Below are 56,806 nucleotides of genomic sequence, written 5' to 3' on the forward strand. Positions count from 1 at the left end.
ACGGTGGTGGGCCCGCGGGGTCCAAACCCCTGAGCTGGGCCCAATAGCGGACATATGGGTTGCACCGGCGCGACGGCGCCGGTCCACCCCTTTCGCATGCGCATCCGGCGGGAGCGGTGCGAAGGTTGGAGATTTCGTGCGCCAACCACCCCTGCTTGCACACAACTTGAGGTCCCGCCGTCCGCGCGGTTTTCGAATGCGGGTACGGATACCGCCGGTAACTTATCTGAATTCCCGGCGTTTTGAACTTCGGTCACTCGAACTTCTTGTTTCTCGTGATTCGTCTGTGCGAAAGTGAGCGCCCCCTGGTGATCGCTCAGTAGCTGACGCGACATAGGTATGCACCAATCACGCACCTGCTTTTCCGAGTACGTGTTTCCCCGCGCGTCCGCGGCTTGGAAGGAAATGGTTCAGTGCAATCCCCGTACCCCCCACGACCCCCCTACCCGCCACGCCCAGGAGCGAGCCCCGGGGAGTCCGACCGTAATCTCGTCGCCCAATTGGGCGGAGCAGAGGGCGGCGCCCGCGCGGTCGCCCTGCTGCTCGCCCGGCACTGGCGGGCGACACATGACTACGCGGTCATCTGCCTGGCCTCGTCGTCCGACTCCGCCGAACTCGTGGCCGCCGCGGCGTTCCACCAGGTGTTCGGTCGCGCGACCGGCGGCGCCGTACGCCCTCAACTCCTGGCCGCCGTAAGGGAGACGGTGAAGAACTGGGCCGCCGAGGACCGTATTTCCGCGGCTCTGCCGGAACTGGGCAAGCCGACCGGAGGGCGCGGGCTGCGCGCGGCACGCGGCGTCACATCCGAAAGGCGGCAGCTCGCCGAACGGGCATTCCAGACGCTTCCCGGAGCCTCGCAATGCCTGTTGTGGCACATCGAGGTCGAAGCCGAGCCCATATCCGTACCAGCCGGTCTGTTGGGTGTGGACGTCGCCCGTGCGACGGACGCCCTGGAACAGGCCCGCGAGCAATTCCGGCAGGGCTGTGTGCGCGCCCACCGGGAACTCGCGCCCTCCAAGGAATGCCGCTTCTACAACCGCCTCCTCGACGTCCCGATCCGTCGCGGCGGCGCCTTGCTGCCCGATGTCCAGCAGCATCTGACGGAGTGCCGCTACTGCCGGCACGCCGCCGAGCAGCTGAGCCATTTCGACGGCGGCCTGGAGGTGCTGCTCGCCGAGACCGTCCTCGGCTGGGGCGCCCGGCGCTACCTCGACTCCCGCCCCGGCCGCGGCGGCACCAGCCAGGCCCCGGTCGCCCGCCCGCGCGGCGGCCGGCACCGCCCCGTGCCGGCCCGGCGCCGCGTCGCACCGCGCCGGAACGCGAAGGCCGTCGCCGTGGTCGGCCTGACCTCCCTGGCCCTGCTGGCGACCGTGCTCGCCGCCCGCGGCTGGTCAACTGACAACGGTGTCCCTGAGCCGAGCGCCACCTGGGGCGCCCCCAGCGGCCAGGACACCGACTCCTCGGTGCGTCCGGGCCCCGTGAGTTCTCCGTCGGCGGCCTCCGCCACCGACCCCGTGGAGATCGGACACGGCAGACTCCGCAACCTCACCACCGACCTCTGCCTCGACCTCCGCGGCGGCACCGCCGCGGACGGTGTGCCGGCGGTCCTCGCCGCCTGCTCCACGGCCGTCTCGCAGCAGTGGTCGTACCAGGACGACGGCCTGCTGCGCAGCCTCGCCGACCGCACGCTCTGCCTCGATGCCGATCCCGGCAGGCGATCGGTCGTCCTGGCCGGCTGCCTGGTGCACGCCGGTGAGGTGCAGTACGACCTCACGGTCCGCGGCGAGATCCTGCTGCGCTGGCACAGGGACCGCGCCCTCATCGGCGAGGACAGGGCGGTCAGGGTCGTCGACCGGGACGGCGCCGAGGGCCGGCGGTGGGTGCTGGAGACGACGGACTCCGCGGTGACGGGGGAGCCGCGGAAGAAGAGCGGGACGGGACAGAAGGGGGAGAAGGCGGCGCCGGAGGGGGAGAGGGGCGACGGCCGCCTCCCTGCCGTGCCGTCACCGCGGCTGCCCGTCGAACCCCCGAGCGGGGGCCGGTCCCAGGGTGAGGACCCCGAGCCCTACGAGACGCGCGTGGCGCAGGTCGATCATCACGCGGAACCGGAAACCGAGAAGGTCCTCCAGGCGCCGGTGGAGGTGCCCGCCGTGGTGTCCGACAAGGTGGAGGCCGTCGTCTCGTCCCTCGGCTCCGTCCTCCGCTGATCACGAGGACCGTCCCTTCGGGGGCGGTCCTTGTTCATTTCATTGACACGAGTCACCAGCGGTCATAGTTTTCCCGCCGCGTCCCAGGCGTTTCTGACCCCGCGTCAAGTTCCTTTTGTCGCACCGTGCGTTCAGATACCGAAGGAGTGACGGCACATGACCGATACCGCCTCCCGGCGTTCCGCCCTGCGTCCGCAGGACGGAACGATCACCGTCGCCGCGGCGGCCACCGGCGGACTCACACCCCACGCCCACGCCGCGGGCAGACCCCGCCACGGCGCCGGGCCCCGCGTCGAACGACTCCTCGCCGAGCTCACCCTCGACGAGAAGATCTCCCTCCCGCACGGCGCCACCGGCCCCGCCTCCCTCGGGCAGGCGGGCCATGTCCCGGGCGTCGCACGCTTCGGCATCCCCCCGTCGCACCTCGCCGACGGCCCCGTCGGCGTGCGGGCGACCCGAATACGGGTGTGGGGCGGTTGTCGCCGGCTCACCCTGCGGGCGGGGGAGCGCAAGCGGGTGACCGTACCCGTCGCCGCGCGCACGCTGTCTTCCTGGGACCCGGAACGCCATGACTGGGTGTCCGGAACGGGGCGCCGGGAGGTGTGGGTCGGGGCGCCGGCCGAGGACCCGCGGCTGCGGACGCGAGCGGGGGTGGCGCGGTGATGCGCCGGATCGCCGTCGCGCTGACGGCACTTGCGGCCACCCTGGTGCTTCCCACGTCGGCCCAGGCCGCGTCGGGCGACCCCGTGGTGCGCACCGATGCGGGCCTGGTGCGGGGTGAAGTCACCGCCGAGGGACGGCAGTTCCTCGGCATCCCGTACGCAGAGCCGCCGGTCGGAAGGCTCCGCTGGACCGCGCCGCGGGCCGTCAAGCCCTGGCAAGGGGTGCGCGGCGCACAGGACTTCGGCGGCAAGTGCGTCCAGGGGGCGAGTTGGGACCCGGGATACGAGCAGCCCTCGTACACCGAGAACTGTCTCGACCTCAACGTCTACGTTCCCGAGGGCGCCCGCCGCGACGCGGTCCTGGTCTGGTTCCACGGCGGCGGCCTCACCGCCGGAGCCGGCCAGGACATCGTGCCCGACACGTTCGCACGGCGGACCGGCACCGTCGTCGTGACCGTCAACTACCGCCTGGGGGCGATGGGGTTCCTCGCCACCGCCGGCCTCGACGACGAGGCGTCCGACGGTGTCTCCGGCAACTTCGGCATGCTCGACCAGCAGGCCGCACTGCGCTGGGTGCGCGCCAACGTCGGCCGCTTCGGCGGCGACCCCGGGCGGGTGACCATCGCGGGCGAGTCGGCGGGCGGCCGCTCGGTCTGCACCCAACTGGCCTCACCCACGAGCAGGGGGCTGTTCCGCGCGGGCATCATCGAGAGCGGGGCGTACGACGACTGCGCCGCCCGCCCGCACCGGACGGCCGTCGCCGACGGGGCCGACTTCGCGCGGAAGCTGGGCTGCGACACCGTCGCCTGTCTGCGCGGCAAGTCCGCCGCCGACATCCTCGCCGCCCAGGGCGACTTCGACTGGGGGCCGGTGACCGGCGGGCGGTTCCTGCCCCGGCAGCCCTCCACCGCGCTGGCCCACGGAGCCGCGGCCGGGGTGCCGGTGATGAACGGCGCGAACCAGGACGAGGGCCGGCTGTTCGCGTTCACCCGCTTCGACCTCGGCGGCAACCCGCTCACGGCCGAGCAGTACCCGGCCGTCATGCGGGAGGAGTTCGGCGAAGAGGCCCTCCAGAACTACCCGCTCGCCGCCCAGCAGTCCCCGACCATCGGCTACGCCACGGCCCTCGGCGACCTGCTCTTCGCCTGCCCGGCACTCCGGCTCGACGCGGTGCTCGCCGCCCGCGGACCGGTCTACGCGTACGAGTTCGCCGACCGCACCGGGCCGCCCTTCGCCTCGCTGCGCAACCTCGGGACGGACTTCGACTTCGGCGCGACCCACGTCAACGAGGTGCAGTACCTCTTCAAGCACTTCGGACTGGAGTCCCCGCTGAACGCGGAGCAGCGGACGCTCGCCCGGCAGATGGTCCAGTACTGGGGGTCCTTCGTGCGGGGCGGGGTGCCGCGGGCGGACGGACAGCCCGCGATGCCCTCCGGCTCCGGGCGGGTGCTCTCGCTGCGGACCGCGTCCGCAGGCGGTAACGCCGTGAGCACGGCCGTCCACAGCGCGCATCGGTGCAACCTCTGGGACTCGGCCGCCGTCTCCTAACGGGTAGGCTTCCCGGCGCACGCTCCCGCGAGCGTGCGCCGGGAACACACGGGATCTACAGGACACGGGAGGAACCGGCGGTGCACGTCCAGGAATGGCTCGAGACCGTACCCGCGGTCAGCATCTATCTGCTGGTGGGCCTGGTCATCGGCCTGGAGAGCCTGGGCATCCCGCTGCCGGGCGAGATCATTCTCGTCTCCTCCGCGCTGCTCGCCTCCCAGCACGGTGACATCAACCCCTTCGTCCTCGGCGCCTGCGCCAGCGCGGGTGCCGTCATCGGCGACTCGATCGGCTATGCCATCGGACGCAAGGGCGGGCGGCCGCTGCTGGCCTGGCTGGGGAAGAAGTTCCCCAAGCACTTCAGCGAGGGGCACATCGCGACGGCCGAGCGGTCCTTCGAGAAGTGGGGCATGTGGGCCGTGTTCTTCGGCCGCTTCGTGGCGCTGCTGCGGATCTTCGCGGGGCCGCTGGCGGGTGTGCTGCACATGCCGTACTGGAAGTTCCTGATCGCCAACGTGCTGGGCGGGATCATCTGGGCCGGGGGTACGACCGCGGTCATCTACTACGTGGGTGTCGTCGCGGAGGACTGGCTGAAGCGGTTCTCCTGGCTGGGGCTGGCGCTGGCCGTTCTCATCGGGCTGACCTCGATGCTGGTGCTGAAGAGGAAGGCCAGGAAGGCGACGGCCGAGAAGCAGGCGGCCGAGCCCGAGGTCGTCCCGGCCGCCGACTGAGGTTCACGGAGTCCCGTGCACCTCGCTGTGAGCCTTGGCGAGGTCCGCGTAGAGCGTGCCGTTCAGCGTCACCCCTTGCCGCTCCTCCTGCGTGAGCGCACGCCTCACCTTCGCCGGGACGCCCGCCACCAGTGAACCCGGCGGCACCTCCATCCCCTGCGGCACCAGCGCCTGGGCGGCCACCAGCGAGCCCTCGCCGATCACCGCGCCGTTCAGGACCGTCGCGCCCATGCCGATCAGGCAGTCGTCGCCCACCGTCGCGCCGTGCACCACCGCGTTGTGGCCCACCGAGACCCGTTCGCCGATGGTCACCGGGAAACCCGGGTCGGCGTGCAGGGTGCAGTTGTCCTGGATGTTGCTGCGGGCGCCCACGGAGATGGTCTCGACGTCGCCGCGGACGACCGCGCCGTACCAGACGGACGCGCCCGCGGCGAGGGTCACGTCCCCGATCACCGTCGCGTTGGGGGCCACGAAGGCCTCCCCGTCGATCTTCGGTTCCCTGCCGCCGATGCCCGTGATCAACGCCTTGTGCGTCATCGCCTCGCTCCTCCTGGCCGTCCTCGGTACCCCCGCACCGTACGCCACCCGGTAGGGCGAAGATCACAAGCCCCCGACCTCATACGGGGGCCGTCCGCTCAGTACCGTGAGCGGGTGCTGAAGCGCAAGAACACGTTCTCGTCCTGGCCGCGCCGCGTGGCGCAGCGCGCCGTCCATGCCGGCTGGGCCTGGGTGCAGCGCACGGGCTCCGTGACCGCCGAGCAGCCGGGCCGCTTCCGCTTCGGCGCGATGGGAACGAGTACCAGACTCGCCTTCCCGCTGGGCACGGTCTTCGGCGAGCCGTGGATCCACATCGGCTCGCACTGCATCGTCGGCGAGCAGGTGACCCTGACCGCCGGGCTGATGCCCGATCTCGATCTCGGTCCCGACCCGATCCTGCGCATCGGGGACGGTGTGGTGCTGGGTCGGGGCAGCCATGTCATCGCCGACACGACCGTCACCATCGGCAGCGACTGCTACTTCGGGCCGTACGTCTACGTGACGTCGACGAACCACTCGTACGACGATCCGCACGAGCCCATCGGCAAGCAGTGGCCCCGCATGGAGCCGGTGGAGATCGGGCCGGGGTGCTGGATCGGGACCGGTGCCGTGATCCTGCCGGGCGCCCGGATCGGGCGGAATGTGGTGGTGGCCGCCGGTGCGGTGGTGCGGGGTGTGGTGCCCGACCACGCCGTGGTGGCGGGGGCGCCCGCGCGGGTCGTCCGGCGTTGGACCGCCGAGGAGGGGTGGCAGCCGCCGCTGCGGACCCCGGCGCCGGTGCCGATACCCGAGGGGATCACCCCCGAGCAGCTGAACGCCCTCGCGGAGCTGGACGAGGAGACCGTCGCGAAGCTCGCCGAGCTCGACTGAGTCAGCCGGTCGCCAGGAGCAGCGTGCCCACCAGGGCCAGGCCCGCGCCCGCTGCCTGGATCGCCTTCAGGCGTTCGCTGAGGAATCCGCGTGCGGCCAGGGCCGTCACCACCGGGTAGAGCGAGGCCAGTACGGCGGCCACCGTGACCGGACCGAGGCGGGCCGCGACCGCGTAGGTGCCGTTGGCCGCGACATCGGCCAGGCCGACGAAGGCCAGCGTCGGCAGGGAGGACCAGGGGAAGCCGGTCGGCGGGAGGGCCGCGTTGCCCCTGTGCACGGAGGCGTACAGGGCCGCGCCGCCCGCCGCGACGTTCGTGACGCGCTGGACGAACAGGGCGAGGAACAGGCCCGTGACGTTCGTCGACGCCTCCGCGATCAGCGCGAACACCATGCCGAAGCCGAGCGCGGCGATCAGGGTGAGGACGATCGTCTCGCGCCGCACGGGGGCGCCGCCCCGCTGCGGGCCGCCCGCGAGGACGACGCCGAGGACCGCGACCGCGATGCCCGCGAACTGGAGCGGGCCGGGCCGCTCGCCGAGGAAGAGGCCCACCCCGACCGGGACCGCGACGCTGAAGGTGCCGAGCGGGGAGACGACGCCCATCGGGCCGAGCGCGAGCGCCTTGTAGAAGCAGATCATCGCGACCGGGCCGACCAGACCGGCGGCGAACGCGAACCACAGGCGCGGACCCGCCTCGCTCCAGCCGCCCGTGGCCACCACGACCGCGCCGAGCACGGCCGTCGCGATCGCCTGCGAGACGACGACCACCGTCAGGGCCGGGGTGCGCCGGGTCAGCAGTCCGCCGCCGAAGTCCGCCAGGCCCCACAACAGGCTCGTGGCCAGGGCGAAGAGTGCTGTCACGGGAGCGCCTCGCAGTACAGTTCGATGAACGATTCGGTGCACCCCACCGTAGTTCATCACCTTGCACGCTGTCATACAAAATATTGGACGTGAAGTGTCGGACCTCGACCTGCTGACCCAGTCCCTGGCGCGCAACGTCAAGCGCTGGCGGACCGAGCGCGGCTTCACCCTGGACGTGCTCGCCGCCCGTGCCGGAGTCAGCCGCGGCATGCTGATCCAGATCGAACAGGCCCGTACCAACCCCAGCATCGGCACGGTGGTGAAGATCGGCGACGCGCTCGGCGTCAGCGTCACCACCCTGCTCGACTACGAACAGGGCCCCAAGGTGCGGATCGTCCCGCCCGAACAGGTCGTGCGGCTCTGGCACACCGACGCGGGCAGCTACAGCCGGCTGCTCGCGGGCACCGAGGCGCCCGGCCCGCTGGAGATGTGGGAGTGGAAGCTGATGCCGGGGGAGAGCAGCTCCTCCGACCCGCATCCGGTCGGCACCGTCGAGATCGGCCATGTCACCGCCGGCGAGCTGACCCTCACGGTGGACGGCGCCGAGCACCGGGTCCCGGCCGGCTCCAGCGTCACCTTCGACGCCAACGCCGCGCACACCTACGGCAATCAGGGCGCCGAACCCACGGTGTTCGTGCTGGCCATCTCCGTCCCGCCCGCGACCTGAGACACCCGGCGGGCCGGCGCCGCACGGCTGTTAGCGTGCGGTCATGGACGCACCCATCGGACACTTCGACCACGCCGCACCCGCCCCCGACTGCCTCCACGAACTGACCGCGCCCGTGGCGGACGCCGTGCGCCGCTGGAGCGGCAGCGTGCCCGCCGAGCAGATCGTCTACGTCGACACCGACCCCCAGTGGGCGGACACGGCCGTCTTCGTGGAGCACTACGGGCAGGAGCTGCTGGAGCGGTCCGCGAACTGTGTCGTGGTGGCGGGCAAGCGCGGCGGCGAGTCCACGCTCGCGGCGTGCGTCGTGCTGTCCACCACCCGGGTCGACGTCAACGGTGTCGTCCGCCGCCAACTCGGCGCCCGCAAGGCCTCGTTCGCCTCGATGGACACGGCCACGGGGGAGACCGGCATGGAGTACGGCGGCATCACGCCCGTCGGACTCCCAGCAGACTGGCCGCTCTTGGTGGACTCGGCCGTCGTCGACCTGCCCTACGTCCTGGTCGGCAGCGGGCGCCGCCGCGGCAAACTCCTCGTGCCGGGCAAGGCGTTCGCGGAGCTGCCGGGTGCGGTGGTGCTGGACGGGCTGGGCGTCTGAACTCAGGCCGCCATGTGATGGGCGAGGGTGAGGTGCGGGTCGGCCTCGCCCGGGAGCGGCGCCGGGTCGGCGTGCACCAGGGCGGCGGTGAGGCGCGGCACGGCGTGCAGCAGCGCGTGCTCCGCGTCGACGGCGATGGCGTGGGCCTGCCGTACCGTCGCGTCGCCGTCCACGACCACCGCGACCTCGGCGCGCAACCGGTGCCCGATCCAGCGCAGCCTCAACTCGCCCACCCCGCGCACCCCTTCGACCTTCAGCAGGGCCCGCTCGGCCCGGTCCACGAGCGCGGGGTCGACGGCGTCCATCACCCGCCGGAACACCTCGCGCGCCGCGTCCCGCAGCACGAGCGCGATGGCGGCCGTGATCGCCAACCCCACGAGCGGGTCGGCGAGTTGCCAGCCCAGTGCCGAGCCTCCGGCGCCGAGCAGCACCGCGAGTGAGGTGAACCCGTCGGTGCGGGCGTGCAGTCCGTCGGCGACCAGCGCGGCCGAGCCGATGTCACGCCCGACGCGGATGCGATAGCGGGCCACCCACTCGTTGCCCGCGAACCCCACGAGCGCGGCGACCGCCACCGCAGGGACATGCTGCACGGGACGCGGGTCGAGGAGCCGCTCGATCGCGGTCCACCCCGCGAAGGCGGCCGAGGCGGCGATCGTCAGCACGATCGCGATGCCCGCCAGATCCTCGGCCCGCCCGTAGCCGTAGGTGAAGCGACGGGTCGCCGCGCGCCTGCCCAGCACGAACGCGATCCCGAGCGGTACGGCGGTCAGCGCGTCCGCCGCGTTGTGCACGGTGTCGCCGAGCAGCGCGACCGAACCCGACACGGCCACCACCACGGCCTGCGCCAGCGCCGTCACGCCGAGGACCACCAGCGACACCCACAGGGCGCGCATGCCGCGTGCCGAGGACTCCAGCGCCGGGTCGAGCTTGTCGGCGGTCTCGTGGGAGTGGGGGGTGAGGAGGTGCTTGAGACGGTGGCCGAGGGAGTGCCGGTGCGGATGGCGGTGGGTGTGCTCATGGTCATGGCCGTGGTGGTGCCGGTCGCTCACGTGAGGCCCCTTCCGGTGCGTGCGGTGGACGCGCGCCGCCCACACCGCCATTATGTGCGTATGAGCGCACGCATGCACCTATCACCTGCGCATCATGCGCACCCGCGGACTCCGGGCGACGAGCAGTTCGCCCTCGCCGCCGAACTGCTCGCCCTCCTCGGCGACCGCACCCGCCTCGCCCTGCTGCACGCCCTCGCGGGCGGCGCGGCGGACGTCACGACCCTCACCGAGACTTGCGGGGCGGCGCGGCCCGCGGTCAGTCAGCATCTGGCGCGGCTGCGGCTGGCGGGACTGGTGAACACGCGGAAGGAAGGACGCAGGGTGATCTACTCCCTGCGCGACGGGCATCTGCGCCGCCTGGTCGACGAGGCGCTGAACGTGGCGGACCACCGGCTCAGTGACCGGCCGGTGCACGACTGACGTCGCGCGTCAGTGAGCGGGGTCCTTGCCCAGGTACTGCTCCGCGAAGGCGAGCCCCGCCGCCGGGGAGGCGAAGAGACGGCGGAGGCGGGCCTGGGTGGTGCCCGCGAGGTAGGGGTCGCCGGACGAGGTGCCGTGGTAGATCTCCGACAGCCACCGGGAGAACTCCTGGTAGTCCCAGACGCGGCCCAGGCACGCCTGCGAGTAGCCGGTCAGGCCGGCGGAGTCGCCCTTGGTGAGCTGGGCGACGAGCGCGTCACCCAGCAGGAAGGCGTCGTGCAGGGCGAGGTTCATGCCCTTCGCGGCGATGGGCGCGGTGAGATGGGCGGAGTCGCCTGCCAGGAAGAGACGGCCGAACGCCATGGGTTCGACCACGTGATTGTGCATGTCGAGGACGCGCTTCTCGATGAGAGGGCCCTCGGCGAGGGGCGGGGCGCCGTGGGCGCCCAGGCGTTGTCGCAGCTCCGACCACACCCGGTCCTCCGACCAGTTGCCGGGGTGGTCGCCGGGCGGGCACTCCAGGTAGTAGCGGGTGACTTCGGGGCTGCGGGCCATGTGCCCGGCGAAGCCGTTGGGGTGGATGCCGAAGACCACGCAGTCGTTGGACGGCGGCGCCTGCGCGAGGAGCGCCAGCCAGCCGATGCCGTAGTCGTGCCGGGAGACGAGCGCGCGGTCCGGGGTGAGCAGGGAGCGGGTCACTCCGCGTGCCCCGTCGGCGCCCACCACGAAGTCACAGGGGATCAGCCGGTCCTCGCCGAGGTCGTCGACGTACTCCACGACCGGGTGGTCCGAGTCCAGGCCGTGCAGCCGTACGTCCCGGACGCCGAAGCGTTTGTCGCCGCCACGGACGTCCGCGTACTCGTGCACCAGGTCCGTCACCAGCAACGGCTGCGGGTACACCCAGTGATGATGGCCCGTCAGGTGGTGGTACGCGAACCGGTACCGCTCCCCGCCGAGCCGGAACTCGCACTCCGTGTGCCGCTGCGCGCGCTCCAGCAGGTTCGCGGCGAGGCCCCGCCGTTCGAGGCCGCGTACGGCCCACTCCTCCAACACCCCTGCGCGGGGCCGCTGTTCGATGAACGCGCGGGTCTCCGTCTCCAGGACCACGCAGTCGACGCCGGCGGCCCGCAGGATGTTGCCGACCGTCAGCCCCGCGGGGCCGGCGCCGATGACGACGACCGGCTTGTGCGGCGGGAGTGCCCCGCTGGGGAAGGGGGAGACCTCGGTCATCCGAGCATTATGTCCGCGCCCTCACGCGCTCGGGAACGGAGTACCGTGGAAATCCGGGTGACGGGGTGAGGTGGCGGGGTGGTCACGTGGGTACCGGCGGAGTTCTACCGTGCCGTCGACGGTGGCCTCCAGTGCACGCTCTGCCCCTTCCGCTGCCGACTGCGCGACGGTGACACCGGCGCCTGCAAGGTGCGGCGCAGGGAAGGTGACCGGGTGCTCACGGCGACCTGGGGGACGACCGTCGAGCACTGGTCCTCCGTGGAGCGCAAGCCCCTCTACCACTTCCGCCCAGGCCTGCCGCTGCTGACCCTGGCGCCGCCCGGCTGCTCGTTCCGCTGCGACTACTGCGTCAACCACCGTGTCTCGCAGTACGGCAGGGACCCGGGCAGCCGGGTCTCCACACAGGACGCCGATGTCGAGAGGCTGGTCGCGGCCGCCGCCGAGCGGGGCGGTGGACTCGCCCTCTCCTACTCCGAGCCGTCCCTCGCCGCCGAGCTCACCCTCGAACTCGGGGCCCACGCCCGCCCGTTGGGCGTTCCGCTGGTGTGGAAGAGCAACGGCTTCCTCACCCCCGAAGCCGTCGAGCGCGTCGGCCCGGTCCTCGCCGCCGTCAACATCGACGTCAAGGCCGCCGACGAGGGCGCGCACCGCCGGCTCACGGGGGCACCGCTCGCCCCGGTCCTGGAGACGCTGCGGCTGCTGACGGCCGCCGGGGTGTGGGTCGAGGTCAGCACCCCGCTCATCCCCGGGACCAGTGCCGAGGACCGACAGCTCCTGCGCATCGCCGAGTTCGTGGCCTCGCTGGGCCCGGACACCCCCTGGCACCTGCTGCGCTTCACCCCGACGTACCGGATGCGCGACCAGCGCCCCACCTCGCCGGAACGGCTCGCGGACGCGGCGCGCATCGGTCGGGCCGCCGGGCTGCGGTACGTGTACGTCGAGCGGGCGCTCGGCGCGGAGGGACGGGCCACCCGCTGTCCGGGATGTGGGGTCGAGGTGGTGTCCCGAGGGGTATGGGGGCAGACGGAAAGCCTCCTGCGTGACGGGAGTTGCCCGGGATGCGGGGAACCGGTCGCCGGGATCTGGACCGTGGACGAGAGGACTGGGGCATGAGCACCGAGTACCGCTTCGTGGAGGACCTGCCGGACCTGATCGACGCCTCCGAGTACGACGACCATCCCGACGGACGGCTCGTACGGCTGCGCATCAGCTGGGACGAGAACGGCGTCGAGGTGCTCGGCGACGCGTTCCGGCCGGACATGCTGGAGGCGCTGCTGGAGAGGATGGGGCCCGACGCGGTGGAGCAGATGCTGTGCGGTTGACCAGGGTGGTCCAGAGCCGATGCTAGAACTTTCCCAGGATCTGCACGAGCACCCGCCGCAGCTCGTCCCCCTCGGGTTCCGGCGCCAGCACCCAGGTGTCCGGCCCGTCCGGCGGTACCGGATGCCGTGGATAGTGGACGCGCAGCGTCAGCGAGCCCGGCACGGGCAGCGGCGGCTCATGGGCATGGGTCAGCAGCAGGGTGCGGGGCTCGCCCGAGTCGACGGCGGCCAGGGCACGCGCCGCCGCACGGGCCAGAGCCGCCGCGCGCACCGGGTCCGCGGGCTGCGGCGGCACCGGCGTCCACAGCCGCCGCAGATCCGACGCCGACGTCAGCCGGGCCGCAGCCTCGCGGCCGTCGAGGCGCACCAGCGCCACCGCGCGGTCGGCCTCCAGCAGCGCCGCCGCCAGCAGATGCGCGCACAGCCGCAGACAGCTGCCCACCTGCCCGTGCGCCGCGGCCCCCGTGTCGAGGACGAGCACCGCGTCCCGCTCGGTCCACGGCAGCCGGCCGCGCCGGGTGCGGTACAGCAGCGCGTCCTGGGCCCACAGCGCGTTCAACAGGGGGGCGGGCAACGCCATTTGGCTGGGCATGAGGCGGTCCGGCGGGCCGTGCCGGGCCCACTGCGCCGGCGCGCCGGCCGTGGCGGGACCGGGGAGGTCGTCACCGAGGAGGACGGGCAGCCGCGAGGGCAGGTCGGGGAGCCGGGCGGCGGCCTCCGCGGCCGACGCCCACGGCCCGTCCGTCAGGCGCAGCGGCAGCGCCGGGTCCTCACGGACCGCGTCCGGCCCCAACAGGGCGAGCAGTGGCAGGAGTTCGTGTTCGACCCGGTCCAGGGCGGCGGCCAGCTCGGCGCTCGTGACGGAGGGCCGCTCCGGCTGTTCGCCGCTGCCGCGCAGGCCCCACTCCAGTGTGGTGCGCAGTTCCTGGAGGGACACGCCCGGCGGCGGTACGTACCGTGCGTCGCCCGGCAGCCGCGACGCCACCAGCGCGCTGAGCGCCGGATGCGCGGAGCGCGGCCAGTCCAGGCCGCGCAGGGCACGGGCGGCCGGGCTCCGGTGCACGAGCCGGCGTCCTGGCGGTGGCGCCGGGCGCAGGAGCCGTGAGATGTCCGCGAGCGCGTCGAGGGGGACGGCCGCGTCGACCGCGGCGGCCATGGCGCCCAACTCGGCCAGGTACGTGGGGGATTCGGGCAACGGCGGGCCGGGCTCCGTCGACTCAGGCGAGGTCCGCATCTCCCACAGGAGGGTGCGTCCGCCGCTGTACGTCACCGCCAGCCGACGCCCGTCGGCGGACCAGCGCACCGACCACACCGGGCCTCGCCCGGGACCGTCGTCAAGGGTCATCGCCACCGTGCCCCGGCTCACGTCCCACACCTCGACCACCGTGGTGTGGGCGCCGGGGCCGGGCGCGGCGAGCAGCGAGCCGTCCGGTGACCAGGCCAGCGCCGGTGCCCAGCCGCGCCCGCCCGGCGCGCCGAACTCGCGCAGCACCCGCCAGGTCATCGTCGACCACACCACCAACGGCCCCTGCCCGGCGAGCGGTGTCGCGGCCAGCCGGCTCCCGTCCGGCGACCAGGCGACGCGGGCGGCGAACGCGCCGGAGGGCAGGGGCAGTCGCCGGGCCCGCTCTCTGCGCGGCATGTGCCAGAGCATCACGGCACCCTGGGTCCCGGCCGCGAGCAGCGTTCCGTCCGGCGACCAGGTGGGCCGGCCCGTGCCCTGCGGGAGATGCAGACTCGCGCGCCGCTGTGCCGGGATGCCGCGGGTGTCCAGGACGTGCACGAACAGGTGGGTGGGTGCGGGCCCCGGCTCGGGCACGACCAGCGTCGCGGACCCCTCGGCCGGTGCCGGGCACCACGCGGGACCCTGACCACCCTCCAGCACGGCCCGGATCTCGCCGCCGTCCAGGTCGACGACGGTCAGCCCCGACTGGCCCTCGCGCGAGGCGCAGGCCAGCAACTGCGGGGAGCCGGGGGAGAGTTCGAGGTCATGGGCGCCGCCCGGCCCCGTGGCCACGGCCATGTCGCGGCGTCCGTCGTCCGGGCCGGGTGCCGTCAGCGGGGCGATCGCACCGGCCGAGGTCTCCAGCACCCAGCGGCCGTCCCGTGACGGGGCGATCGCCGGGGCCCACAGGCCGTCGCCGGCGTCGTACAGCAGCATCTGGCCGGTGATCCGGGGCGCCTGGTCCCGCAGCGCCGGCAGCGCCCGGCCCACCGAGCGGCACATCGCCGCCGCCCAGCTGCGCAGCAGCACCCCGACCCGGCGTTCCGCGCGGTACGGTGCCGTGTCCGGCAGCTCCCACAGTTCCGGACCCGCGCCGGCGGTGAACAGCACGCGCCCGGTCGCCGACACGCTCAGGTCCCGCGGTGCGCCGATCCGCGCGGGCAGCTGTGCGACCCGTTCCAGCGCACGGTCGAGCACGAGCAGGACCTCCTGGTCGGTGGCGACCACGAGGAACCGCCCGGTCCGGCTGAACCCCAGCCCGACGACGGCACCGTCGACCGGTGTCTCCGTGAGCGTCCGGCCGGTGGCGCGGTCCACCAGGTGCAGGCCCGTCGTGTCGGCGAAGGCGAGCGCGTCGCGGTCCGGTGACCAGGCGAGGGCGGTGATGCCGGTGCGGCCGGTGCAGGGGGCGAAGTCCATCCGGACCGGGGAGACGCTCCACAGCTGGAGCGCGGTGGCGGTGGCCAGGCACAGCTGGCGGCCCTGCGGATCCCAGGCCAGGGCGACCACCGGGTCGACCGTCGGCAGCGGGGACGACACGAGGGTGCCCCGGTGGTGGACGAGCACCCCGTCGCCGGCGCAGGCAACCCACAGACCGTCGGGCGACACCGTGAGGGTGTCCGCGCCGGCCGGCACCGGGAAGCCGTCGTCGGCCGGTGCCCCGCTGTCCCCGTCGTAGACCTCGACCCGCCCGGCCCGCAGCACGAACACCTCCCCGCCGTCCGGCCCCCAGGCCACGGCCGCCGGCCGTCCCTCTCCGGGCGCCGACCACAGCACCCGCCCGGTGTCGTCACGACAGCTCAGGGCACGCTCGGTGAGCTGCACGAACGCGGTGCCGTCCCGGGAGAGACCGGTACACGGAGCGCTGCCGCTGAGCGAGAGCAGCCGCCGGGGGCCGGGAGGGGGCGCGGCCTCGGGGCGGGTGGTCATGGGCGTCCCGGGGGAGTCGGTGCGCCGGGGCTCGTCGCCGCGTGGCGGGCGTCTGCCCTCGCCGGTGGGGCGTCACGGCCGGGGGCGCCCCTCCGGTCGGCTGGGCGGGCTTCGGTGAGCCATGGCCCGCCGTCGAGGATCGTTGTCACCTCTCCTCCGTCCCCTCCAGCGCCGCCTGTTCGAAGAGTCTGGCCGCTTCCAGATGGTCACCGGCGGAGCGGTAGGCCTCCGCGGCGGCCTCGTGGTCACCTGTGGCGCGGAGGCGGGTGGCGCGTTCGAGGGCCTCGGCGGGGTCGTGGTGGGGCGTCGGGGGCGGTCCTTGCGAGGTGCCGCTCGCCGCGGCCAACGCGCCCAGGGCGTCGAGGAGTTCACGGCCCGCCTTGGACAGGCCGCTGGAGACCTCGACCGGGCCCGGTGGGGCCCACAGGGTCCACAGGGGCACCATCGGGGCGAGCGGGAAGCGGTGCCGGCCGCCGTGCCAGCAGACCACCACCGAGGTGCCGTCGAGGCCGAACAGGTGGGCGCGGGCCGCGGGTGGCAGCGGGGGTGTGAGGCGGTGCCCGGACTCCAGGAACAGGCTGCCGGGGCCGATGCGGTGCAGGGGCACGCCGAAGGGGAGGTCGCGGGCCAGGCCCACCGGTTCGAGGAGCAGATGATGCCCGGGACCCGGCAGCAGGAACCCCGTCTCGCCGAGCGGCCGGCCCGGCAAGTACCGGCGCAGGAGAGGCAGTTCGTCGTCGTCCAGCAGGACGGCGTCGACCGCGGTGTCCGCGTGGGCGTCCGGCACCACCCGCACCGGGGTCGACGGCACGCGTGCGGCATCCGGCAACGCGGAGGCGGCGGGCGGGGGTTCGGCCGCCACCCCGACCAGCTCGGTCGGCACCGGCGAGGGCGCGCCCAGCGGCTCCAGCCGCAGCGGAGGCCACTCCTCGCGGTCGCCGACCAGCCACAACTCGCCTTCCGGCACCGGGGAGTACAGCAGGGAGTCGTCTAGGGGAGGCGACAGTCGTACGTCCAGCAGCAGCCGTTCGCAACCGGTCACCGGGCGGCACACTGCCGTGCGGGGCAGCGCCGACAGGGCCACGACCAAGGCGTGCGGAATCGCGTCCGGTGCCGTCAACGCGAAGGCGGTCAGCTCTCGTTGAGGGGTGTCCGGACTGTCCCAGGGACGTGCCCGGACGGCGAGCGTGGACACCTCGACGCCGAAGGCCAGCGCCTGGCGGACGACGGACGACAGCAGTGGTGCGGCCGTCAGCACCAGCAGGGTGCGGTGGTCGGCGCGGGCGGGAGAGGTGAGGGGGAGGCGGGAGATCAGGTCCATCAGGTCGAGCCCGGGCCAGGCCAGCACTTCGCTCAACCGGTCGGGCCCGCCGCCCCGTTCGCCCGCCAGGGCACCGTGGCCGAGGATCGCGTGAGGCGCACCGCCGTGCAGGGTCAGCAGCTCGGTGCCGACCGCCGGGCCGATCCCGCTGAGCAGCCAGACCGCCCCGCCGCCCGGCTCCTCGTGGCAGCTCCACTCCGCCGCCCCCGCCCGGTGCAGCGCCTCGAGCGCGCCGAGGACCCGGTGCGGAGAGGTGAATCGGGCGGCGACGCGCCAGTCGACGGTGGGGGAGGAGGTGTACGAGACGGGCGGCGCCGGTTCCGGAGAGTCCTCCTCCGGCGGGCGGGCCGGGCGCACGCTGAAGCGGACACCGTGTTCGTGGACGCCGCCCGCCTGGCGGGGCGGCCGCGGCGGAGGGTGGGCCGGTGGGGTCTGCGGGGTCGGCGGCGGTGCCCCGCGCGGCGCCGGACGCGCCACGATCGGTGTGGGCGGGGTGCCGGCGGGGGAGGCGCCCTCCGGCGTGATGCGGCTCAGGAGACGGCGCAGGGGGCTCTCACTGCGTGCCATGGGTCAGGGGCCCCCTGCCCGGCCGCCGTCCGCCTCGACGGGTGGCCCGGACGGCAGCCAGGCGGCGGAGCCGAGCCGTTGGCCGGCCCACTCCCGCCAGCGGTCCAGTACGTCACCGCCGCCCTCGGCGTCGTAGGCCGCACGGAACAGCCGTGCCCCCCAGTCGAAGCGCTCGACCCGGTCCGCGGCCTCGACGCCCCAGTCCAGCGTCAGCCGGCGTTCGGTGCGGGCGGCCAGGGACGGCAGGCGGGCCTCGATCCGCGGGAAGAGGGCGAGGAGGGGGCCGGGCGGGCCGCCGCCGAGGCGGTCGGCGAGGGCGCGGGCGAGTTCGAGCCGGAGCTGCTGGGGCCCGTTGCCGACGGTGCCGGTGGCGGCCAGGAGGCGGCGGGCCGGGGTGATGTCACCGGTCAGGAGCAGCTCCCAGGCGGCCTCGAGTCTGCGGCCGCGCTCCTGCCAGCAGCGGGCGGCGAGTTCGGGGCGCCCGAGGAGCCGGTAGCAGCGGGCCGCCTGTTCCGGGTGGCCGGCCTGCCGGTAGGTGCGCGCGGCATGCTCCAGGTCGCCGGCCCGCTGGTAGGCGTCGGCCGCCGACCACTGCCAGCCGAGGAGGTCGTAGCAGCGGGCGGCCTCGGTGTGCGCCTGGGCCTCGGAGTAGCAGCGCGCGGCCTTGAGCAGCAGCCGGGTGCGCCGGCTCATGTGGTCTCCCGCTCACCCGGCTCGGGACCCTCGGTCTCCTCGTCCCGGACGCGCGCCGGGGGCTGCGGTGCCGGGTCGTGCCGCCACAGCGGCGGCTCGTCGAACGGCGAGATCTCCTCGACGTCCGGTCTGCGCGCCAGGACCTGCCCCAGCTCGGCGCTGATCCGGTCGTGCTCGGCGTCGTGGTCGGGACCGGAGCCGGTCCCGATGTCGTCCACCTGGAACAGTTCGACCTCTCCGGTGTCCGTGTTGAACCGGAACCGCACCCGCACCCGCATCGATCAGTTCTCCGTCTTGTCGTCGAAGTCGATCTCGAACTCGATGTCGATGCCGCCGTCGGACTCCTCCTGCCGGATGCCGGTGGCGCCGTGCTGCCGGGCGAAGTCGAGCAGGGCCCGCTGATAGGCCGTGGCCAGCACGCCGTTCACCGCCCGCAGTCCGTCCTGGCCGAGCCGGGCGACGCGCTCCCGGTTGCGGGCCTCCAGGTCGGCGCGGACCCGCTCGCGTTCCTCGGCCAGCCGGGCCCGCGCGTCGTCGTCCGCCGCCCGCTGGAGCCGCGCCTCGGCCGCGGCGGCCGCCGTGGTCGACTCCTGGTCCGCCTGCACCCGCAGCCGTCCCGCCAGTTCGCGCGCCCGGCGCACGGCGTCGGCCTCGGCGACCACCTGCGCCTCCCGCTCGGCCACTTCGCGGGTGCGGCCGGCGAACCCGTCGGCGTAGTACCGCCCTTCACCGCTGCCGGTCGCCTGCTCGCGGACCGAGCCGCGCAGGGTCTCGGCGGCATGGCCCTCCACGGTGACCTGGTCCTCCAGGCGGGCGGTCACGACCAGTTCACCCGTGGCGGGGTCGTAGCGGACCCGGCCGTCCGGCAACTCCAGGACGTGGCCGCCGCCTTCGGCCCGCCAGGCGTCGGCCGTGGCGAGCGTCGCCTCGAAGACCTGCCGGGTGGCCTGCCCCAGCGTGCCGCCGAACGGATGACGCACCTCGAGCTCGCTGACCACGGAGTCGCTGGCGCTGGCGCGGCGCTCCAGGGCGAGTTCCCATGCCTCGACGACTTCTCTGGTGGCCTCCACCCGTACCCTGCGCGGATTGCACATAGAGCTGGTGTCCCCCTGAATTCCGCAGCCGGGCGCGGGGCGCCCGTAGCTGTGCGTCAGCCCTGGTCCAGCAAGGCCAGAGTGTGGTCGATGATACTCGCGAGCTCCCTTTCGCCTTCTCTGTTGCCCGGAACTGCACGCCTCAACTCCAGCCTCAACGCATTGAGTTGACGCAGGACGCGCTCCACGGACGCGGGCGGCGAGCCGGCCCCGACCTGGCGGCCGAGGACCCTCGCCTCGGAGACCAGGCGTTGTGCGGTCCGGGCGGGTTCGTCGGGGTCCTCGGCGAACCCGCCGGTGCGGCGGCGTACCGCCTCCTGTACCACCGGCGCGTGCGCCGGGTCGGACCAGAAGTGCTCCAGTGGCCACAGGTCGGCGGCCTCGGCCCGTACCCGTTCCTCCCGCAGCGCCGCCGCGGCCACCAGCCGGAGTCCGCGGATGATCCGCCGGTCGGACAACGTCACGCCCTGGCTGAGGAGTTCACGCACCAGCTCCGTGTACTCCGGGGTCACCGCGCTCAGATCGGCGTGCGCCAGCTGCCGGTTCAGCCGGTCCAGGGTGGCCGCGTCGATCCACGCGTGCTCGTCCCCGGCGGGCGTGGCGCGGCCGGGCGCATACCCCTTCTCCAGGAGTTCGTCCAGCCGGTTGCCGGCCACCGGCGGGATCGTCAGCCGCAGCAGGAACCGGTCGGCGAAGGCAAGCAACGAGGGGTCCTGCGGCAGGGAGTTGGCCGCGCCGACGAGGGTGATGAGCGGGACGAGCTCGACGCCCTGGCCGTTGTGGAAGACCCGCTCGTTCATCACGGTCAGCAGGGTGTTGAGGATCGGACTGCCGCTCTGGAAGATCTCGTCGAGGAACGCGACGTGTGCCTGGGGCAGCATGCCGTCGGTGCGGAAGCGGTACTCGTGACCGTTCTGGAAGGCGGGCACGTCCACCGGCCCGAACAGCTCGGCCGGTTCGGTGAACCGGGTCAGCAGCCGTACGAAGGGACGGCTGCCGAGCCCCGCCGCGAACCGGCTGACGAGGTCCGTCTTGCCGGTGCCGGGCGGGCCCAGCAGCAGCACGTGCTCGTGCGCCAGCACCGCGACCTCCAGCACGTCGAGGGCGCGGCGCCGCCCCACGAAGTGCTGGTCGATGCTGCGGCCGAGCGCCTTGAGGCGTCGTACGGCGTTGAGGTCGTCGCCACTCCAGGTGGCCGTCGCGGTGCTCATCGGCGCTCCGAGATCATTTCCAGGCGGCCCTGCTGGAGCCGTCCCACGAGCCAGCCCAGCCGGCGGGCGTCCGGTTCGATGCCGTGCATGTGGCGGCCGACGAACGCGTCCCGCATCAGCGAGCGCAGCTCGTCGCCGTTGCGGCCCGCCGTCGCCTCGGCGATCAGCTCCAGCACCTCGTCGTCCAGGGAGATGTGATAGCGGCCCGCGTGGTGGCGCAGGATGGCCCGGCGGGCGGTCACGTCGGGCAGCGAGATGGCGATGGAGCGGAACCGGCTCGGCCGCAGCAGTGCCTTGTCGATGATGTCGATGCGGTTGGTGGTGCCGATCACCAGCATCGGGACCTCGGGCCGGAAGCCGTCCATCTCGGTGAGGATCTGCGCGACCACGCTGTTGCCGGCCCGGCTGCCGCCGTCGGGGCGGTTGCTGCGCTCCATGGTGATCGCGTCGATCTCGTCGAAGACGATGACGGAGGGCGCGCTGCGCCGCGCGGAGGCGAAGATCTCCCGCACCTTGCGCTCGCTCTCACCGACGTACATGTCGGTGACCTCGGGTCCGGACACCACCTGGATGGTGGCGTTCATGCCGTTGGCGATGGCCTTCGCGAAGAGCGTCTTACCGGTGCCGGGCGGGCCGTAGAAGATGATGCCGCGCGGGACGAGTTCGGAGCGCACCTCCTCCATGTCGTCGGGCAGGCTCTGCGCGCCGCTGATGATGGCGAGGGTCTGCCGGATCTCGTCCTTGACCTCGTCGTAGCCGCCGATGTCGTCGAGGGTGACGTCGGGGACCTCGAAGTGCGACGACTGCTGCGCCTTGAACGTCAACAGCGTCTCGCGCAGGTCCTGTTGGGTGGCCCGCTGCGGCTGCGTCCGGTGCTTCTCGTGCGCGTACCGCATGGCCTGCCGCAGGCGTACGGGGTTCATGCCGGCGACGTGCTTGTAGAACTCGCGCGGCTGGAACCCCTCGAAGGTCTCCGCCTCCTCCCGGGTCACCAGGGCGGCCCCCAGCAGGGTCTCCTCGGTCTCCGGCGTCTGCACCTTCGGCGGCAGACCGCTGAGGGTGACCCGGGCGCTGAACCGCTCGGCCAGCACGTCCGGCAGCGGCAGTGTCGGGTCGGCGAAGGCGAGGACCAGCTGGTCGGGGAAGGCGTAGAGGAGCTCGACCAGTTCGCGTGCCTCGGCGTGCCGGCCGATGTCGGCGCTGCCGGCCAGCAGGTCGAGATGGGTGAGGACGATGACGTCGCCCTCCTTCAACTCCTCCAGCTGGGCGCGGAGTCGGGCGAGGCGGCGCTGACGGGTGCTCATCGACGCGCCGTTCATGTCCGCGACCGGGTCCCCGGGGCCGCGGCTGCTCTCGTCGTCCTGCGAGTCGTCGTCGAGCCGGATGCCGCGGCACCCGGCCAACGTGACCATCTCCTCCCACAGATGGGTCACGATCAGCTTCTCGCTGATGACGAGCACCGGCAGACGGCTGCGCAGCAGGGAGGCCACGCGTTCGATGTGCGGATAGTAGGCGAGCCGGACGGCCTGGGCGTCGGTGATGCGGTCGGGATGCGCGTCCCGTCCGGGTTCCGCTGCCGCTTCCACGCCGGTGGCGTGGTCGGCGGGGGGCTTGCTCAGCGACGTCGGGGCCGGGGTGGCCGTGATCCCCGGGGGCGCGAACAGCGAGGCGCCCGGGGCGAGTTCGGACCGCAGCCAGACGTCGGCGGCGAAGTCCGACCAGGGCCGGTCCAGCAACTCCTCGTCCAGCGGGTCCAGCAGCCACACCTCGCAGGAGGCCAGCACCTCCCGCAGCGGGCGGTCGCCCGCGGTGCCGAGCAGGTCCATCCGGTCGCCGTGGTCCGCGGTGGCCAGGCGCAGCGCTCTGGTCATCGGTCCAGCACCTCGCGCAGCGCCTCGAACTCCCGGACCCGGCCGTAGACGCGGTGCAGTTCCGTGCCGGTGCGGTACCCGCTGAGCAGCGGGCGGCGGCGCAGCTCCTCGGGATGGCGCCGGACCAGCACAGCCAGGGGCTGCCACCAGTCGAGCGTGGCCCGCGCCCACTGGCCGGGCGCGTCGTCGCCGAGCAGCCTGGCGGGGTTCTCGACGGCCAGCTTCCGTACGTCGTCGGTGAGTTTGCGGTAGTGGCCGCCATGGTGCAGCAGGGCCGTCTCGTACACCTCGTACACGACTGTTCTCTCCCCCGGGGTGAAGCGGAACCGGCGCAGCAGCGCCGCGCGGTGACGGGCGGTGGCGGGCGAGGACGGCGGTGCGGCGAGGCCCGCCACCGCCGCGCGTCTGCCCTCGGTGTGGTCGAGGAACCGGTCGAGGAGCTGCCCGCAGCGCTCCTCCGTGCCCGGCGGGGGGTGGTCGAAGAGGGCCGTGAGCGGCGAGGCGCGCAGCAGTGCCGCGCGCAGCGCCGCGTCGACCGGAGTCGCCGACAGGGCACGCCCCACGAGACCATGACGGGCCATCAGATCGCGTATGGTGCCCGAGCCGCCCACGCCCTCGGCCACCAGCAGGGCCGTCGGCGGGTCGTCCCGCAGCGCCAGGGCGGCCGCGACCATCAGCGGCTCCAGGCCCGTGGGGCCGTGGTCACCGAGGGGCGGGTCGGACAGGTGCAGCCGGGCCGCGGTGACCCGGGCCAGCCGTTCGAGGAGGACGACCGGGTCGTCGTCGCTCTCGGGCGGCCGGGCCGAGATGGTCTCGGGCGGCACCAGGGTGCCGTCGGGCGCCGGTTCAGTGATGGCCCAGTGAAGGATGCGTACTGCGGTGGCTGTCAGGGTCGTCATCGAGGTTCCGGATCGGACAGGGTGCCATCCAGTCGTCGGAGGAGGCGTAGCAGGTCAGCACCCGCCGGCGCGCGGTGAGATTGATCAGGGCGGCCACCTGCCAGGGGCGCCGGAAGGTGTCCCGGTGCAGGTCGATGTCGGTGCGGGACAGGCCGATGGCGCGCTCGGTCTGGAACAGATGGGTGTGGTACCAGCCGACGAGCTGGCGGTCGCCGAGCGTCCGGCTCATCGCGCGGAACGAGTCGCCGGTGAACGTGAAGTGCATCAGCGAGGCCCCCGAGTGCTCGGCGGGCAGCACCTCGTCGACGATCACCGCGTGCAGGGCGGGGTCGTCGGCCCGCCGGAAGGCCCGGCCGACCAGGAAGCCGCCCTCCTCGATCTCGGTCGACAGCTCCATCTCCATCAGGCTGCGCCGCACCCCGGTGCCCAGCAGCACCGTCACCGGCGCCCCGGTGTCGCTGAGGGTCACCCCGTACTCGGCCAGGTCGAGCAGCGGGATCTCGGGCTCGGCCGCCGGACGGATGCCGAACGGCAGCCGGGTGGAGCGGGAGACGTCGATGTCGTCCGTGCCGTCCACCACCGGGGGCAGCCGCTGCGCCGACTCCCCGTCCTCGGGCGAGGGCAGTCCGGCGATCCGGAACGCCCACTGACGCTCCTCGGGGGAGATCTCCCGGGCCAGCCGGGCGAGCACCGGGCCGACGAGCGAGTTGACGGAGTAGGGCTTCTGGTAGACCACGCGTCCCTCCATATGGATCGCGACATGGATGTACCCGAAGTCGGCGCGGAGATTGGTGAGGTGGAGATCTCCCTCGTGCGTGTCGGCGTCGTGGCCGTCGGGCTCGTAGGTGTCGGGCCCGGGGTCGTTGCGCAGCATCAGCTGGAAGCGCGGGCGGCCCTTGAAGGGGGCGGTCTCCGCCGCGAAGACGGGCTTCAGCAGCGCGATCAGCGGTTCGGTGCGCACCAGTTGGCGTGACTCGCCCTGGAAGAGCTCGATGTCAAGTGCCATCGGCCGTCCCGTCCGTACGCCGTATCCGCAGGGCGCCGACGCGTAGCGCCCCCTCGTCGGGCGGCGGGGCCGGCACCGGCGGCTTGCCCCCGATGGCCTCGATCATGGCCGCACCGTCCTCCGTCTGCGCCCAGAATGCCGCGATCGGGTTGAAACTGTCCGAGATCTCGTAGCTACGATACCCAGCCATGTCCACGAGCATCTGGCACAGTTGGCCGAAGTCCAGGGCGGGGCGCCAGGACCGCGCCAGCATGCCCAGGCACACGGCCCCCTCGGCCTCGGGGTACTGCGGATCGGGCCCCTTGATGTTCGGGTGGAAGATCGGGCTCAGCCAGAAGACGGCCGGGGCGACCAGCGGAAAGTCCGGGCCCAGCAGGATCAGCAGGTTGTGCTTGTCCTGCACCTCCGGCCGCGGCAGCGCGCTCGCGCTCTGCTGCTCCGGCAGCCGCAGCCCCGGTCCGTTGAAGCGGATCTCGTAGTCGGTGGGGAACTCCGGGTCGTCGGTGTCGACGATCTCGAAGTCCTCGTGCTGGTCCGCGTAGCGGTGCATCTCCTCGCGGACCCGGATGATCGCCTGCATCCTCAACTCGGCGTGTCCGGCGGTCGCTTCGGGATACACGTTGAGCGTGTCGCCCTCGCGTACCCCCGCTTGGTGCAGGGACTGCGCCGGGTCGAGGCGGCGGAAGCTGCCGTCCGGCTGCTGATGGTCGACGACGGTGCGCGGGCGCCGCCCCATCCGGCCCTCGTAGTGCGCCAGCACGGCGGCGGCGATGTCCCGCACCGGGGTGATCGACGGCACCCCCGCCAGATCGTAGGGCTGCTGGTCGGGTCCGTTGACCCGGAGCGCCTCCAGCAGGTAGGGGCGGTGGTCGTAGACCTCCTGGAGGATCTCCAGGTCCGCCGGGGCACCGGCCGCGATCAGCGAGCCGCGTAAGTCGTCGATCTGGCGCGGCGTCAGCTCGTACGTCAGCGACAGCGCGATCTGCCCGACCTGGGCCTCCTCGCCCTGGCTGACGAAGAACAGCTCGGCGCGGGCGTCGAGGCGGCGCACCTCCTCGATGAACGCCGCGTGGTGCGTGCTGCACACGAAGACCAGCGTGGGGTAGGTGTCCGGCTCCGGCTCGGGCTGCGCGGCGGTGGTGGACGTCGGCCCGGCGGGCGGCGGGACGCGGGGCTCGGCACAGGTCGGCTGCGGGGGCTCGGTGACCGGCTCCAGCGCTTCGACGGAGGCCCCGAAGACCGCGTTGCCCGGGTACTCGTTGCGCACGGCGCGCGCCAACTGGGCCTCGCCGTCCACGAGTACGCCCGCGTCGATCAGCCGGCGCACCTCGGACCAGTAGACCCGGGCGGTCGCGTCCACGGACGGCAGCCGGCTCTCCGGGAAACCGATGGTCCGCAGGATGATCTCACCCTCGCGCGGGTTGATCACCCGCTCCAGCTCGTTGTACAGCTCGTCCCTCACCGGACACCCTCCGTCGTCGCGCGCCGTGCCTCGGTCAAGTCGCCCGGTATGCCCCGCCGTTCCTGCCCGGCGGCGGCCAACTCGACGTACCGCAGCCCCGATCCGTCCCGTCGGGCCACGGGCAGTACTTCACGCGGCGCCACCCCCAGTGCGCTCAGCCGCGCCGAGGCGGGCGCGGACCGCAGCCGGGTGGTGACGGCGCGCACCGCCGCCCGCCGCCGCACCGGCCTGCTGAATCCTGCCCAGGAGAGCGGCTCTTCGTGCACGCCGACGTGGTCCAACAGGTCGGCCACCGTGGCCTCGTGGTCGAGCGGCAGCACCGGGACGTCCGCGGGGAGTCGTTCGTGCAGCGGGCAGTCCGGGTCGGCAAGCGCCCGCGGCGGGGTGCCGGACAGCGGCATGGCGAACCCGGCGGCGTCGACGCGCAACGGCGCGTCCGGCACGGACAGTCCCAGCAGCAGTCGTACGGCGAAGTCGGCGAGCCACGCGCCGACCAACGCCGACACCGGAGCCGACGCGCCCACCTCGGCGGCCGGATCGGGCGCGGCGCACGACCACGGATCGTCCTGCACCGCACGCTCCGCCGGACCGAGACCACAGGCCCGGCAGCGTCCGCCGGGCGGGTACCAGGAGACCTCGCCGCCCCACGCGTGCGTCCCGCCGTCGAGCATGCGGGTCCCTGCGAGCGTGCACCGTCCGGCCAGGGCGATCCGGGCGGCCCGGCTGTCCAGCGCGCTCACCACCAGGTCGGCGTCGCGCAGTTCGGCGAGCCCGGCCCCGGAGACATGCGGAGCCTCACGCGCGTCCACGTCGGTGCCGGGCGCGAGGTCCGCCAGCGCCTCGGCCAGCACCCGCGCCTTCGGCCGGCCCACGTCCGCCGCCCGGAACAGCGGGCAGCGGCTGAGGTTGCTCACCGCGACCGTGTCCGGATCACACACCACCAGCCGCCCGAGACCCGCCAACGCCAGTGTCTGGGCGACGGTGTTGCCCAGCGCCCCGGCGCCCGCCAGGACGACCGTGGCGTCGGCGAGCCGTTTCTGGTCCCAGCCGGGGATCAGCGCGTGCCGCGCGAACCGGTCCCCGGTCACCGGGTGTCCCGCAGGGAGTTGAGCATCAGGCACGGCACCCCGGGATGCTGGGCCTTCCAGTCGTCGTAGCAGACCAGCCCGTGGTCCGGGTCGCGGTGGACGGCGCTCGCACAGTTCGGCGCGTCCGGCGCGCAGGTGCAGTGGATGACCATCTCGTCCGGCCGGAAGGTGTGCCCGCACACCCAGCAGCGGTGCCGGGTGGGCGCCCCGTCGCCGGGACCCGGGTGGAGCCGGAGCAGGGGATGCCCGCGGTGCAGCCGGACCGTGTTCAGCTCCGGCGGTGGGGGATTGGCCTCGTCGAGACCCTGGTGGAAAAGCTCCGCCGACACCGAGGACTGCCCGCCCGCCTCGGGGTTGAGGCAGTCCAGGCGGCGGCTGTGGTGCTTGAGGACGACGCCGGGGCCCGCGTCGGCGCGCTCGATGGAGATCTGCTCGCCCAGCCGGAAGGAGTGGTGGCAGACCGGGCAGGTGGTCCCGGCCGAGCCGAGCTTGCGCAGCAGTTGCGAGGTGACGACGGTGATCTCCTCGCCGGGCCCGCCGTCCGGCTGCGGCACGTCGACCGCCTCACGGCGCCCGCCCGCCTGCCCGAGCAGGAAGTCGTACGCCGCCGGACTCGGCCCGCCCTCGCCCGCGTCCCGCGCCCTGGCCTCAGCCCGCTCCCGCTCCTGACTGCGCCGCCGCCGCTCGGCGACGTTCACCCCGGCGGGTACCTGCACACTGACGGCCCGGGCCCGCTGCTCACTCATCGCACACCCCTTCCGGGCCCCGTGGCTCGCAGGTCCTGCGTGGCCTGGCGGCCGGCTGGGCGGGTCTGGACGTGGGGTGTTCGGTGGTCGGGTGTGGGTGCAGGGTGGGGTGTTCGGTGGTCGGGTGCAGGTGCGGGGTGGGGTGATTGCTGGTGGGGTGCAGGCGCGGGGTCGGGTGACCGCGCGTCGGGCGTCGCCGCGGGGCGCGGTGCTTGGCCGACGGAATCGGTCCCTCGAGGCGTTGCTCGGTCGTCGGGTACAGCCGCCGGTCCCCGTCCTCGCTCGGCGGGTAGAGCCGCCGGCCCTGGTTCTCGGTCGTCCGGTGGCGCCCCTTGTCCCGGTCCTTGGTCGTCCGGTGCAGCCGCCGGTCCTGGTGTCCGGTCGTCGTGGGTTGTCCCAGGGCGGGCCGTCCGGTCGGCCGGTGCGGGCCTCGTGCTCGCGGTTGCCTCATACCGTGTCGCCCTCCCGCACCCGCACCGCGCGCCGAAGGTCCGGTAACCCGCGGGCACCCAGCCCCACGCCCGCCCGGCCCAGGCGGAAGGCCTTCTCCCAGGACTCGCCGAGGGCCAGCGCCGCGTAGTAGTCCCGGCAGAACGCCAGCGCGTCCTCGTCGTTCAGTTTCGCCGGGGAGCCGATGACCTCGCCCACATGGGGTCGGACGACATCGAGGTACCGGCCCAGGTGGCAGGCGTTGAGGACGGCGACCGTGACTCCGCCCACCGCGTCCAGGACCGTGCCGAGCGCCTTCGCGCTCACCGGGGCGACCGAGCCGTCGTCCTCCTCCAGCAGCAGCTCACCGTCGGCGGAACCGTGCCCGCCGAAGTGCAGGACGTCCGGCTTGTGTTCGGTGAGCGCCGGGATCAGGTCGCGGCGCCGGGTCGCCGCCGACAGCCTGATGTCGAGGGTGCGGCTACGGCCCCGGCGGGCGGCCTCCTCGATGGTGCGGAACTCGTGCCGCAGCTGGAGCCTGGACGCCTCCCGGGGACCGGCCAGCAGACACAGCACGGTCAGGCGGTCGTCCGGCGCCCCGTCCGACGCGCGGGGTCTCGCGTACCGCCCCAGCAGGTCGTTCGAAGGGAAGTCCCGGTGCGCCGCCCGCACGAGGTCCTCCAGCGTGAAGCCGAACGCCCCGTGCTCGATGGTCAGACAGATCCGGAACCAGTGGCCGAGCGGCGCCTGGGAGCCCCCGAAGGGCGGCAGCCGGGTCAGGTCGGCACCCAGCCCCCGCAGCAGCAGCTCGGCACTGAGCGGATCGGCGTACAGCTCCGCCAGCACGCGCAGCACCCCGTCCTGCTGCAACCGCCCCGCGGTCAGTGCCGCCATAAGCGCTCCCCCCAGCCTCAGGTGCTCCGACTGTACCGGGCCAGGTGATACCCCCGACTGGCCTTTCGCCAACAGGAGTTGATCAACCGTCAGGCGCCGCCGAGTGCCAGGTGCACTCATTTTGACTGTGCCTGAAGCACCACTCGCGTGGGCAGCGTTCTGTGATAGTTGGTGTCCCGGAGGGCTACGGGGAGGAGACACGGGGGTGGCGGAGTTCCGGGGTCGAAGGCCCGGGTCGGGGGACGGTGAAGAGGCGGTCTTCAGCCTCGAGGAGGACACCGGGGAGCAGGGCCGCCTGGAGCTGCCGCCCTTCCAGGTGCGCCGCTACCGCAGGCTGCCCGGCCGGCACCCGGTGATGGTGCAGGAGGCGGTCGGGCCCGACGCCGAGCGGCGGATGCGCCGCCACTTCGAACTCTTCGGCAGCCTCGCCGACTTCCACGGCCCGCATCTGCCACGCCAGCTCGCCCACGTCCTCGCCTACGACGACTCCCGGCGCCCGCACCGGATGCTGCTCGACTGCCGGGGCGTCCCCCTGTCCCGCCTCGAGACCCCCGACGTGCTGCACGGCCCGCGGCTGCGTGGTGTGGTGCAGGACCTGTTCGAGGCCGTCGCCGGGCTGCACGAACCCCGGCTGGTGCACGGCCGGATCAGCCCCGAGCACCTGTGGTGGGACGAGGCCGAGGGCCTCCAACTCGCCGGTCTGGACGGGGCCGTGTACGCCACCGAGCCGCTGCCCGACCGCCCGGCGACCGCATGGGACGCGCCCGGTTTCCGCCCCGGACTGCCGGCCTCGGCCGACCAGGACGTACTCAGCGCCGCCCTCGTGGCGTTCTGGATGGCCACCGGCGAGACCCTGCCGCGCGGCTCCTCCCGTGAACACCTCCACGCCGTCCTCGACCAGGGCCACGAGGAGTGGCTCCAGGAACTCCTGCGCGCCGCCTTCCCGTTGGGCTCGGCCGTCTCCCCGCCCGCACGCGAACTGGTGCGCCGCCTCGCCGACGGCGCCGCGCCGAACGGCCTGTTCGAGCGGCCCCTGGCGGAACAGGCCAGGCGCCGCGAACTCCTGGCCCGCGAGGAGTTCCGCGCCCTGCGCGCCCGCCAGCGCACCGGCGCCGGCAGCCTGCGCGCCAACGGCTACGTCCCGCCCCCGGTACGGGCCCCCGGCTGGTGGCGCCGGACGGGGCAGCGGCTGCGGATCGTCCCCGACCGTCCGCTGCCCGCCCTCGGCCCCGTCGAGTGCCCCATGTGCCTGCGCCCGCTGAACTGGGACACGGCCGAACGGGTCGTCCTCGACGCCTCCGGCGGCATGCTCCCCGAGGCCGAGCTGCCCACCCACTCCGACGCCGAGCGGGACGCCCAGCTCGCCCGCACCTATGTGGTCTGCCCCGGCAACGACGACGTACCCCAGCACGAACTGCCCTACCGCTACCCCCTGTTCGGCACCGAACCAGTCCGTATCGGGCTGGTCGGAGCGTCCAGCACCGGTAAGTCCCACTTACTGGCCGCCATGATCGACCAGGCCCGCAAGTCCACCGTCATGGCCCGCTACGGCCTGCGCGTCGAGGCCCTGGACCCGCAGCGCTACCACCTCTACCTCAACGAGGTCGTCGCCCCCTTCATCGACGGCCGCCAGGAACTCCTCGCCACCGCGGACCGCCCCGAACTGCGCTACTCCACCGGCCTCGTCGTCACCGACGAGCACTCCGGCCGCTCGCACAGCGTCGTCTTCTTCGACGTGGCGGGCGGCCGGCTGGAACGCCCCGGCCGCGAGTCCGACTTCCTCAACCGGCTCAGCGCCCTGCTCTGCGTCGTCGATCCGACCCGCATCCACGGCCTGACCTCCCAGGGCGGTACGACCGGACGCGACCCGGCGTTCGAGCACGTCCGCCAGCGGCTGCGCCAGCAACAGGCCAACCCCGCCCTGCCGTTCCTGCCGGTGCCGTGCGCCCTCGTCGTCACCAAGAGCGACCTGCTGCGCTTCCGCGGCTACCGCGAGATCGACGGTTGGCTGCACGAAAAGCCGGACGCCGAAGCCGACTTGAGCACCGTCGAGCGGGAGAGCGAGGACGTCTACGCCTTCCTCGGTGCCCGCGGCGGCGGCGACTGGCTGCAACTCGCCGGCGAGTGCCAGGGCTCCACCCTGCACCTCGCCTCCGCCACCGGAACCGGCCCCCGCGCCCAGGCCGACCAGGCCGCGGCCCGCCGCTTCGACGAGGCCCTGTTCCGCCAACACCGGGTGTTGCGGCCGCTGTTGGCGCTGCTCGCCATGAAGGGCGTCATGACCGGACCGGCCGCGGACGCCCTGCTGCTGGGACGGGGGCCCGGCACATGAGCCTGCCCGCGCACGGCGGCCCGCGCGCCGACATCACCGTCTACCAGTGGTCCGAGCGCTCCCTCACCGGCCGCGGTGACGTCGGCCCGGTCGCCACCTCCCTCGACCGCGAGGCGCTGCTGCGCTGGAACAGCCGGATCGAACACCTGGTGTGGGCCAGCCAGGAACACCCCGGCGACACCGCACCCGGCTTCGTCTACCTCCGTCATGAGAACGAGGCCGCCGTCCTGCGCAAACTCCCGGTCCGCGACCCCAACGGCCGCGCCGGGTCCACCCTCACCCACGTCCTGACCGGCCCGGCCGGCGGCATCGACCTGCACCTCGCGCTCGCCGCCTGCCGCAGCGACTGGGACGACTGGCTGCCGCCGCCGGTCCGGCAGAGCGCCCTCCTCGACGGCCAGGCGGCCCGGGGCGGCGGCGCCGAGCGCCTGGAACGGGTCCCGCTGGACCTCGTACGGCAGCTGCTGGTCGAGGAGCAGCGCCTTCTCGGCGCCCTCGACACGGCGGCCGAGGACGTGCCCGACGACCTGCTGGTGCGGCTCGCCGAGGCGCTCATGGAACAGCCCGGAGCACCGCTCACGGTGGTGGGTTCGCCGGCCGACGGCGAGGTCGTCGTCCATGCCCTGGCCGGACTGCTGGGCCGGGTCGTGCTGGGCAGCTGGGGCTTCGCCACCCGGGAGGAGAACGACACGGCGAAGGACCTGCCGCAGTTCGTGTTCGTACGCAGCGACGGCACCGGAACCCGCCACTCCACCCGGCGCCGCGTCGACGCCAAGGCCGACCCCGGCCCACCCGGCCCCCTGCGCGACCAGGCCGCACGCCTGGTCGCCTTCCAGCGGCGCCGCGGCACCGGCGCGCTCAGCCGGCTGCTGCCGGACCAGCCGATGGCCAGCGCCACGAAGATCCGCGAGTGGGCGGCCGGACACCAGGTCGCCCCCGGGCTGATGAGCGATGTCATGAGCCTGCTGGAGGCGGCCCCGCAGGGCGACCTGTCGGACCGGGAGGACGCCTACCTGCGCAGTACCACCGCCGTCCCGCGGATACAGCTGGAGCTCGACCGGGCCACCGAGGGACAGCTGGCCCGCCTGCTGGTTCTGTGGCGCCCGGACTCGCTCGAACTCCAGCCCTACCGGCATCTGCGGGAGGAGATCCACACCTGGGCGCTGCACCGCGCCTTCGACGGCGCCGGCCGGGACCTGCTGCGCGAGCTGTCCCTCGCGCCGCCCGGCGGGCGGGTGGTGCACCGGGTGCTGGAGGAGCGGCTGGAGAGCGCCGCCCGCCGGCGGGCGGACTTCGACATCCTGCCCCTGTTGCGGATCGCCCTGCAGATCGGCGTCTCCAAGACCGCGTTGGACGACATGATGCGGGTGCTCGTGACCCGCTTCTCCATGGCGTTCCTGATGAGCCAGGTCGACGTGATCAGCCGGATCGCCCCGGCCCAGGCCCGCACCCTGCTGGAAAGCTGCGCCCGGCGCCGCCCCGCCAAGGAACGCCACCACCCCTTCGACGTACTGCGCCGCACCCAGTTCCACGCCGAGGCCGTGGACCGGATGGCGCCCCAGAACCCCTGGCAGGCGGTGCACCTGTACCGGCTGCTCCTCCTGTGCACGACCGGGGAGCAGCTGGGGCAGCGCGAGGTGCTGGACGTCCTGGAGGCGGCGGGGCGCACCCCGTCGCCCGCCCTGCTGCAGGCGCTGCTCGACGGCTGCCGGCGCGGCAGGGCGCAGGACACCGTCCACGCCGTCGTCGTCCAGCAGTACTTCCGGCAACATCTGCCCGCCCGGCCGCACGACGGAGACCACGGCCCCGACCGCCGCGGTCCCCGGGACTGAGGGAGAGGTCTTGTCCAGCAGGAAACCCGCTACACATCAGCCCGCGCCTCCGGCGCCCGAACCCTCCGCGGCGCTGCGGGCGGCCGCCGACCGGCTCACCGAGCTGGCCGGTGAGTGCCCCGAGGAGAGCACCGGGCGCTCGGTGCTGACCTGGATCGCCGACGACGCGCGGGCGGGCGGGCGGGCCCTGTCCGGCGTCAACCTGCTGCACGCCTATCCGCCCGAGGCGCTGGTGCCGGACGCCGAGCCGCGCCACAGCGCGCTGATCGCCGTGGTGTCGATGGCACGGGACGTGTCCGTCTTCCTGCCGATCGTGCTGACCTGGCTGTCCCTGTGGTTCGCCTTCGGGGACTTCCAGGACTCCGCGAAGGGCACCAACTTCCTGAAACTGTGGTCGTCGGGCTTCGGCGGCACCGCCGTCCTGCTGGTGGTGCTGCTCATCGCCGGGGTGGTGCTCGCCACGATGTGGCTGCAACGCCTCGAATGGGCTGCCCAGCACGAAGCGTCACACGAACGGCTGCGCACCAGGATCGCCGGACAGCTGACCGTCCTCACGATGGAGCTGTCCAAGTACGCCGTCCTGGAGGCACAGGTCGTACCGGCCGGCCAACTCGTCGGCATCGCACGGGACATCACCCGCAGCACCGCCGAACTCTCCCGCACCCTCTCCGACAGCGCCGACCGCATGGAGAAGATCTTCGCGCCCGGCCCCGAGGGCAGGTTCGTCACGGCTCTCGACCAATGGACCCGCTCCGCGGGCGAGTTGGGTGAGATGGGCCGCTCCCTGACCGTGCCGCACCAACTCCTGCGCGACTTCGCCAAGATGCGCGACGACCTGCGCGGCGACGAACAGGCGACCCGCGAGTCCCTCACCCGCCTGCTCGCCGAACTGCGCCGTGCGGCGGGCAGCTCCCAGGAGGCCAACCGGGTGCACGCCACCGTCGCCGACGAGGTCACCGAGACCACCCGGAAGGTCGGCGAGGCCATGGGCGTCCTCAATGACAACAGCGAGCGTATGTACGCCTACATGGACGCCTTGGAGCGCGTGCTCGCCCTGCTGCAGAACGGCTCCGGACCCGCGCCGATGACGAACTCCGGGGGACCGCCCACGGGCCCCTACGGCGGCCCCTACGGCGATCCCTACACCGGCCCCCGCAACGGCCCCTACAACGGCAACGGTTACCCCGGAGGTGGCTCCGGCGGCCCCGCCGCGACGCCGCCCGCGCCACCCCGCACCGACACCGGCGGCTCCGACACCGCGGCTCCCGACACCGGCGCCGCGACACCGCCGCCGCGCCGGCCGGGTGACGACTGGTACGGCGGGGATCAGCGGTGAGGCGCCGCCCGCCGGGCGCCGGCATCGCCCCGCGCCACCTCGCGGGCTGGCTCTTCGCGGACCTGTTCCTGGTGCTGTTCCTGGTGGCGCTCGGCATGATCGCCTCGGACGGCACAGGGGCGGCGGGCGCGAAGAAGGCACCGAAGCCGTCTGCGTCCCCGCCGTCCTCCGCGTCGTCGTCCGCGTCGCCCTCCCCCTCACGCACGGCCAAGGGCCCGACCGGCCTCGACCCGAGACGGCACACCTTCGCGGTGTCCCTGTCCTCGGGCGCGACCGGCCGCGCCGCCGGCAAGGGGAACCTGAATGCCGCCGACCGAAAGAAGATCATCGCGGCGCTCGACAAGGAGATCCGCGCGAGCGGTGACGGCCGCCGCATCGGCATGGTCATCACCTTCGGTGTCGCCCCGCAGTCGATGCTCGGCGCGGCGACCGACCTCGCCGAGGACGTCAACGCCACCCTCAAGTCCCGCCGCCCGCAGGCCTTCTGCGGCGGGAACGTCGGCACGCGCCCGTTCTGGTCCGGAGGAGCGGCGGACCGGGTGGAGATAGAGCTGTACTACATCAACGCGTGCGAGGGGCAGGGCTGAGGTGCGGGCCGAGCCGTGGGGGAGCCGACGAAAGCCGTCAGACCGAGGTGCGCCGCCCCTCGGGCCTCAGTCCCGCAGCCGGGGGATCTCGATAGCCGGGCAGCGGTCCATCACCATGTCGAGACCCGCCGCACGCGCCCGTTCGTACGCCGCCTCGTCGATCACGCCGAGCTGGAACCAGACCGCCTTGGCGCCCTTGGCGATCGCCTCGTCGACGACAGGGCCGGCGAGGTCGCTGTTGACGAAGACGTCGACCACGTCCACGTCGAAGGGGATGTCGGCGAGCGAGGCGTAGCCCTGTTCGCCGTGCACGGTCTCGGCCTTCGGGTGCACGGGCACGATCCGCTTCCCGTAGCGCTGGAGCACCTCGGCGACGCCATACGCCGCGCGCCCCCGGTTCGAGGACAGGCCCACCACGGCCCAGGTGTCGCCGCTCTCGGTGAGTATCTTGCGGACCGTCGCTTCGTCTCCGTACACCGTGGGTCTCCTGGAGGATCTGGTCGCTGGGGCTCTCGACACAACAGCGCACCGCCCCCGCTGATTCCCCCGATCTCCCAGGGCCGTCGCCCCGTTTGCACCGCCTGTCACCAGGCCCGCGCACCCCGCCGCACCCCGCCCCCCTGTCCGGAATCCGCGCCACCTGCCTGCGGACGGCCTCCGTCCCGCCTACGCTCACCTCGTGCTGCGCATCATCGACGCCCGAACCGGCGACCCGGTCGAGGCCGCCCCCGCCCGCCGTGGTCTCACCCGCGTCGAGGCGCATGTGCCCGGCCTCGACGGCACGGCCCTGCGGGTGCTGCTCGTCGCCGACACCCTCGTCCGCGCCCTCGAACTCGGCGGTACGCCGGTCTGGGCCCGGCTCGACGCCGCCCGGCAGCGGCCCGAGGTACGGGCGGGCGCCGCGGCGCTGGGCATCCGTCCCTTCGAGGACGGCCACGACACGGGCCCAGGGGGAACGCAGGTCATCCATGTCGTGGCCGAGGACCAGGTGACGTCCGTCGGAGTCCAGCTCGCGGTCGCTCCCGTCGAGCACCCGGCGGAGGGCGCGGACCCCGACGTACTGCGGCTCGCCCTGCTGTCCCGGCCCCGGGGTCTGGCGGCGCGCCTCGACGCGGCCGCCCTCCAGGACGCCCACGACACTCTCGTACGGTGGCGTCGTGCCGTTGCCACGTGGGCTCGCGAGCCGTCCCGGCCGGTCCCCGACGAGGTGCGCGCAGAGCTGCGCGCGGCATGGGAGGACGATCTCGACGTGCCCGGAGTCCTGCGCGTCCTGAGCTGGGTCGAGGCCTCCGACCTGCCGGCCGGCGCCCGCTTCGAGACGTACGCCTACGCCGACCGGCTCCTCGGCCTCGAACTCACCCGCGACATCGGCTCGCCCGCATGATCGCGCGCGCCGGAGCCGGTCCGCTGCGCCGCCTCGTCGTGCTGCGCCACGCGAAATCCGCCTGGCCGGAGGGCGTCCGCGACCACCAGCGGCCGCTCGCCCCGCGCGGACTGCGCGACGCTCCCGCGGCGGGCCGGGCGCTCGCCGAGGCCGACTGCCTGCCCGACCTCGCGCTGTGCTCGACCGCCGTACGCGCCCGGCAGACCTGGGACCTGGCCGCCGCCCAGTGGGGCACCCCGCCCCCGGTCCGCCACGACGCCCGGCTCTACGGCGCCGACGTGCCCGAACTCCTGGAGGTCGTGCACGAGGTGTCCGCCGAGGTGGAGACGCTGCTGCTGGTCGGCCACAACCCCGGCCTGGAGGAGCTCGTCCTCGAACTCGCAGGCGACGGCCTCGACGACACCCTGGACACGGTCCGGGTGAAGTTCCCCACGTCGGCCATCGCCGTCCTGGCCTGGCGCGGCACGGCCTGGGAGGCCCTCGCCCCGGGCACGGCCCTGCTGACGGCGGTCACGGTGCCCCGGGGGAGGAAGAAGTGAGCGAGCGCCCCCTGTCAGGACGGGACCTCGACGAGGACCTGAAAGCGATCTTCGTGGACGAACTGAGTCGAGCCGGCCCGGATGACCTGCGCGGGCCCCCGCTGAGCCGGCCCGCGGCCCTGTCTCGGTCACGGACTACGCTGGCCCGATGCAGGACGAGTACCGCACCGTCGCCCACGCGGGCGTGCACGAGACCGAGGTCAACCGCTCCCGCTTCCTGTGCGCCCTCGCCCCGGCGGCCACCGAGCAGGAGGCCCAGGACTTCATCGCGGCCGTCCGCAAGGAGCACGCCGACGCCACCCACAACTGCTTCGCCTACGTCATCGGCGCCGACGGCGCGATCCAGAAGGCGAGCGACGACGGCGAACCGGGCGGCACCGCCGGCGTCCCCATGCTCCAGATGCTGCTGCGCCGTGACATGCGGTACGTCGTCGCCGTCGTCACCCGCTACTACGGCGGCGTCAAGTTGGGCGCCGGCGGCCTCATCCGCGCGTACGGCGGCGCGGTCGGCGAGGCCCTGGACGCCCTCGGCAGCATCACCCGCCGCCGCTTCCGCCTCGCCACGGTGACCGTGGACCACCACCGCGCGGGCAAGCTCCAGAACGACCTGCGCGCCACCGGCCGCGAGGTCCGCGACGTCCGCTACGGCGAGGCGGTCACGATCGAGATCGGCCTTCCGGACGCGGACGTACCCGCCTTCGAGGCGTGGCTCGCGGACGCGACCGCCGGGACGGCCGGTTTCGAACTGGGTGGAGAGGCGTACGGAGACGCCTGACACGCAGGTCAGGGCGGCACTTTCGAGGGACGACGGACGCCGCTCGCGCGTCTTCGCGACCGGCGAAGCACACGGGGCGGTTATCCGGTGAGTCACCGTTCCCGGTCGGCCCTTGGCATCCACAGCAGGACGAGCACCACGCCGCCGAGCAGTATCAGCCCACTCGTGCGGAACGCGGCCGCGTACCCGTCCGTGAGGGCCGCCGCTCCCGGTGCTCCGGCCGTGCGCGTCGCCGCGACCGTTGACAGGATCGACAGGCCGAGCGCGCCACCCATCGTGCGCGATGTGTTGATAAGGCCGGACACCAGACCCACCTCGCCGGGCGCAGCACTCGACGTCGCAAGGAACGAGAGAGGAGTCGAGGCCAAGCCCGCACCGAGCATCATCAGCATGCCCGGCAGCAGGATCGACGTGACATACGAGCCGTCAGGGGTCATCGTCGACTGCCAGCCGACCCCGGCCGCGGCTGTCAGGAGCCCGGCGACCGTGACGTTCTTCGCTCCGATCAGCGGCATCAGGCGCGGCGCCAGCTTCGAGCCGACGACCCCCGTCAACGAGGACGGTACGAGGGCGAATCCAGCCTGGACCGGCGAGTAGCCGAGCACATTCTGCGCGTACACCGTCATGAAGAACCACATGGCGAACATGGCTGCGCCGGAGATCATCATCGTCGCGTTCGCCGCCGCCACCGACCGCACCCGGAAGAGCCTGAGCGGCATCAGCGGAGCCTTGGTCCGCGCCTCGACCAGCAGGAACGCCACGATGAGCAGCAGCCCTGCGGTGAGCGGCACGAGCGTCGCGGGCGCCGTCCATCCTTCGCCCTCTGTCTGCACGATCCCGTACGCGAGCGTGGCAAGGCCCGCCGTGACGAGCAGCGCGCCCGGCAGGTCGAGTCGCTGCCGCTCGCCGGCCCGGCTCTCGGTCAGCCAGCGGACGCCCGCCGTGAGGACGAGTACACCGACGGGCACGTTGATGAGCAGTACCCAGCGCCAGGAAATCAGGTCGGTGAGCACTCCACCGACCGCGCCACCGACCGCACCGCCGCCCGCACCGACCGCTGTCCAGGTCCCGATGACCCGCACCCGCGCAGGCCCTTCGGACACGGCTGAGGTGAGCAGGGTGAGCGTGGACGGGGCGAGCACGGCTGCGCCAAGGCCTTGGACGGCCCGGGCGGCGAGCAGTTGCCAGCTCCCCTGGGCCAGACCGCCCGCCAGAGAAGCGACCGTGAACAGGGAGAGCCCGACGAGGAACATGCGCTTACGCCCGAACAGGTCCCCGGCCCGGCCGCCGAGCAGCATGAACCCGGCGAAAGCGATCGAGTACGCGTTGACCACCCATTGCAGCCCGAACGCGCTGAGACCCAGGCTCGCCTGCATGGACGGCAGCGCGGTGTTGACCACCGACACGTCGAGGACGACGAGGAACTGCCCCGCGCACACAGTGAACACCACCGCCCAGGTCGGCACGGCCCTGCGGGACGAGCGGGTGGAAACGCGGGTGTCGGCGGGTGTCTGGACCATGCTTCCAGTCGGGCCTCGGCCCACACATCCAGGGTTCGATGGAGGGGTCATCGAGCTCTACCTTTCTTCTGGGCCCGCCCCGGCCATTCGCAGGGGCAGGGCAGGTGGACGACGCCGCCCGAGCGGCTGGGGCGTTCGATCGGGGACGTGAAGGCGCTCGGCCTCGCGCAGGTACCGCGATGGCCCCCGCGTGCTCGGCCGGCGCAGCGGCCAGGCCACGTCGGTCCTGCCTGCCGCCCCATGCCGGTTCCGCCACCGCCCTGCCGGTCCATCCGTTGATGCCGACGATCCGGCACACCGCCCAGTTGCCTACGCCCTGGTCCACGAGCCGGAAGCGTTCCTTCGCTCACAGGCCAGGGCCACCGGCCCGCCGGGCGCTCAGTTCAGTTCGAGGCTGCGCAGCAGCAGGCCCGAAGCGGGTTTTGGGCCGAACGACGTCGACTTATGGGGCATCATCACTCCCTGGCGGGCCAGGTCGAGCACGGTGCTCTCGGCGATCGGGTGCATCAACACCGCGGTGCCGCCCAGGCGTTCGGCCTCGTGGACCGCGGCCGGGGCGTCGTGGATGTAGGAGATGTGCTCCGGGGCGTCCGGTACGTGCCAGAGGTGGTCGATCATCGCGTAGTGCAGCACGCTGGCGTCGAGGCGGCGCCAAGAGGTGGGACGGTCGCGCGGTACGGATGCGTCGACAAGTCGCTCATCGGGGAGGGTGAGCAGGTGGAACGTCCCGTCGCCGGCCAACAGGTACGCGTTGCCGCCGACGGCGATCGCGTCGGCGAGCGCGGCCAGCGCGGTGTCCAGCGGGTCGTCGACCTGCTCGATCCGGAACGAGTCCCGTACGGCCGACAGCGCGTCCGCGACCGGGAGTTGGCGCAGCACGCGGTGGATGGCGCCTACCCGCAGCGGGTAGCGGTCGGTGTCGACGAGCAGCACCAGGCCGTAGTCCCAGGGGCTCGGACTCTGGTGCTCCTCGCGCAGCCGCAGATAGGTCGCCCAGCGGTGGTGGCCGTCGGCGATCAGGGCCTGGCGCGGGGCGAGGTCGGCGTTGACGGCGGCGATCTCGTCGTGACCGGTGATCGCCCAGAGCCGGTGCCGGGTGCCGTCCTCGGTGGTCGTGGCGAGCAGCGGGGGGTGTTCCACGATGGCGTCGATGATCCGGGCTGCGGTGCCGGGGCCGTCGCCGCGGTACGCGAGCAGCAGCGGTTCCAGGTTGGCGGCAGTGGCCCGCATCAAGCCCGCGCGGTCGGCCACCGGTGCGGGCATGACGTCCTCGTGCGGCAGGACTACGCCTTCGTCCAGGGTGGGCAGGCGCAGGTTGCCGATGAGGCCGCGCTGCAGGACGTCGTCCGCGGTGTGCTGCTCGTAGACGTAGAGCGCGGGGGTGTCGTCGGCGACCAGCACGCCCAGCTCCTGCCAGTGGCGCAGCGTCTGGGCCGCGCGGGCGTGGCTGGGCTCGCGTTCGCCGTCGCGCGGCAGGATCAGCCGCACGATGTTGTGCGGGTCGGCGCCCTCCAGCTCGACCACCTCGTCGGGTCTGACCACGACGTCGTACGGCGGCGAGGTGACCGCGGACAGGCTGTGGACCTGGTCGGGGACGTAGCGCAGCCCGCGGAACGGCGCGAGGGTCAGCCCATGAGGGTCCGGGGGCGTCACATGGCGCAGCCGGGGGGAGCGTCCAGGGATCTCTTGAACGCGTGAGGACGGCGCCGCGGTAGCGTGCTTCATCGAGCTGATTCCTCGTCGAGGATTTCCTCGTACATGGCAGCTTCGATTTCTCGGATCCGACGCGCCCGATCGTTGAGCTCTTCTTGGGTTTCGGCGGTCAGGAGGACCACTCCTGCCGCAGTGAGCGCATCCTTCGTCAGCATTTGACGGTCACCCGGCGCATACAGGTAACTGACATGCATCACGCCGTCGACACTGAGGAATCGGGAGAGGTCGGCTTCTTGAACCCTCCCCTCCGTCTTGGCGATCAGATACACGTAGGCAGCCCTCTGGGATCGCGGGGCGGCCGGCAGGAGTTCCCGAGCCTCAGTGAACGCGACCGGGTTCAGCGAAGCCTGCACCAGCCACCTGATCTGTGAGTGCCCCAGGCAGCTCTCGACCACATACGGGTCGGCACCACCCGCGATACGCGCGCCGACTTCGATCAGCACGGGCCCGTTGTCCGTAAGCATCACTTCGGCATGGAAAGGCCCGTTCACAAGCCCGAGCGCGCGGCATGCGTCACCGACGTACTCGGTTATCTCCATGAAGCCCGGGTCTTCTTCGCAGAAGAGGTACTGCGTGTCGTAGACATGAAATCCGTGGTTGTCGACCTTGTCGGATCGCCAGGCGTCCGTGAAGGAGTAACGCCCTTGACAGGCAATACCGTTGATCACATATTCGACACCGGCCAGAAACTCCTGAACCACCGCCGCATCGTTCTGGTTCCCGAAGAGATCACTGCTCCCGATGATTGCATCGAGAGCTTTATGGGCTTCAGTGCGCGAATGGCACACAAAAACACCTTCGGTACCCGCACTGAGCAGCGGCTTGACCACAACGGGATATGCGTCGTGTACGGCGAGCCAGGTATCAAGCTGCTCGGCATCGGTGACGCGAGCTTGCTTGATGCTCGCCACGCCTGCCTGTCGGAGATGCTCCTGCATTTCGAACTTGTCGCGTCGCGCCATGGACTTTCCTGCGTGATTGCGAAATGGCAGGTCCAGGCTGTCTGCCAGCTGATCGGCAAGCAGCACCCCACCCTCGCTTCCCGCCAGCACGATCCGTGGTGACGAGGCACGCAGAGTCTCCACCAATGCGTTGACGTCGCCCTCGTTGACCAGGTGAATCTCGGCGCGGGACGCCGCCGCTTCGTTGTCACGGGAAAAGGGGCCAGCCGGCCCGGACTGAACGTGTACCACCGGATATCCAAGAGCCTGGAAGGCGGGGATCAGGTATCGGCCGCCCGAGTAGGCGTCCACAATCACTACGTGATCTTTTTGGGTCAGTGTCGGCATGGTGACTCTTTCATCTGGAGCGGTGGATGCACAGGTGGAGCGGAGAGGGGGGGCAGGATGTGCTACTCGGGGCGCGCAACGCGGTACCGGGTCATGAGCAGGGCGGCGACCACGCTGAACCCACCGCCGAGGAACATCACCGCGGACGGACCGGAAGCGTCCACAACCCACCCTCCGGCCAGCGCGCCCAGCGCGATGGAGACATTGAAGGCGCAGATGTACAGCGAGGTCGCTGCCTCGGGAGCCTGGGGGGCGCTGGCGAAGACCAGGGTCTGCAGGCAGACCGGCAGTGCTGCGTAGGCGACACCCCAGACCAGCAGCAGGGCGATCGTCCCAGGATGCCACCGGCCGTTGACGACGAGGAGGACGACGGCCGTGGTGAGCAGCAGGATGCAGGCAAGGGTGGTGGACCGCAGTGCGCGCGCCGCCACCGCGCCGCCCGCGAAGTTGCCGACAACGCCGGCCACCCCGTACAGCAGGAGCAGAGCGCTGACCCAGCCGGACGGGATACCCGCGTCCTGCTCCAGGAAAGGCGCGATGTACGTGTAGGCGGCGAAGTGGCCGATCACCATCACCGCGGTGACGAGGGTGGCGGTGCGGAGGTTGCCGTCCCGCAGCAGCTTGGGGAGTTCGGCCAGGCGCACCACGGCACGAGGTTCCATGGACGGGACGAGGAAGATCACCACAGCGAGGATCAGGACGCCGACCCCTGCGATCGTCCAGAACGCGATACGCCAGTCGGACTGACCGATAAGGGTGCCCAACGGCACGCCGACGACGGATGCGATGGAGATACCACTGAAGACGATCGCCGTGGCACGGACCGCTTGGTCCGAGGGGACGAGGCGGATGGCGATACTCGCCGCGATCGACCACATCACGCCGTGGGCGAATCCCGTCAGCAGCCGAGAGACCATCAGGAGCGCGTACGACGACGACAGCGCGGTGAAGACGTTCCCGCCGACGAAGACGCCGAGCACCACAAGGAGCAGTCTGCGGCGGTCGAGCCTGCGCGTCGCCACCGTGAGCACGGGTGCGAACAGGCCCGCGATCGCGCCGTAGAGGGTTACCGACAGGCCGACAGTTCCCTCGGAGGCGCCCAGGTCACGACTCATGGCGGGGAGCAGTCCGATCGGGACCATCTCGGTGGTGGTGAAGGCGAAGACGCCCATACCTACCGCGATGACCGCGAGCCAGTTGCGCAGGGAGCCGGTCGACGAGGTGAACGCGGCCGAGCGGCCGGCGCCGTCCGGGGCGACGACGGATTCCGTATCCGTGTCCGGACGGGAGGGGGACGAGGGTGTCACGGGGTTCTCCCAGATCATGCGGGGCCGGCTCAAATGCCGCTTGGCGCACCGCGGTTGGCGAGGGCGGGAACCCGGTACTCGGGTTCCCGCCGCGTGACGCCGGACATGTGTGCGGTGAGTCGAATCATGTCGGCCGGTGTGCCGGCGGAGGGGCGACGGCGCACACCGCACGGGCGGTGTCGGCGGTGCCGCTGCGGCCGGTCAACGGGCGACGTTCTCCGGCGCTTCGACAGGCACGGTACGGATCGTGATGGACCGGGTCGCCCCGAGGGCGGCGGCGTCGATGTCGTCGTCGAGCGGAGCATCCAGAACGACGGAGACCGACCGGCCTTTGGAGTCTGACTGGTCGCCCAGCACGTCGCCGTGGTGCCGGCTCACCAGGACCGCGTGCCCCCTTGGCGGTGCCTCCTTCGGGATCGGCGACAGGTCCGGCCACTGGCCCTGCTCGCTGACCCAGTGCACGGGTATGCCGTCTGCGGTCACGTCCGCGAGGAGGCCTCGGGGGTGGTCGAGATAGGTCTGCCGGGCCCGACGCCGCGGTGACGCGGTGGACGGCTCGATACCGAGCACGAGGTCGAGCAGGGCTGCGTCAAGATCCATACCCGTGGCCAGCCGCCACAGGCGCGTGATGGCGTCACCGGGTGGGCGAGCGGCGGCCTCCATCAGGACCACCCGGTCATCGGCGGTCAGCCGGAACTCGGCGTGGCTCATGCCGGTGCCGAACCGGACGGACCGCAGAAACTCGGCGTTGGCCCCGAGCAACAGCCGCTCCTGGTCCGGCGTGAGGTGAGGCGCGGGCGAGGTGTGGCCGGTCTCGGTGAAGAACGAGGTACCGGATTCGTTGGTGTCCTTTGCCGTGATGCCCGCCCACAGCACAGAGCCGTCGCGTACCAGCGTCTCGACGGAGAACTCCCGGCCTTCGATCCGCTCCTCGAGCAGCAGCAGCTCATCCGCGCCGTAGTCGGGCAGGAGCGGGCGGACGGCGGTCGGCCCGTTGACCGCTCGGACACCTGAACTCGACATCCGCGAGGCCGGTTTGAGCACGGCGGGGAACACTTCCCAGCCATCCGCGGCAGTGCTGCGCGTCGTGTCCAGCAAAGTCCATCGCGGGGCCAGGGAAGGTGCTGCCAGACGCTGGAGCACCTTGTTGCGGCAGACCTGCGCCGCGTGTGTGCCGGGACCGGGCAGGCCGAGGGTCTGGGCAAGAGCCCCGGCGGCTTCCACGAACACCTCACCAACGTTCAGCACCGCGCGCACTGCGTGCTCGTGCAGCCAAGGTGTGACCGCGCGCAGCACCGTCTCCAGCGATGTGTCCGAGACGTGGCGAAGGTTGTCGTCCGGGATACGGGAGAGCGGGTGTGCCGGGTCACTGCGGTGCCGGCCGAGTTCCTCGGCGGGTGTCTCGGGCCCGAACAGGAACAGCGGTGTGACACCGCGCTGTTCGGTCAGGTCCAGAAGGCGTAGATGCTTGGCCAGCACGACCAGGTCGGTGATGACGACAACGGCTGTCATGGCTTCCCTCAGACGGGTGCGGGACGCGAGCGCGTCGCGTCCCGCACGGTGGTGGATCAGGCGGAGAGGCGTTCGGCGGACAGGGTCAGCTCGCGGATCTGGCTGCCCTCACGGGTACGCAGGACGACCCGGGGGTCCGGCCCGTCAGGAAAGACCTGAAGGGTGCGCTCCTCGCTCCAGCCGGCGAAGCGGTATTCGTGGTCACCGAGGTGCACCAGCGCGAAAACCCGGTCGCCTGGCAGGCGCAGCACCATGCGTTCGCCGTCCTCGGCGAGGGTCACCGTCTCCTGGGGCAGGTCGGCCGAGAGCTCGGTGTCGTCCTCCCAGAGGTGGAACGTGGCAGGCAGGGAGAAGCGGGTGGTTCCCAGCCGCCGGCGTTCTTCGGCGGTCTGCGGGCACTCCTGACGGTTGAAGAGGATTTCGCCGTCGTGGAAGTACTGCTGCCAGCTCTCGGGGAAGAGGGTCACCAGTCCCGGGGTGACCAGGACATCGATGACCAGGTGCACGCGGGCGTCGCTGCCGGTGTTCTGAACGCGGTGGGTGCGGCTGAAGTCGCCGAACCAGAATTCCCCCGGCTGCCAACGGTGCTCGACACCGTCGAGGACGAGCACGGCTTCGGGGTTGGTCACGACCGGCACATGCAGCCGGCCGACGCCCCAGCGCGGCCCGTACTTGGGGTCAGTGTGATCGATTCCGACGGTGTCCGGGCCGAGCGCCATGAACCGGACCGCGTGCAGCGGAGCCGGGATGGACTCCAGGATGTCGCGGACGTACGGGATGCGGTCGAGCCAGGCGGTGTCCGCGAAGTCCTGCGGACCGGGGCCGCCGGGGTCGGTGCGGTCGCCGTCGCCGCCGGGGCTGCGCAAGGCGAGGCAGCGCCAGTCGACGTCGGTCGAGGCACCGACGCCGTCCTCGGTGTAGACGCGCTGCTGGTCCCAGGTGTGCTCACGCACCGAGGTGAGTTCGCGCAGCATGCGGCCGGCGTCGAAGGTGCGCTGGAGCCGGGCTGCCTCAGCCGGCATGGGCACGGTGCCCAGGAGCGATGCCGAGGATGACATGGAGGTTCCTTTGCTCGTGTGTGAAGGTGGACAGGCAGGTGGTTGATGGAGGGCCCGGGCGTCAGGCGTGGGCAGCAGCGGTCATTTCGCGGGCCGTGCTGTCCTCTTGCAGCTGGTGCCAGCGCTCAAGCATGTAGAGCGTCCACAGTGCGTAGCTGTGCTCGGGGCGGAACTCGTGGACCGTGGAGCGCAGGGCGTCCGGGTCGAAGTAGCCACGTTCCAGGGCGGCTTCGGACGTCAGAGTGTCGCTGATCGTGGACCGCAGCTCCGTGCCCAGCCAGCTCTCCAGGGGCACGGCCAGTTCCTGCTTGCGGCGCTCCAGGACCTGTCGGGGCAGATACCGTGCGGCCACCCGCTTGAGCGGGGCCTTCTCCTCGTGGCCAACAAGCTTGCGGTCCGCGGGAACACGGGTCACGAAGTCGATCAGCCGGTGGTCGAGCAGAGGGCTGCGGGGCTCGACGGAGTGGGCCATCGACATCCGGTCGATCTTCACCAACTGGGCGTCGGACAGCCAGAATCCGCTGTCGACCTGCATGGCGCGGTCCAAGTCGGGAACCGATGGGTCGGTGCGGTCGAAGCGGGCCCGCAGGTAGTTGTGCGGCTGGCGTGGCAGCCGCTCGGCGAAGTCTGCCGCGTACAGCCGACTCTTGAGCGTCTGGGGAACGCCGTCCAGCAGGACGCCCTCGTAACGATCGGCGAGGCTCCCTCCCGCTGAGAGATCACGCAGTCGCTGATACCGGCCGTAGCCGCAGAAGATCTCGTCGGATCCGTCGCCGGTCAGCACCACGGTCACGTACTGCCTGGCCAACTTGTACATGCAGGAGGCCGCGATCGCGGAAGGGAAGGCGTACGGCTCCCCCATGTGGCTGAGGATGGTGTCGACGGCCTCCACCGCATCCTGCGGGCCGATCCGGTACGTGTGATGCCAGGTGCCACAGTGCTCGGCCACGGCACGAGCATGCACCGACTCGTCGAACGCGGCGTGCTCGAATCCGACGGAGAACGTGTGCAGGGGCCTGCCGAGCTGCTTGGTGGCCATGGCCACCACGAGGCTGGAGTCGAGCCCGCCGCTGAGCATCGCGCCGAGCGGAACCTCCGACTCCAACCGGTCCTGCACGGCCTGCTGGAGCAGCGCGTCGACGCGTTCGTCGATCTCTGCCTCGGGCAGGTCGGTGAGCTCGGCGGTGAAGTCGAACTGCCAGTACCTGCGGCGCCGTTCGGGCCGACCCCGTTCGAGGACCAGGGTCGTCGCCGGCTCCAGTTTGCGGACCTGCTGGTAGATCGTGTGCGGCGCGGGGACCACCCGGTAGCCGAGGTACTGGTCCACGGCAAGGGGATCGATGTCCCGGCCGATGCCGGGGTGCTGCATCAACGCGGGCAGCTCCGACGCGAACGCCACCGAATCAGCACTCGGCTTCGCGTAGAACAGCGGTTTCTTGCCGACCCGGTCAGTGGCCAGGACGAGCCGGTCGGTACGGGTGTCGTACACGGCAACGGCGAACATGCCGTGCAGGCGCTCGACGAAGTGCTCGCCCAGTTCCTGGTAGAGGTGCGGCAGCACTTGCGCGTCGCTGCCGCCGTGGACCGGGCGTCCTCGCGAGGCGAGGAAGGCGCGCAGTTCCTGGTGGTTGTAGATCTCACCGTTGAGGACGCATACGACCGTCCTGTCGTCGCTGAAGACGGGCTGGGAGCCGTCGTGCAGGCCGATGACCTTCAGCCGGCACATCGCCAGGGCCGCGTTCGACGCGGTGAAGGACCCCGTCTCGTCCGGGCCTCGGTGCGCCATGGCGGCACAGGCGGCAAGGGCGTAGGGGGTGTGGACAGGAGCCTGTCCCAGGGACACCGTTCCGGCTATTCCGCACACCGGTCAGCCCTCCTTCAGGTTGAGGCGCCGCTTGGCCTGGCCCGACCGGAGTCCGTCCGGCGTCACGGCCTGCACGCGTACCGGTCCGACCAGTCCGGACGCGATCATCTGCGCGACATCGGGAGCCCTCCGGTCCACGGCCGCGCGGACAGCGGCGATCTGGTCGTCATCCACCGTTTCGGCGACGACCGTGATGACCAGGCCGTCATCGTCACCCGCCTCGAACGGGTGGCCGGGGAAGACCTCGGCCATGATCTGCGCCAAGTCGTGGTTGCTGATGCGCTCACCGTGCTTGAAGTCGCCGGCAAGCCGCCCGTCGATGCGTTCGAACGCGAACACCTCGCGGCCCTCGTGCTGGATGCGGCGCAGACCGGTGATGGCGTCGCCGGTCACGTAACGCACCGCGGGGAAGTAGTCACGGGTCAAGGACGTGAGCAGGAGCGCCCCGCTGCCTTCCTGCCGGGACGGGACCATGTCGTTCGCGGTGTGCCGGCTCAGCTCCCCGGGAGTCAGGACCTCGGGAACGATGTGGTCGTGGAAGTGGTACAGGCCCGTCTCGGCGCACGAATAGCCGATGGCCCCTATCTCGATCGACCCGAACACGTCCAGGACGTCCTCGGGGCGCAGGCCGAATCGCTCGGCCACGTGGGCACGCCAGGCGAGGGGCGCGACATCACCTACGACCATGATCTTCTTCGGTCGGATGTCCAGCACGGGCCGCGCCTGCAGGAGCCGGTCGAGGATCATCGGCATGGTGAAGAAGACGTCAGGTCGCCACTCGTTGAGCTTCGCGACGTGCTCTTCCACGGGACGGGTGAAGTCGATGTCGTGGGCCTCGTAACCGAGTTCCACGAAGACACGTCGTGCCGAGGCGGCGGCATGGCCGGTACCGAGGTCCGCGACAGCCACCGCCCCACGCGGCACCGACGCGGTGAACTTCCCGAACAGCGCACGACGTTGGGCGATGTACGCGTCGTCGTCGGCGGTCGAGTAGAGGATGCGCTTGCGCTGTCCGCCGGACGTTCCCGAGGTGTGGTAGGCAGAGGCATCCGGCAGCTGGGGGTATGCGGCGGTGTAGTAGTGCGCGCCGAGCAGACCGGTGTCCACGAGCGGAAGATCGGACAGGTCTGCGGAGCCCAGGGCTCCGCGACGCAGGAGGAGTTCGTGGTACCAGGGGAATCGCTGGGCGTGTCCGGCCACGAGCGCGGCCAGTTCCGCACTCTGCGCGGAGTCGGCGGTCCTGGGGGCGGCATGGGTGGTGATGTTCGGCATGGCAACCTTTCGTGAGACGGGGAGTAAGCGCTTGTGAGCGTCAGCTCCAGCGCTCCGTCTCACCGAAGAAGTCCGGCACCGAGACCGCGAGGCCCTTGTCGACGGCCTGCTGGTAGAGGCGCTGTCCCACGGCGAGGTCGAGGACTCCTAGGCCGAAGGGCGAGAAGATGCGCGGTCGGTCGGCCGCGGGGGTCACCTCACCGCGGATCACCTGCGCGAGAGTGCCGTCGATGAAGTCCCGGTGTCCGAACTGCTGTACCGCCAGGTGCGGGGAGGTGTTGGCCGTCAGGCAGTGGTCGACGTCGTCGAGGATGTTCTGCGCACCGAAGATGAGGTCCGCGCCAAGGTCTCGCAGCGAGACGTTGAGGACGGTCTGTCCGGCGGCAAAGGTGTCGGCCCGGGTCACCCAGGGCTCGGGCGCGGTCGTGGCGAAGACGACGATGTCGGCGTCAGCCGTGGCCTGTTCGAAGGAGTCGGCGCGCTCGGCACCGTATCCGAGATCACCGATGCGCCGGGTGAGCGAATCCGCGTAGGAGGCATTCTGGTCGTGCACGACGAAGCGGTTCACGTTCCACGACTGCGCGGCGAAGAATTCGGCGATGTTCCGCGCGATGACTCCCGCGCCCACCAGGCAGATGCGGTCCGCGGTACGGCCACCCGTCAGTTCCTGGGCACCCAGCACGGCAGACGCCGCGGTGCGGGCGGCGCTGATCTGGGACGCCTCCAGGCAGGCGAAGGGGTAGCCCGTCTCGTAGTCGTTGAGCAGCAGGGTGGCCGACGCGCGTGGGATGTTCCGCTCGATATTGCGCGGGTAACTGGCGATCCACTTGATCCCCGAGACGCCGTAGTCGCCACCCAGGTGAGCGGGCAACGCGATGATGCGGGCGTCCGGCTTCTCCGGGAAACGCAGGAAGTAGCTGTTGGGGTTGACCGAATCTCCGTCACCGTGGGTGAGGTAGGCGGAGCGAACCGTCTCGACGATGTCGGAACGCGAGGCATCGATGAGGGTGCGCAGGGCGGTGCCGCCCACTACGTGGAAGTCGAACATGCAGAGGTGTTTCCTTGTCTCGTTGCTGTTTGCAGCGGGGGTGCAGGTGTGGCCTGGCGAGGACACAGGCATCGGGTCACACGGCGACGGGGTGTCCGGCGGGGTCGTCGAGGACACCCGTGCCGAAGGTGTCGGCCACCCACATGTCGTCGTAGATCGTCTTGACGTAGCGGTCGCCCATGTCCGGGGAGAGCGCCACCACGCGCGAGCCTGCGGGGATCCTGTCGCCGATCGATTCCAGGGCGGCGAGCACGGATCCAGTGGAGCCGCCGAGCGGCAATCCGTGTTCACGGGCCATGCGTCGGCACATACGTACGGCGTCGCGTTCGTCGACGAGGACCACCTCGTCCACCTGCTCGGGCCGGCACAGTTCGGGACGGCGGCTGGTGCCGAGGCCCGGGATGTGGCGTGGGCCTGGCGGGCCGCCGAAGGTGACCGATCCAGCGGTGTCGACTGCGACGATCTTCGTCCAGGGGGAGAACATGCGGAAGTGACGCGTGCAGCCCATGAGGGTGCCGGTGGTTCCGGCACCGATCACCAGGGTGTCGACATGCCCGATGTTCTTGAGTATCGAGGTGGCGGTCCGCCGCGCGTGTGCCTGCGCGTTGGCGGGGTTGGCGTACTGGTTGAGCCACACGAGGTTCGGGTCGGCTTCGGTCATCTCACGGATACGGGCGATGCGCGTGCCGAGGTAGCCACCGTTGTCGTCCCGTCGCGTGACCTGGACGATCTCGGTTCCCAGCGAGCGGATCAGCGCCAGACTCTGCGGGGAGATGTTCGGGTCGGTGACACAGGTGAAGTGGTATCCGCGCGAGGCGGCGATCACAGACAAGGCGATACCGAGGCTGCCGGAGGATGACTCGACCATCCGGCCACCGGGCAGGAGCACACCCTTGCGTTCGGCGTCCTCGACCATGCCCAGGGCAGACTTGAGCTTTACCGACCCGGCCGGGTTCATCCCTTCCAGCTTCAGGAAGAGGTGACGGTCCGGCAGAACGCCATCCAGCTCGAGAAAGAGATCGTCAGTGACGATTTCACAGGCGTGCTGGTAGATCATCGGCTCTCCTGCAGGCCGGTCGACGACAGACGGGGAGTACCTTCGCCTGAGCTGCGCGGATTCGCCCGAAGGGCGGCAAGGCGTCGCAGGAAGAGGACCTCGGCATGGGCCAGAGAGGCGATCTCGCTCGGGCTCACGCTCTCGTCGATGCCGTGGATCTGCGAGGGCGGGTCCTCGACGCCGCACAAGACGATCTCTGTGTCCGGATAGAGCGTCCGGAAGACGGAGCAGACGGCGATGGAGCCACCGGCCCCCACGTCGCGGACCGGTACACCGAAGGCGTCGTGCAGGGCGCCGCGCATCTCGGCATGCGCCTGCCCACCGGAGTCGGCGAGAAAGGACGGGCCGCTCGTGACACGCCGGATTTCCAGGTGCGCACCCCAAGGCACCTGCCGACGCAAGTGATCGGCCAGCTCCTCATGGACTCGGGACACCTCCTCACCAGGCGGGGTGCGCACACTGATCAGCGCTTTCGCCGAGGGCAGCAACGCGGGGACAGCGTCGTCGAGTTGCGGTGACTGCACGGCGAGCACGGTGATGGCGGGCCGGCTCCACAGGCGGTCGGCGATGCTGCCGGTGCCGATGAGCTCGACACCGTCGAGGACGCCTGCATCGGCGCGCAGGTCCGTCTCGGAGTACTCGGCGGCGGCACGGGGGCGCGCCGTCCGGCCGGTGCCGGACCTCGGCACACAGGGTGTCCCCTGACTGTCGTGCAACGTGGCCAGGAGACGGATCAGAGCGGTCATCGCGTCGGGCACGGGCCCGCCGAACTGGCCCGAGTGGAGCGTTTTGGACAGTGTGGAGAGCTCGATCTCCACTACCGCCATGCCTCGCAAGGAGGTGGTGAGAGTGGGGATGCCGGACTCGACGTTCCCTGTGTCGGCGACGACGACCACGTCCGGTGTCGGCAGGTCCGGATGGGCACGCAGCACTTTTTCGAGACTGCCGTCGCCGGGCTCCTCACAGCCGTCGACGATGACGGTCAAGTCGACGTCCGGGTAGGGCTCGTGAGGCAGGGCTTCCTGAAGCGCGCGCAACGCCGTGAGGTGCATGACGATGTTGCCCTTGCAGTCCGCGCTGCCCCGGCCGTACCAACGCCCCTCGCGTTCGGTCAGCTCGAACGGGGGTGTGTGCCAGGAGGTTTCATCCTGTGCGGAGACGACGTCGTAGTGCGCGTAAAGCACCACGGACGGGGCACCAGGTGGTCCGGGACGGCGCCCGTACACGGTCTTCGGGCCCTCCTCGGTGGAGAGCAGTCGAGTCTCGGGGAAACCGGCATCCGCGAGCATGGCGACAATCAGGTTGGCCGCGCGCTCGAACTGATCCGGGGGTGAGATACCGACGACGGTGCGCAGCGCGACCAGTTCCGCGAGGTCATCGCGGGCTCTGGACATCAGGGAGCGCACGGTCTCGACCGAGCAGGGAGCAGACAAGGTTTCTCCAACATGCGGGACAGGTGCGGATGCTCAGCTGTGGCGGGTGCCAGGGCCGGCGCAGCGGGGACCTCACGGCCGGCGTCCTGGCCTGTGAGCCCCGACCACCGAGCCCGAGAGGGCAACGCCGGCGGTGAGGAGGCCGACGGCGAGCGGTGCGGCCGGCCACGAATCTTCCCTGGTCCAGGCAGAGGACCAGGAAGGCCGACGCCGGCGTGCCGAGTCGGCGGACGGTCTGACCGCACCACGGCGGCTGAACGCCCAGGGGGCACTATCAGGAGCATTCCGTTCTTGTCGATCACCGTCGAAGTCGCTGGGTTGCAAGGCGACTTCGGCCTTGGACGGCCGGGGACGGAGAGACTGGATCCGGACGCATACCCGGTCTCGGTCTCCCCGCCCGAAGCCACTCCGAAAACCCGCAGGGTGACCGGTAGTGACTGCCTCGGCACGACCTCAATTAACAAACAGACTTGTCTGTTTGTCAACGGCTCGCCGACCGCGCTCTAGAGGCTGTCTCCCCAGCTCACCTGCGGTTTTTCGCCTCCGGCCCGCGACGCGCAAGGTGGCACAAGTCACTTGAGTCGAGATTTTTCCATGCTGGGCTGTCTGCTGCTCGACCTGGTTCTTGCTCCCAGGTTGAGCAGCAAAGACGTTCCCTGAAACCAGACAGCCCTGTATGTTTTGACGGAGAGCCGTCACCAAACGACCAGTCGTGCGCGCCACCGTGGACCTCATCGCGAACGGCCGGCCGGCCGACTCGTGGGCGTGCACGACGAAGTCCTCACGGCAGCACGTGAGCGATCCGACAACACTGAGCGGATTTGGGACATGGTCCTGCCGCTCTTCGCGGAAGCGGAGCGGAGCGGACCGTGGCCGAGCGCGAGAGAGGTGCTGCGGGGACGGGAGTGTCCGGTGAGCCCTATGGGGCGATGGTGGCCCCGGCCTCCGGCGCCGGCGGTGGGGTGACGCGCAGATGGCCGATCATGCCGGGGGCGACCAGGCCGGGCAGCAGCAGCCGCCACATCGCGGTGAGACGTTCCGGGAGATCCTCCCGATCGGTGTAGACCTGGGACATCACCTGCATGCCGGTGAAGGCTCCGACGATGACCGCGGAGACTTCGTTCAGGTCAAGACCCGGCAGGATCTCGCCCTGCTTCCCTGCCTGTTCGAGGAGTTCAAGGATGGCCGCGCTCGACTGCTCGTACGGCGTGTGCACAGGTCGCGGGAGCGACGTCTTCTCCACCGCCAGGCGCACGCTGGCACGCAGGACCGGATCGCGCTGGAGTTGGCCGGCGAACGCGAAGGTCAGGTCGATGATCGTCTGGATTCGGGTGGATCGGTCAGGGACGACCAGGGCTTCACCGTGGGCCTCGAGCAGCGCCATGGCAATGGCCTCTTTGGAAGGGAAGTGGTGATACAGGGCACCACGGGTCAGGCCACTGCGAGCGAGGATCTCATTCGTGCTTGCGGCGTCGAAGCCGCGCAGGTCGAACACCTCGGCGGCAGCCTCCAGGATCGCTCGCCGCGATCGGGTTCCGCGCTCCTGCTTTGCCATATCTGTCCCTGTCGCAGCCAAAGCCCATACTGTACCGACCAGTCTGCATCATGTGGCTGCGGGATGTCAGGGTGCATCCCGTCACGGAGGCGACTGCCCGTCTGCCCGGCTCTACCGGTGCGGGAACGTGACGTTTCGATCGGGCGAGTTCAACCCGAACATCCCAGACATGACGGAATTTTTGCCTTCACCCGACAGACCAGTCTGTATTTTATAGGGGAGCCAACCAGGGCTCGCTGTCGCCATCCGCGACGCCTCCCCGATCACAAGTCGATAGAGACACCAGTAATGACTGCACCGACCGATTCGCCCATAGGCCTCACCTCGATCGTCCCGCGCCAGTACGTGCATCGCGCCGCCGTCTCCGAGGTCCTGCTCACCGGTTGGCGGCCGACCGCTGCGGCCGACACGTTCATCGTTGACGCTCAGTGGCCGCGTGGGCACGCCGTGTTCGCCCAGTCGGACGGCTACCAGGATGCGATGCTCCTGGTCGAATCGGTGCGGCAGGTCGGCTCGCTCCTGGCGCACGCCGAGTTCGGGGTCGCCTTCGGCCATCAGTTCCTCATGCGATTCATATCGTTCGCTGCCACCCCGGAGCTGCTCGCCGCCACCCCCGCTCCCACGGAGGTCGAGCTGCACACGGTGTGTCGCGACATCGTCCGACGCGGGAAGAACCTGTCAGGCCTGCACTACGAGGTGATCGCGAAAGTCGAAGGCGTGGCCCTGGCCACGGCCGGCGCAGCCTTCAGCTGTACCGGCCCCGCCGTCTACAAGCGGCTGCGCGGCGAGCGGCCGATGCGCACCCGCCTCCGCCCGGGCCACGCGATCGACCCGCGGCGCGTGGGCCGCGTCGACCCGCAGCACGTGGTGCTCAGCGAGGACGCTCTCGGCCGCGCCAACACCTGGGAGCTGCGTGTCGACACCGGCCACCCGATCTTCTTCGATCACCCGGTCGACCACGTCCCGGGCATGGTGCTCCTGGAAGCGGCCCGCCAGGCCGCCTACGCCGCCACGGGCCTGGCCGACGCCCTCCTCCTCGACTTGGACAGCTCCTTCGAGCGGTACGTCGAACTCGACGCACCCTGCGTCATCGAGGCAACACCCGCCGGCGTCGACGCGGGCGGCGACGCACTGGTCGACGTGCGAGGGATCCAGTTCGACCGGACCGTCTTCACTGCACGGCTTGCGCTGCGGCCCCGCATCCGCTGACCTTCATCGACGGAGCACCCACATGCAACGCATCCTGATCACCGGAGCGGGTGGCTTCATCGGCAGCCACGTCTCCCGTGAAGCCGCGCGCACCGGCAGGGCGCTGACCTTGATGGCACATCGCCGGCCGCCGCAGTTGCCCCTCGACAGCCCATCGCGGGTCGTCCACGCGAGCCTGGCAGAACCCGCCTCACTGCACGGTCTGTGCGACGGCGTCGACTTCGTCGTGCACTGCGCCTCGCAGATCGGCGGGTCTCTTCAGCGCAATCGTGACGTCAACGCCCGGGGGACCGCCGCGCTGGTCGCCGAAGCGCAGCGCGCCGGGGTGTCCCGCATCGTGTACCTGAGTACCGCCTCCGTCTACGGGCGCGGCACCTTCCGCCGCGCCCACCCCGGGGAACTTCTGCGTCGGCCTCAATCCCCGACGTCGCAGACACGGGCCGCGGCGGAGGACACCGTACTGGCCGCCGGAGGGATCGTCCTGCGTCCGCATCTGGTGTACGGGCGCGGCGACACGTGGGTCGTCCCCGGGCTCATTCGCTTGTTGCAGGCCGTTTCCGGTACGCCCACGGGCTGGAACGCCCAACTGTCCGTCATCTCCGCGACCGAACTGGCCGCACTGATCGTGGCGGTCGGCCTCGCTCCTCGCGGAGAGCTGTCGTCGTCCGTCTACCACGCGGCGTATCCCGCACCAGTGACGGTGTCCACGCTGCTGCGGGCTGTCGCCGGCTGCATGACCCCGCCCCCGAGGCTTTGGGACTTCAGTCACACCCAGGCCCGTAGCCGCCTCGGCCAGAACCATGAAGCCGCACACGCAGTGGACATGCTGGCCACCGACCACTGGTTCGACAGCGAGCCGATCTGGTCGGATTCGGGAAGATCGCCGGGTTCGTCCTGGGAGGCGGACTTCCCACGTCTCAAGGAGTGGTACGGGGTGCGGGCGGCGGCGTGAACCGTCGCCTACCGCCGACACCTGGCACCGAGGTCTTCTCGGCAGGGTGCGGCTCGCTTCGAGCGGTGACCAGGCTCCTGCTCCACGCACACCCTGG

General features: G+C 71.7%; 50 protein-coding genes. 19 read left to right on the forward strand and 31 right to left on the reverse strand.

Annotation, left to right across the window (positions count from 1 at the left end; translation table 11 throughout):
* Positions 1-500 precede the first annotated feature (500 nt).
* The 4 genes from ACFUO4_RS24225 to ACFUO4_RS24240 all read left to right on the forward strand — a co-directional run bounded on the left by ACFUO4_RS24225 (position 501) and on the right by ACFUO4_RS24240 (position 5,148).
* Positions 501-2,207, forward strand: a complete 1,707-nt coding sequence (locus ACFUO4_RS24225) for an RICIN domain-containing protein (protein WP_383488110.1) — start codon at positions 501-503, stop codon at positions 2,205-2,207.
* Positions 2,208-2,363: 156 nt separating this feature from the next.
* Entirely contained in the window at positions 2,364-2,870 is a 507-nt protein-coding gene (locus tag ACFUO4_RS24230) for a fibronectin type III-like domain-contianing protein (protein WP_383488113.1), read from the forward strand.
* On the forward strand, positions 2,870-4,417 hold the full coding sequence (locus tag ACFUO4_RS24235; protein ID WP_383488115.1) for a carboxylesterase/lipase family protein: 1,548 nt from the start codon (positions 2,870-2,872) through the stop codon (positions 4,415-4,417). The genes ACFUO4_RS24230 and ACFUO4_RS24235 overlap by 1 nt, the downstream gene beginning before the upstream one ends.
* An 80-nt stretch (positions 4,418-4,497) precedes the next feature.
* The gene (locus ACFUO4_RS24240) at positions 4,498-5,148 is read left to right on the forward strand and encodes a DedA family protein (protein ID WP_383488118.1); all 651 of its coding nucleotides are present in this window, start codon (positions 4,498-4,500) and stop codon (positions 5,146-5,148) included.
* Positions 5,149-5,151: 3 nt separating this feature from the next.
* Here ACFUO4_RS24240 and ACFUO4_RS24245 read toward each other — a convergent pair whose 3' ends face one another.
* A complete protein-coding gene (locus ACFUO4_RS24245) occupies positions 5,152-5,685 on the reverse strand; it encodes a gamma carbonic anhydrase family protein (protein WP_383488121.1) in 534 nt (177 codons plus the stop codon).
* 114 nt (positions 5,686-5,799) lie between these two features.
* Between ACFUO4_RS24245 and ACFUO4_RS24250 the strand changes: the two genes are divergently transcribed.
* Positions 5,800-6,555 (forward strand): acyltransferase, encoded by a 756-nt coding sequence (locus ACFUO4_RS24250; RefSeq protein WP_383488124.1) that lies wholly within the window; start codon positions 5,800-5,802, stop codon positions 6,553-6,555.
* A 1-nt stretch (position 6,556) separates the two neighbouring features.
* On the opposite strand, the gene ACFUO4_RS24255 is transcribed toward ACFUO4_RS24250, so the two are convergent.
* Positions 6,557-7,414: an EamA family transporter gene (locus tag ACFUO4_RS24255; protein WP_383488127.1), complete on the reverse strand. Its 858-nt coding sequence runs from the start codon at positions 7,412-7,414 to the stop codon at positions 6,557-6,559.
* A gap of 94 nt (positions 7,415-7,508) precedes the next feature.
* On the opposite strand from ACFUO4_RS24255, the gene ACFUO4_RS24260 reads away from it, so the two are divergent.
* Positions 7,509-8,081: a helix-turn-helix domain-containing protein gene (locus ACFUO4_RS24260; protein ID WP_383488130.1), complete on the forward strand. Its 573-nt coding sequence runs from the start codon at positions 7,509-7,511 to the stop codon at positions 8,079-8,081.
* Between the two features lie 43 nt (positions 8,082-8,124).
* The gene (locus ACFUO4_RS24265; RefSeq protein ID WP_383488133.1) at positions 8,125-8,679 is read left to right on the forward strand and encodes a YbaK/EbsC family protein; all 555 of its coding nucleotides are present in this window, start codon (positions 8,125-8,127) and stop codon (positions 8,677-8,679) included.
* A gap of 2 nt (positions 8,680-8,681) precedes the next feature.
* Here the strand turns inward: ACFUO4_RS24265 and ACFUO4_RS24270 are convergent, their stop codons facing one another.
* Complete coding sequence (locus ACFUO4_RS24270) at positions 8,682-9,728, reverse strand: cation diffusion facilitator family transporter (protein ID WP_383488135.1); 1,047 nt, start codon at positions 9,726-9,728, stop codon at positions 8,682-8,684.
* Between the two features lie 60 nt (positions 9,729-9,788).
* On the opposite strand from ACFUO4_RS24270, the gene ACFUO4_RS24275 reads away from it, so the two are divergent.
* On the forward strand, positions 9,789-10,148 hold the full coding sequence (locus ACFUO4_RS24275) for an ArsR/SmtB family transcription factor (protein WP_383488138.1): 360 nt from the start codon (positions 9,789-9,791) through the stop codon (positions 10,146-10,148).
* 9 nt (positions 10,149-10,157) lie between these two features.
* On the opposite strand, the gene ACFUO4_RS24280 is transcribed toward ACFUO4_RS24275, so the two are convergent.
* Positions 10,158-11,378, reverse strand: a complete 1,221-nt coding sequence (locus tag ACFUO4_RS24280) for a 4-hydroxybenzoate 3-monooxygenase (protein ID WP_383488141.1) — start codon at positions 11,376-11,378, stop codon at positions 10,158-10,160.
* 78 nt (positions 11,379-11,456) lie between these two features.
* On the opposite strand from ACFUO4_RS24280, the gene amrS reads away from it, so the two are divergent.
* Positions 11,457-12,491: an AmmeMemoRadiSam system radical SAM enzyme gene (amrS, locus tag ACFUO4_RS24285; protein ID WP_383488144.1), complete on the forward strand. Its 1,035-nt coding sequence runs from the start codon at positions 11,457-11,459 to the stop codon at positions 12,489-12,491.
* On the forward strand, positions 12,488-12,700 hold the full coding sequence (locus ACFUO4_RS24290; protein ID WP_383488147.1) for a radical SAM-modified peptide, FtsH ternary system-associated: 213 nt from the start codon (positions 12,488-12,490) through the stop codon (positions 12,698-12,700). The genes amrS and ACFUO4_RS24290 overlap by 4 nt, the downstream gene beginning before the upstream one ends.
* Before the next feature lie 22 nt (positions 12,701-12,722).
* On the opposite strand, the gene ACFUO4_RS24295 is transcribed toward ACFUO4_RS24290, so the two are convergent.
* The 14 genes from ACFUO4_RS24295 to ACFUO4_RS24360 form a co-directional block, all read right to left on the reverse strand.
* Complete coding sequence (locus ACFUO4_RS24295; protein WP_383488150.1) at positions 12,723-15,854, reverse strand: hypothetical protein; 3,132 nt, start codon at positions 15,852-15,854, stop codon at positions 12,723-12,725.
* 145 nt (positions 15,855-15,999) lie between these two features.
* Positions 16,000-17,742 carry a hypothetical protein gene (locus tag ACFUO4_RS24300; RefSeq protein ID WP_383488153.1) on the reverse strand — a complete coding sequence of 581 codons (1,743 nt, stop codon included), beginning with the start codon at positions 17,740-17,742 and terminating at the stop codon, positions 16,000-16,002.
* 3 nt (positions 17,743-17,745) lie between these two features.
* Positions 17,746-18,435, reverse strand: a complete 690-nt coding sequence (locus ACFUO4_RS24305; protein ID WP_383488156.1) for a hypothetical protein — start codon at positions 18,433-18,435, stop codon at positions 17,746-17,748.
* On the reverse strand, positions 18,432-18,713 hold the full coding sequence (locus ACFUO4_RS24310; protein WP_079310656.1) for a hypothetical protein: 282 nt from the start codon (positions 18,711-18,713) through the stop codon (positions 18,432-18,434). Before ACFUO4_RS24310 ends, ACFUO4_RS24305 begins: the two co-directional genes overlap by 4 nt.
* A gap of 3 nt (positions 18,714-18,716) precedes the next feature.
* The gene (locus tag ACFUO4_RS24315; RefSeq protein WP_383488159.1) at positions 18,717-19,529 is read right to left on the reverse strand and encodes a hypothetical protein; all 813 of its coding nucleotides are present in this window, start codon (positions 19,527-19,529) and stop codon (positions 18,717-18,719) included.
* A 56-nt stretch (positions 19,530-19,585) separates the two neighbouring features.
* A complete protein-coding gene (locus ACFUO4_RS24320) occupies positions 19,586-20,740 on the reverse strand; it encodes an AAA family ATPase (RefSeq protein WP_383488162.1) in 1,155 nt (384 codons plus the stop codon).
* A complete protein-coding gene (locus ACFUO4_RS24325; protein WP_383488165.1) occupies positions 20,737-22,611 on the reverse strand; it encodes an ATP-binding protein in 1,875 nt (624 codons plus the stop codon). The genes ACFUO4_RS24320 and ACFUO4_RS24325 overlap by 4 nt, the downstream gene beginning before the upstream one ends.
* Entirely contained in the window at positions 22,608-23,510 is a 903-nt protein-coding gene (locus tag ACFUO4_RS24330) for a hypothetical protein (RefSeq protein ID WP_383488168.1), read from the reverse strand. The genes ACFUO4_RS24325 and ACFUO4_RS24330 overlap by 4 nt, the downstream gene beginning before the upstream one ends.
* Positions 23,458-24,516 (reverse strand): JAB N-terminal domain-containing protein, encoded by a 1,059-nt coding sequence (locus tag ACFUO4_RS24335; RefSeq protein WP_383488171.1) that lies wholly within the window; start codon positions 24,514-24,516, stop codon positions 23,458-23,460. The genes ACFUO4_RS24330 and ACFUO4_RS24335 overlap by 53 nt, the downstream gene beginning before the upstream one ends.
* Positions 24,506-25,978: an effector-associated domain EAD1-containing protein gene (locus ACFUO4_RS24340; protein ID WP_383488174.1), complete on the reverse strand. Its 1,473-nt coding sequence runs from the start codon at positions 25,976-25,978 to the stop codon at positions 24,506-24,508. Before ACFUO4_RS24340 ends, ACFUO4_RS24335 begins: the two co-directional genes overlap by 11 nt.
* The gene (locus ACFUO4_RS24345) at positions 25,975-27,066 is read right to left on the reverse strand and encodes a HesA/MoeB/ThiF family protein (protein WP_383488177.1); all 1,092 of its coding nucleotides are present in this window, start codon (positions 27,064-27,066) and stop codon (positions 25,975-25,977) included. The genes ACFUO4_RS24340 and ACFUO4_RS24345 overlap by 4 nt, the downstream gene beginning before the upstream one ends.
* A complete protein-coding gene (locus tag ACFUO4_RS24350; RefSeq protein ID WP_179143467.1) occupies positions 27,063-27,812 on the reverse strand; it encodes a hypothetical protein in 750 nt (249 codons plus the stop codon). Before ACFUO4_RS24350 ends, ACFUO4_RS24345 begins: the two co-directional genes overlap by 4 nt.
* Positions 27,805-28,263, reverse strand: coding sequence for a hypothetical protein (locus ACFUO4_RS24355; RefSeq protein ID WP_383488181.1), 459 nt, complete (start codon positions 28,261-28,263; stop codon positions 27,805-27,807). Before ACFUO4_RS24355 ends, ACFUO4_RS24350 begins: the two co-directional genes overlap by 8 nt.
* Positions 28,260-29,135 carry an effector-associated domain EAD1-containing protein gene (locus ACFUO4_RS24360; protein ID WP_383488184.1) on the reverse strand — a complete coding sequence of 292 codons (876 nt, stop codon included), beginning with the start codon at positions 29,133-29,135 and terminating at the stop codon, positions 28,260-28,262. Before ACFUO4_RS24360 ends, ACFUO4_RS24355 begins: the two co-directional genes overlap by 4 nt.
* A 205-nt stretch (positions 29,136-29,340) precedes the next feature.
* Here ACFUO4_RS24360 and ACFUO4_RS24365 point away from each other — a divergent pair, with 205 nt between their 5' ends.
* From ACFUO4_RS24365 to ACFUO4_RS24380, 4 genes are read left to right on the forward strand one after another with little or no spacing between them, the layout of a single operon-like run.
* Positions 29,341-31,467, forward strand: coding sequence for a hypothetical protein (locus tag ACFUO4_RS24365; protein ID WP_383488187.1), 2,127 nt, complete (start codon positions 29,341-29,343; stop codon positions 31,465-31,467).
* Complete coding sequence (locus tag ACFUO4_RS24370; RefSeq protein ID WP_383488190.1) at positions 31,464-33,299, forward strand: hypothetical protein; 1,836 nt, start codon at positions 31,464-31,466, stop codon at positions 33,297-33,299. Before ACFUO4_RS24365 ends, ACFUO4_RS24370 begins: the two co-directional genes overlap by 4 nt.
* Before the next feature lie 10 nt (positions 33,300-33,309).
* Complete coding sequence (locus ACFUO4_RS24375; RefSeq protein WP_383488193.1) at positions 33,310-34,635, forward strand: hypothetical protein; 1,326 nt, start codon at positions 33,310-33,312, stop codon at positions 34,633-34,635.
* Positions 34,632-35,222 carry a hypothetical protein gene (locus ACFUO4_RS24380; protein WP_383488196.1) on the forward strand — a complete coding sequence of 197 codons (591 nt, stop codon included), beginning with the start codon at positions 34,632-34,634 and terminating at the stop codon, positions 35,220-35,222. Before ACFUO4_RS24375 ends, ACFUO4_RS24380 begins: the two co-directional genes overlap by 4 nt.
* A gap of 66 nt (positions 35,223-35,288) precedes the next feature.
* Here the strand turns inward: ACFUO4_RS24380 and ACFUO4_RS24385 are convergent, their stop codons facing one another.
* Positions 35,289-35,699, reverse strand: a complete 411-nt coding sequence (locus ACFUO4_RS24385; RefSeq protein ID WP_079310642.1) for a CoA-binding protein — start codon at positions 35,697-35,699, stop codon at positions 35,289-35,291.
* A gap of 163 nt (positions 35,700-35,862) precedes the next feature.
* On the opposite strand from ACFUO4_RS24385, the gene ACFUO4_RS24390 reads away from it, so the two are divergent.
* From ACFUO4_RS24390 to ACFUO4_RS24400, 3 genes are all read left to right on the forward strand, one after another.
* Positions 35,863-36,606 (forward strand): hypothetical protein, encoded by a 744-nt coding sequence (locus tag ACFUO4_RS24390; RefSeq protein ID WP_383489743.1) that lies wholly within the window; start codon positions 35,863-35,865, stop codon positions 36,604-36,606.
* On the forward strand, positions 36,603-37,145 hold the full coding sequence (locus tag ACFUO4_RS24395; protein ID WP_383488199.1) for a SixA phosphatase family protein: 543 nt from the start codon (positions 36,603-36,605) through the stop codon (positions 37,143-37,145). Before ACFUO4_RS24390 ends, ACFUO4_RS24395 begins: the two co-directional genes overlap by 4 nt.
* A 148-nt stretch (positions 37,146-37,293) precedes the next feature.
* A complete protein-coding gene (locus tag ACFUO4_RS24400) occupies positions 37,294-37,920 on the forward strand; it encodes a YigZ family protein (RefSeq protein ID WP_383488202.1) in 627 nt (208 codons plus the stop codon).
* A gap of 92 nt (positions 37,921-38,012) precedes the next feature.
* Here ACFUO4_RS24400 and ACFUO4_RS24405 read toward each other — a convergent pair whose 3' ends face one another.
* The 12 genes from ACFUO4_RS24405 to ACFUO4_RS24460 form a co-directional block, all read right to left on the reverse strand.
* On the reverse strand, positions 38,013-39,440 hold the full coding sequence (locus tag ACFUO4_RS24405; RefSeq protein ID WP_383488205.1) for an MFS transporter: 1,428 nt from the start codon (positions 39,438-39,440) through the stop codon (positions 38,013-38,015).
* A gap of 378 nt (positions 39,441-39,818) precedes the next feature.
* Positions 39,819-41,165 (reverse strand): DUF1015 family protein, encoded by a 1,347-nt coding sequence (locus ACFUO4_RS24410; protein ID WP_383488208.1) that lies wholly within the window; start codon positions 41,163-41,165, stop codon positions 39,819-39,821.
* On the reverse strand, positions 41,162-42,442 hold the full coding sequence (locus tag ACFUO4_RS24415; protein WP_383488211.1) for an ATP-grasp domain-containing protein: 1,281 nt from the start codon (positions 42,440-42,442) through the stop codon (positions 41,162-41,164). The genes ACFUO4_RS24410 and ACFUO4_RS24415 overlap by 4 nt, the downstream gene beginning before the upstream one ends.
* A 62-nt stretch (positions 42,443-42,504) precedes the next feature.
* Positions 42,505-43,749 (reverse strand): MFS transporter, encoded by a 1,245-nt coding sequence (locus ACFUO4_RS24420; protein ID WP_383488214.1) that lies wholly within the window; start codon positions 43,747-43,749, stop codon positions 42,505-42,507.
* A gap of 201 nt (positions 43,750-43,950) precedes the next feature.
* Positions 43,951-45,261 carry an acetyl-CoA carboxylase biotin carboxylase subunit family protein gene (locus ACFUO4_RS24425; RefSeq protein ID WP_079310635.1) on the reverse strand — a complete coding sequence of 437 codons (1,311 nt, stop codon included), beginning with the start codon at positions 45,259-45,261 and terminating at the stop codon, positions 43,951-43,953.
* A gap of 56 nt (positions 45,262-45,317) precedes the next feature.
* On the reverse strand, positions 45,318-46,319 hold the full coding sequence (locus ACFUO4_RS24430) for an aspartyl/asparaginyl beta-hydroxylase domain-containing protein (protein ID WP_383488217.1): 1,002 nt from the start codon (positions 46,317-46,319) through the stop codon (positions 45,318-45,320).
* Positions 46,320-46,380: 61 nt separating this feature from the next.
* Positions 46,381-48,183, reverse strand: a complete 1,803-nt coding sequence (asnB, locus tag ACFUO4_RS24435) for an asparagine synthase (glutamine-hydrolyzing) (RefSeq protein WP_383488220.1) — start codon at positions 48,181-48,183, stop codon at positions 46,381-46,383.
* Between the two features lie 3 nt (positions 48,184-48,186).
* On the reverse strand, positions 48,187-49,455 hold the full coding sequence (locus ACFUO4_RS24440; protein ID WP_383488224.1) for a hypothetical protein: 1,269 nt from the start codon (positions 49,453-49,455) through the stop codon (positions 48,187-48,189).
* 40 nt (positions 49,456-49,495) lie between these two features.
* On the reverse strand, positions 49,496-50,503 hold the full coding sequence (gene sbnB / locus ACFUO4_RS24445) for a 2,3-diaminopropionate biosynthesis protein SbnB (RefSeq protein ID WP_383488227.1): 1,008 nt from the start codon (positions 50,501-50,503) through the stop codon (positions 49,496-49,498).
* Between the two features lie 76 nt (positions 50,504-50,579).
* A complete protein-coding gene (sbnA, locus tag ACFUO4_RS24450; RefSeq protein WP_079310631.1) occupies positions 50,580-51,560 on the reverse strand; it encodes a 2,3-diaminopropionate biosynthesis protein SbnA in 981 nt (326 codons plus the stop codon).
* A complete protein-coding gene (locus ACFUO4_RS24455; RefSeq protein WP_383489746.1) occupies positions 51,557-52,966 on the reverse strand; it encodes a M20/M25/M40 family metallo-hydrolase in 1,410 nt (469 codons plus the stop codon). The genes sbnA and ACFUO4_RS24455 overlap by 4 nt, the downstream gene beginning before the upstream one ends.
* A 946-nt stretch (positions 52,967-53,912) precedes the next feature.
* Positions 53,913-54,548 carry a ScbR family autoregulator-binding transcription factor gene (locus ACFUO4_RS24460; protein WP_079310629.1) on the reverse strand — a complete coding sequence of 212 codons (636 nt, stop codon included), beginning with the start codon at positions 54,546-54,548 and terminating at the stop codon, positions 53,913-53,915.
* Between the two features lie 288 nt (positions 54,549-54,836).
* Between ACFUO4_RS24460 and ACFUO4_RS24465 the strand changes: the two genes are divergently transcribed.
* Positions 54,837-55,757: a ScbA/BarX family gamma-butyrolactone biosynthesis protein gene (locus ACFUO4_RS24465; RefSeq protein WP_383488230.1), complete on the forward strand. Its 921-nt coding sequence runs from the start codon at positions 54,837-54,839 to the stop codon at positions 55,755-55,757.
* Positions 55,758-55,779: 22 nt separating this feature from the next.
* Positions 55,780-56,709 carry an NAD-dependent epimerase/dehydratase family protein gene (locus tag ACFUO4_RS24470; protein ID WP_383488233.1) on the forward strand — a complete coding sequence of 310 codons (930 nt, stop codon included), beginning with the start codon at positions 55,780-55,782 and terminating at the stop codon, positions 56,707-56,709.
* Positions 56,710-56,806: the final 97 nt, after the last annotated feature.

This window comes from Streptomyces sp. NPDC057280 (assembly GCF_042668605.1).
Taxonomy (GTDB): domain Bacteria; phylum Actinomycetota; class Actinomycetes; order Streptomycetales; family Streptomycetaceae; genus Streptomyces.

Excerpts from the sequence above, each read along its gene's own strand:
- ACFUO4_RS24275 (WP_383488138.1), top strand. The coding sequence starts at position 9,789 with ATGAGCGCACGCATGCACCTATCACCTGCGCATCATGCGCACCCGCGG.
- ACFUO4_RS24235 (WP_383488115.1), top strand. The coding sequence starts at position 2,870 with ATGCGCCGGATCGCCGTCGCGCTGACGGCACTTGCGGCCACCCTGGTG.
- ACFUO4_RS24335 (WP_383488171.1), bottom strand. The coding sequence starts at position 24,516 with ATGGCACTTGACATCGAGCTCTTCCAGGGCGAGTCACGCCAACTGGTG.
- ACFUO4_RS24400 (WP_383488202.1), top strand. The coding sequence starts at position 37,294 with ATGCAGGACGAGTACCGCACCGTCGCCCACGCGGGCGTGCACGAGACC.
- ACFUO4_RS24265 (WP_383488133.1), top strand. The coding sequence starts at position 8,125 with ATGGACGCACCCATCGGACACTTCGACCACGCCGCACCCGCCCCCGAC.
- ACFUO4_RS24430 (WP_383488217.1), bottom strand. The coding sequence starts at position 46,319 with ATGTCATCCTCGGCATCGCTCCTGGGCACCGTGCCCATGCCGGCTGAG.
- ACFUO4_RS24350 (WP_179143467.1), bottom strand. The coding sequence starts at position 27,812 with ATGAGTGAGCAGCGGGCCCGGGCCGTCAGTGTGCAGGTACCCGCCGGG.
- ACFUO4_RS24425 (WP_079310635.1), bottom strand. The coding sequence starts at position 45,261 with ATGACAGCCGTTGTCGTCATCACCGACCTGGTCGTGCTGGCCAAGCAT.
- ACFUO4_RS24245 (WP_383488121.1), bottom strand. The coding sequence starts at position 5,685 with ATGACGCACAAGGCGTTGATCACGGGCATCGGCGGCAGGGAACCGAAG.
- ACFUO4_RS24465 (WP_383488230.1), top strand. The coding sequence starts at position 54,837 with ATGACTGCACCGACCGATTCGCCCATAGGCCTCACCTCGATCGTCCCG.
- ACFUO4_RS24470 (WP_383488233.1), top strand. The coding sequence starts at position 55,780 with ATGCAACGCATCCTGATCACCGGAGCGGGTGGCTTCATCGGCAGCCAC.
- sbnA (WP_079310631.1), bottom strand. The coding sequence starts at position 51,560 with ATGATCTACCAGCACGCCTGTGAAATCGTCACTGACGATCTCTTTCTC.
- ACFUO4_RS24460 (WP_079310629.1), bottom strand. The coding sequence starts at position 54,548 with ATGGCAAAGCAGGAGCGCGGAACCCGATCGCGGCGAGCGATCCTGGAG.
- ACFUO4_RS24360 (WP_383488184.1), bottom strand. The coding sequence starts at position 29,135 with ATGGCGGCACTGACCGCGGGGCGGTTGCAGCAGGACGGGGTGCTGCGC.
- ACFUO4_RS24415 (WP_383488211.1), bottom strand. The coding sequence starts at position 42,442 with ATGCCGACACTGACCCAAAAAGATCACGTAGTGATTGTGGACGCCTAC.
- ACFUO4_RS24395 (WP_383488199.1), top strand. The coding sequence starts at position 36,603 with ATGATCGCGCGCGCCGGAGCCGGTCCGCTGCGCCGCCTCGTCGTGCTG.
- ACFUO4_RS24410 (WP_383488208.1), bottom strand. The coding sequence starts at position 41,165 with ATGAAGCACGCTACCGCGGCGCCGTCCTCACGCGTTCAAGAGATCCCT.
- ACFUO4_RS24405 (WP_383488205.1), bottom strand. The coding sequence starts at position 39,440 with ATGGTCCAGACACCCGCCGACACCCGCGTTTCCACCCGCTCGTCCCGC.
- ACFUO4_RS24295 (WP_383488150.1), bottom strand. The coding sequence starts at position 15,854 with ATGACCACCCGCCCCGAGGCCGCGCCCCCTCCCGGCCCCCGGCGGCTG.
- ACFUO4_RS24440 (WP_383488224.1), bottom strand. The coding sequence starts at position 49,455 with ATGCCGAACATCACCACCCATGCCGCCCCCAGGACCGCCGACTCCGCG.
- ACFUO4_RS24330 (WP_383488168.1), bottom strand. The coding sequence starts at position 23,510 with ATGACGACCCTGACAGCCACCGCAGTACGCATCCTTCACTGGGCCATC.
- ACFUO4_RS24320 (WP_383488162.1), bottom strand. The coding sequence starts at position 20,740 with ATGAGCACCGCGACGGCCACCTGGAGTGGCGACGACCTCAACGCCGTA.
- ACFUO4_RS24355 (WP_383488181.1), bottom strand. The coding sequence starts at position 28,263 with ATGAGGCAACCGCGAGCACGAGGCCCGCACCGGCCGACCGGACGGCCC.
- ACFUO4_RS24300 (WP_383488153.1), bottom strand. The coding sequence starts at position 17,742 with ATGGCACGCAGTGAGAGCCCCCTGCGCCGTCTCCTGAGCCGCATCACG.
- sbnB (WP_383488227.1), bottom strand. The coding sequence starts at position 50,503 with ATGTTCGACTTCCACGTAGTGGGCGGCACCGCCCTGCGCACCCTCATC.
- ACFUO4_RS24280 (WP_383488141.1), bottom strand. The coding sequence starts at position 11,378 with ATGACCGAGGTCTCCCCCTTCCCCAGCGGGGCACTCCCGCCGCACAAG.
- ACFUO4_RS24315 (WP_383488159.1), bottom strand. The coding sequence starts at position 19,529 with ATGTGCAATCCGCGCAGGGTACGGGTGGAGGCCACCAGAGAAGTCGTC.
- ACFUO4_RS24370 (WP_383488190.1), top strand. The coding sequence starts at position 31,464 with ATGAGCCTGCCCGCGCACGGCGGCCCGCGCGCCGACATCACCGTCTAC.
- ACFUO4_RS24325 (WP_383488165.1), bottom strand. The coding sequence starts at position 22,611 with ATGACCAGAGCGCTGCGCCTGGCCACCGCGGACCACGGCGACCGGATG.
- ACFUO4_RS24310 (WP_079310656.1), bottom strand. The coding sequence starts at position 18,713 with ATGCGGGTGCGGGTGCGGTTCCGGTTCAACACGGACACCGGAGAGGTC.
- ACFUO4_RS24290 (WP_383488147.1), top strand. The coding sequence starts at position 12,488 with ATGAGCACCGAGTACCGCTTCGTGGAGGACCTGCCGGACCTGATCGAC.
- ACFUO4_RS24305 (WP_383488156.1), bottom strand. The coding sequence starts at position 18,435 with ATGAGCCGGCGCACCCGGCTGCTGCTCAAGGCCGCGCGCTGCTACTCC.
- ACFUO4_RS24230 (WP_383488113.1), top strand. The coding sequence starts at position 2,364 with ATGACCGATACCGCCTCCCGGCGTTCCGCCCTGCGTCCGCAGGACGGA.